This window comes from Bradyrhizobium manausense, assembly GCF_018129685.1.
Lineage (GTDB): Bacteria > Pseudomonadota > Alphaproteobacteria > Rhizobiales > Xanthobacteraceae > Bradyrhizobium > Bradyrhizobium manausense_D.
In genome coordinates this window covers 56,554-112,571 of record NZ_JAFCLG010000004.1, presented here as the reverse complement: position 1 = coordinate 112,571, position 56,018 = coordinate 56,554, and the positions used below count along the sequence as shown (strand labels likewise).

Annotated in this window: 56 protein-coding genes (2 of these 56 only partly in view); 17 read left to right on the top strand and 39 right to left on the bottom strand. The window is 64.1% G+C overall.

Annotation, left to right across the window (positions count from 1 at the left end; translation table 11 throughout):
- The 8 genes in view from JQ621_RS13115 to JQ621_RS13080 are tightly spaced (at most 38 nt apart) and all read right to left on the bottom strand, a layout consistent with a single transcriptional unit that may run on beyond the window.
- On the bottom strand, window positions 1-822 hold the 5' portion of the coding sequence (locus JQ621_RS13115; protein ID WP_212235133.1) for an MSMEG_0569 family flavin-dependent oxidoreductase. It extends 444 nt beyond the left edge of the window; the window shows 822 of its 1,266 coding nt (coding positions 1-822); its start codon is at window positions 820-822; the stop codon falls past the left edge of the window.
- 12 nt (window positions 823-834) lie between these two features.
- The gene (locus JQ621_RS13110) at window positions 835-1,122 is read right to left on the bottom strand and encodes an MSMEG_0570 family nitrogen starvation response protein (protein WP_212235132.1); all 288 of its coding nucleotides are present in this window, start codon (window positions 1,120-1,122) and stop codon (window positions 835-837) included.
- Window positions 1,115-2,275, bottom strand: coding sequence for an MSMEG_0565 family glycosyltransferase (locus JQ621_RS13105; RefSeq protein ID WP_212235131.1), 1,161 nt, complete (start codon window positions 2,273-2,275; stop codon window positions 1,115-1,117). The genes JQ621_RS13110 and JQ621_RS13105 overlap by 8 nt, the downstream gene beginning before the upstream one ends.
- A complete protein-coding gene (locus JQ621_RS13100; protein ID WP_212235130.1) occupies window positions 2,272-3,267 on the bottom strand; it encodes a sll0787 family AIR synthase-like protein in 996 nt (331 codons plus the stop codon). The genes JQ621_RS13105 and JQ621_RS13100 overlap by 4 nt, the downstream gene beginning before the upstream one ends.
- Before the next feature lie 2 nt (window positions 3,268-3,269).
- Entirely contained in the window at window positions 3,270-3,818 is a 549-nt protein-coding gene (locus JQ621_RS13095) for an MSMEG_0567/Sll0786 family nitrogen starvation N-acetyltransferase (RefSeq protein WP_212235129.1), read from the bottom strand.
- On the bottom strand, window positions 3,815-4,945 hold the full coding sequence (locus tag JQ621_RS13090) for an MSMEG_0568 family radical SAM protein (RefSeq protein WP_212235128.1): 1,131 nt from the start codon (window positions 4,943-4,945) through the stop codon (window positions 3,815-3,817). The genes JQ621_RS13095 and JQ621_RS13090 overlap by 4 nt, the downstream gene beginning before the upstream one ends.
- Entirely contained in the window at window positions 4,860-5,927 is a 1,068-nt protein-coding gene (locus tag JQ621_RS13085; RefSeq protein ID WP_212235127.1) for a Nit6803 family nitrilase, read from the bottom strand. Before JQ621_RS13085 ends, JQ621_RS13090 begins: the two co-directional genes overlap by 86 nt.
- Window positions 5,928-5,965: 38 nt before the next feature.
- Window positions 5,966-6,448, bottom strand: coding sequence for an MSMEG_0572/Sll0783 family nitrogen starvation response protein (locus tag JQ621_RS13080; protein WP_188100874.1), 483 nt, complete (start codon window positions 6,446-6,448; stop codon window positions 5,966-5,968).
- 330 nt (window positions 6,449-6,778) lie between these two features.
- Here JQ621_RS13080 and JQ621_RS13075 point away from each other — a divergent pair, with 330 nt between their 5' ends.
- Both JQ621_RS13075 and JQ621_RS13070 read left to right on the top strand, forming a co-directional pair.
- Window positions 6,779-8,167 (top strand): aminotransferase-like domain-containing protein, encoded by a 1,389-nt coding sequence (locus JQ621_RS13075; protein ID WP_212235126.1) that lies wholly within the window; start codon window positions 6,779-6,781, stop codon window positions 8,165-8,167.
- Between the two features lie 132 nt (window positions 8,168-8,299).
- Window positions 8,300-9,199 (top strand): SMP-30/gluconolactonase/LRE family protein, encoded by a 900-nt coding sequence (locus JQ621_RS13070; RefSeq protein ID WP_212235125.1) that lies wholly within the window; start codon window positions 8,300-8,302, stop codon window positions 9,197-9,199.
- A gap of 33 nt (window positions 9,200-9,232) precedes the next feature.
- Here JQ621_RS13070 and JQ621_RS13065 read toward each other — a convergent pair whose 3' ends face one another.
- The 4 genes from JQ621_RS13065 to JQ621_RS13050 form a co-directional block, all read right to left on the bottom strand.
- Entirely contained in the window at window positions 9,233-10,192 is a 960-nt protein-coding gene (locus JQ621_RS13065; RefSeq protein WP_212235124.1) for an ABC transporter permease, read from the bottom strand.
- Window positions 10,189-11,301 (bottom strand): ABC transporter permease, encoded by a 1,113-nt coding sequence (locus JQ621_RS13060; RefSeq protein ID WP_212235123.1) that lies wholly within the window; start codon window positions 11,299-11,301, stop codon window positions 10,189-10,191. The genes JQ621_RS13065 and JQ621_RS13060 overlap by 4 nt, the downstream gene beginning before the upstream one ends.
- Entirely contained in the window at window positions 11,294-12,841 is a 1,548-nt protein-coding gene (locus JQ621_RS13055) for a sugar ABC transporter ATP-binding protein (protein WP_212235122.1), read from the bottom strand. The genes JQ621_RS13060 and JQ621_RS13055 overlap by 8 nt, the downstream gene beginning before the upstream one ends.
- A 64-nt stretch (window positions 12,842-12,905) precedes the next feature.
- Window positions 12,906-14,036 (bottom strand): sugar ABC transporter substrate-binding protein, encoded by a 1,131-nt coding sequence (locus tag JQ621_RS13050; protein ID WP_212235121.1) that lies wholly within the window; start codon window positions 14,034-14,036, stop codon window positions 12,906-12,908.
- Window positions 14,037-14,506: 470 nt separating this feature from the next.
- On the opposite strand from JQ621_RS13050, the gene JQ621_RS13045 reads away from it, so the two are divergent.
- Window positions 14,507-15,817, top strand: coding sequence for an ABC transporter substrate-binding protein (locus JQ621_RS13045; RefSeq protein WP_212235120.1), 1,311 nt, complete (start codon window positions 14,507-14,509; stop codon window positions 15,815-15,817).
- Between the two features lie 120 nt (window positions 15,818-15,937).
- Window positions 15,938-16,156, top strand: a complete 219-nt coding sequence (locus tag JQ621_RS13040; protein WP_212235119.1) for a hypothetical protein — start codon at window positions 15,938-15,940, stop codon at window positions 16,154-16,156.
- A 539-nt stretch (window positions 16,157-16,695) separates the two neighbouring features.
- Here the strand turns inward: JQ621_RS13040 and JQ621_RS13035 are convergent.
- Complete coding sequence (locus tag JQ621_RS13035; protein ID WP_212235118.1) at window positions 16,696-17,010, bottom strand: septal ring lytic transglycosylase RlpA family protein; 315 nt, start codon at window positions 17,008-17,010, stop codon at window positions 16,696-16,698.
- A gap of 472 nt (window positions 17,011-17,482) precedes the next feature.
- Between JQ621_RS13035 and JQ621_RS13030 the strand changes: the two genes are divergently transcribed.
- Complete coding sequence (locus JQ621_RS13030; RefSeq protein ID WP_212235117.1) at window positions 17,483-17,758, top strand: hypothetical protein; 276 nt, start codon at window positions 17,483-17,485, stop codon at window positions 17,756-17,758.
- A 75-nt stretch (window positions 17,759-17,833) separates the two neighbouring features.
- Here the strand turns inward: JQ621_RS13030 and JQ621_RS13025 are convergent, their stop codons facing one another.
- Window positions 17,834-18,301: a hypothetical protein gene (locus tag JQ621_RS13025; protein WP_212235116.1), complete on the bottom strand. Its 468-nt coding sequence runs from the start codon at window positions 18,299-18,301 to the stop codon at window positions 17,834-17,836.
- A 241-nt stretch (window positions 18,302-18,542) separates the two neighbouring features.
- Between JQ621_RS13025 and JQ621_RS13020 the strand changes: the two genes are divergently transcribed.
- Window positions 18,543-18,743, top strand: coding sequence for a hypothetical protein (locus JQ621_RS13020; protein WP_212235115.1), 201 nt, complete (start codon window positions 18,543-18,545; stop codon window positions 18,741-18,743).
- Between the two features lie 187 nt (window positions 18,744-18,930).
- Here the strand turns inward: JQ621_RS13020 and JQ621_RS13015 are convergent, their stop codons facing one another.
- Window positions 18,931-19,296 carry a hypothetical protein gene (locus JQ621_RS13015; protein WP_212235114.1) on the bottom strand — a complete coding sequence of 122 codons (366 nt, stop codon included), beginning with the start codon at window positions 19,294-19,296 and terminating at the stop codon, window positions 18,931-18,933.
- A 255-nt stretch (window positions 19,297-19,551) separates the two neighbouring features.
- Between JQ621_RS13015 and glgC the strand changes: the two genes are divergently transcribed.
- Entirely contained in the window at window positions 19,552-20,814 is a 1,263-nt protein-coding gene (gene glgC, locus JQ621_RS13010; protein ID WP_212235113.1) for a glucose-1-phosphate adenylyltransferase, read from the top strand.
- The gene (gene glgA, locus JQ621_RS13005; RefSeq protein ID WP_212235112.1) at window positions 20,811-22,259 is read left to right on the top strand and encodes a glycogen synthase GlgA; all 1,449 of its coding nucleotides are present in this window, start codon (window positions 20,811-20,813) and stop codon (window positions 22,257-22,259) included. The genes glgC and glgA overlap by 4 nt, the downstream gene beginning before the upstream one ends.
- Window positions 22,260-22,325: 66 nt before the next feature.
- On the opposite strand, the gene JQ621_RS13000 is transcribed toward glgA, so the two are convergent.
- On the bottom strand, window positions 22,326-23,147 hold the full coding sequence (locus JQ621_RS13000; RefSeq protein WP_212235111.1) for a DODA-type extradiol aromatic ring-opening family dioxygenase: 822 nt from the start codon (window positions 23,145-23,147) through the stop codon (window positions 22,326-22,328).
- Between the two features lie 174 nt (window positions 23,148-23,321).
- On the opposite strand from JQ621_RS13000, the gene JQ621_RS12995 reads away from it, so the two are divergent.
- Window positions 23,322-23,501, top strand: coding sequence for a hypothetical protein (locus tag JQ621_RS12995; protein WP_212235110.1), 180 nt, complete (start codon window positions 23,322-23,324; stop codon window positions 23,499-23,501).
- Between the two features lie 7 nt (window positions 23,502-23,508).
- Here JQ621_RS12995 and JQ621_RS12990 read toward each other — a convergent pair whose 3' ends face one another.
- Together JQ621_RS12990 and JQ621_RS12985 are read right to left on the bottom strand one after the other, a co-directional pair.
- Entirely contained in the window at window positions 23,509-24,978 is a 1,470-nt protein-coding gene (locus JQ621_RS12990) for a carboxylesterase/lipase family protein (RefSeq protein WP_212235109.1), read from the bottom strand.
- Window positions 24,979-25,060: 82 nt separating this feature from the next.
- On the bottom strand, window positions 25,061-25,309 hold the full coding sequence (locus tag JQ621_RS12985) for a hypothetical protein (RefSeq protein WP_212235108.1): 249 nt from the start codon (window positions 25,307-25,309) through the stop codon (window positions 25,061-25,063).
- Between the two features lie 205 nt (window positions 25,310-25,514).
- On the opposite strand from JQ621_RS12985, the gene JQ621_RS12980 reads away from it, so the two are divergent.
- The 3 genes from JQ621_RS12980 to JQ621_RS12970 all read left to right on the top strand — a co-directional run bounded on the left by JQ621_RS12980 (window position 25,515) and on the right by JQ621_RS12970 (window position 29,035).
- Entirely contained in the window at window positions 25,515-28,202 is a 2,688-nt protein-coding gene (locus tag JQ621_RS12980) for a flavin-containing monooxygenase (RefSeq protein ID WP_212235107.1), read from the top strand.
- Between the two features lie 128 nt (window positions 28,203-28,330).
- Window positions 28,331-28,603, top strand: a complete 273-nt coding sequence (locus tag JQ621_RS12975) for a hypothetical protein (RefSeq protein WP_212235393.1) — start codon at window positions 28,331-28,333, stop codon at window positions 28,601-28,603.
- A gap of 129 nt (window positions 28,604-28,732) precedes the next feature.
- Entirely contained in the window at window positions 28,733-29,035 is a 303-nt protein-coding gene (locus JQ621_RS12970; protein WP_212235106.1) for a hypothetical protein, read from the top strand.
- A gap of 363 nt (window positions 29,036-29,398) precedes the next feature.
- Here JQ621_RS12970 and JQ621_RS12965 read toward each other — a convergent pair whose 3' ends face one another.
- From JQ621_RS12965 to JQ621_RS12935, 7 genes are all read right to left on the bottom strand, one after another.
- Window positions 29,399-29,551 (bottom strand): hypothetical protein, encoded by a 153-nt coding sequence (locus tag JQ621_RS12965; RefSeq protein WP_212235105.1) that lies wholly within the window; start codon window positions 29,549-29,551, stop codon window positions 29,399-29,401.
- 81 nt (window positions 29,552-29,632) lie between these two features.
- Window positions 29,633-30,157: a septal ring lytic transglycosylase RlpA family protein gene (locus tag JQ621_RS12960; protein WP_212235104.1), complete on the bottom strand. Its 525-nt coding sequence runs from the start codon at window positions 30,155-30,157 to the stop codon at window positions 29,633-29,635.
- 154 nt (window positions 30,158-30,311) lie between these two features.
- Window positions 30,312-30,479 (bottom strand): hypothetical protein, encoded by a 168-nt coding sequence (locus tag JQ621_RS12955; protein ID WP_212235103.1) that lies wholly within the window; start codon window positions 30,477-30,479, stop codon window positions 30,312-30,314.
- A 152-nt stretch (window positions 30,480-30,631) separates the two neighbouring features.
- Window positions 30,632-33,145, bottom strand: coding sequence for a M56 family metallopeptidase (locus tag JQ621_RS12950; RefSeq protein WP_212235102.1), 2,514 nt, complete (start codon window positions 33,143-33,145; stop codon window positions 30,632-30,634).
- Window positions 33,142-33,534: a BlaI/MecI/CopY family transcriptional regulator gene (locus tag JQ621_RS12945; RefSeq protein WP_212235101.1), complete on the bottom strand. Its 393-nt coding sequence runs from the start codon at window positions 33,532-33,534 to the stop codon at window positions 33,142-33,144. The genes JQ621_RS12950 and JQ621_RS12945 overlap by 4 nt, the downstream gene beginning before the upstream one ends.
- 309 nt (window positions 33,535-33,843) lie before the next feature.
- A complete protein-coding gene (locus tag JQ621_RS12940; protein ID WP_212235100.1) occupies window positions 33,844-35,496 on the bottom strand; it encodes an NAD-dependent malic enzyme in 1,653 nt (550 codons plus the stop codon).
- A gap of 175 nt (window positions 35,497-35,671) precedes the next feature.
- The gene (locus JQ621_RS12935) at window positions 35,672-36,670 is read right to left on the bottom strand and encodes a tripartite tricarboxylate transporter substrate-binding protein (RefSeq protein WP_212235099.1); all 999 of its coding nucleotides are present in this window, start codon (window positions 36,668-36,670) and stop codon (window positions 35,672-35,674) included.
- Window positions 36,671-36,689: 19 nt separating this feature from the next.
- On the opposite strand from JQ621_RS12935, the gene JQ621_RS12930 reads away from it, so the two are divergent.
- Window positions 36,690-36,923 (top strand): hypothetical protein, encoded by a 234-nt coding sequence (locus JQ621_RS12930; RefSeq protein WP_212235098.1) that lies wholly within the window; start codon window positions 36,690-36,692, stop codon window positions 36,921-36,923.
- A 634-nt stretch (window positions 36,924-37,557) separates the two neighbouring features.
- Entirely contained in the window at window positions 37,558-38,442 is an 885-nt protein-coding gene (locus tag JQ621_RS12925; RefSeq protein WP_212235097.1) for an MBL fold metallo-hydrolase, read from the top strand.
- Between the two features lie 283 nt (window positions 38,443-38,725).
- Here JQ621_RS12925 and JQ621_RS12920 read toward each other — a convergent pair whose 3' ends face one another.
- From JQ621_RS12920 to JQ621_RS12875, 10 genes are all read right to left on the bottom strand, one after another.
- Window positions 38,726-39,655 (bottom strand): polyphosphate kinase 2 family protein, encoded by a 930-nt coding sequence (locus JQ621_RS12920; protein ID WP_212235096.1) that lies wholly within the window; start codon window positions 39,653-39,655, stop codon window positions 38,726-38,728.
- On the bottom strand, window positions 39,615-40,634 hold the full coding sequence (locus JQ621_RS12915) for a branched-chain amino acid ABC transporter permease (protein ID WP_212235095.1): 1,020 nt from the start codon (window positions 40,632-40,634) through the stop codon (window positions 39,615-39,617). Before JQ621_RS12915 ends, JQ621_RS12920 begins: the two co-directional genes overlap by 41 nt.
- A complete protein-coding gene (locus JQ621_RS12910) occupies window positions 40,631-41,512 on the bottom strand; it encodes a branched-chain amino acid ABC transporter permease (protein ID WP_212235094.1) in 882 nt (293 codons plus the stop codon). Before JQ621_RS12910 ends, JQ621_RS12915 begins: the two co-directional genes overlap by 4 nt.
- Before the next feature lie 6 nt (window positions 41,513-41,518).
- Entirely contained in the window at window positions 41,519-42,223 is a 705-nt protein-coding gene (locus tag JQ621_RS12905; protein WP_212235093.1) for an ABC transporter ATP-binding protein, read from the bottom strand.
- Window positions 42,223-42,993 (bottom strand): ABC transporter ATP-binding protein, encoded by a 771-nt coding sequence (locus tag JQ621_RS12900; protein ID WP_212235092.1) that lies wholly within the window; start codon window positions 42,991-42,993, stop codon window positions 42,223-42,225. Before JQ621_RS12900 ends, JQ621_RS12905 begins: the two co-directional genes overlap by 1 nt.
- A 15-nt stretch (window positions 42,994-43,008) precedes the next feature.
- Window positions 43,009-44,319, bottom strand: a complete 1,311-nt coding sequence (locus JQ621_RS12895; RefSeq protein WP_212235091.1) for an ABC transporter substrate-binding protein — start codon at window positions 44,317-44,319, stop codon at window positions 43,009-43,011.
- Window positions 44,320-44,413: 94 nt separating this feature from the next.
- Window positions 44,414-45,118 (bottom strand): NUDIX hydrolase, encoded by a 705-nt coding sequence (locus JQ621_RS12890; protein WP_212235090.1) that lies wholly within the window; start codon window positions 45,116-45,118, stop codon window positions 44,414-44,416.
- 29 nt (window positions 45,119-45,147) lie between these two features.
- Window positions 45,148-46,173, bottom strand: a complete 1,026-nt coding sequence (locus JQ621_RS12885; RefSeq protein ID WP_212235089.1) for an ABC transporter substrate-binding protein — start codon at window positions 46,171-46,173, stop codon at window positions 45,148-45,150.
- 72 nt (window positions 46,174-46,245) lie between these two features.
- Window positions 46,246-47,031 (bottom strand): ABC transporter permease, encoded by a 786-nt coding sequence (locus tag JQ621_RS12880; protein WP_212235088.1) that lies wholly within the window; start codon window positions 47,029-47,031, stop codon window positions 46,246-46,248.
- Window positions 47,031-47,849 (bottom strand): ABC transporter ATP-binding protein, encoded by an 819-nt coding sequence (locus JQ621_RS12875; RefSeq protein WP_212235087.1) that lies wholly within the window; start codon window positions 47,847-47,849, stop codon window positions 47,031-47,033. The genes JQ621_RS12880 and JQ621_RS12875 overlap by 1 nt, the downstream gene beginning before the upstream one ends.
- 283 nt (window positions 47,850-48,132) lie before the next feature.
- Between JQ621_RS12875 and JQ621_RS12870 the strand changes: the two genes are divergently transcribed.
- The gene (locus tag JQ621_RS12870; protein ID WP_212235086.1) at window positions 48,133-48,915 is read left to right on the top strand and encodes an ATP-binding cassette domain-containing protein; all 783 of its coding nucleotides are present in this window, start codon (window positions 48,133-48,135) and stop codon (window positions 48,913-48,915) included.
- Window positions 48,912-50,465, top strand: coding sequence for a glycine betaine ABC transporter substrate-binding protein (locus JQ621_RS12865; RefSeq protein ID WP_212235085.1), 1,554 nt, complete (start codon window positions 48,912-48,914; stop codon window positions 50,463-50,465). The genes JQ621_RS12870 and JQ621_RS12865 overlap by 4 nt, the downstream gene beginning before the upstream one ends.
- Window positions 50,466-50,653: 188 nt before the next feature.
- Here the strand turns inward: JQ621_RS12865 and JQ621_RS12860 are convergent, their stop codons facing one another.
- The 3 genes from JQ621_RS12860 to JQ621_RS12850 form a co-directional block, all read right to left on the bottom strand.
- On the bottom strand, window positions 50,654-52,366 hold the full coding sequence (locus JQ621_RS12860) for a sulfatase-like hydrolase/transferase (protein ID WP_212235084.1): 1,713 nt from the start codon (window positions 52,364-52,366) through the stop codon (window positions 50,654-50,656).
- Window positions 52,367-52,611: 245 nt separating this feature from the next.
- Entirely contained in the window at window positions 52,612-53,589 is a 978-nt protein-coding gene (locus JQ621_RS12855) for an ABC transporter substrate-binding protein (protein WP_212235083.1), read from the bottom strand.
- Between the two features lie 105 nt (window positions 53,590-53,694).
- The gene (locus tag JQ621_RS12850) at window positions 53,695-54,345 is read right to left on the bottom strand and encodes a TetR/AcrR family transcriptional regulator (RefSeq protein WP_249125245.1); all 651 of its coding nucleotides are present in this window, start codon (window positions 54,343-54,345) and stop codon (window positions 53,695-53,697) included.
- A gap of 106 nt (window positions 54,346-54,451) precedes the next feature.
- Here JQ621_RS12850 and JQ621_RS12845 point away from each other — a divergent pair, with 106 nt between their 5' ends.
- Entirely contained in the window at window positions 54,452-55,069 is a 618-nt protein-coding gene (locus tag JQ621_RS12845; protein WP_212235081.1) for a hypothetical protein, read from the top strand.
- A 538-nt stretch (window positions 55,070-55,607) separates the two neighbouring features.
- Here the strand turns inward: JQ621_RS12845 and ilvC are convergent.
- Window positions 55,608-56,018, bottom strand: partial view of a ketol-acid reductoisomerase gene (ilvC, locus tag JQ621_RS12840; protein WP_212235080.1) — the 3' portion only. It continues 609 nt past the right edge of the window; 411 of the gene's 1,020 nt are visible here — the last part of the coding sequence; the start codon falls outside the window, past its right edge; it ends in the stop codon at window positions 55,608-55,610.

The window sequence follows — 56,018 nt, the reverse complement described above, 5'->3', positions numbered from 1 at the left end:
CATCCCGCGTCCGTCCTTGAGGCGACCGTAGAGCTTCATGCCCTCCAGCGCGAATTTGCGCAGGTCGATGTCGCGGCCGCCGTCCCGGCCCGTCAGGTAGTGATTGGCGTTCTTGCGCACGCCCTCCTTCAGCGAGTGCTTGTCGACAGGCAGGTCGTACTGGCCGAGATCGTCGAGCCAGTCGACCGCGTCCCGGCCGCGATAGAAGCGCGGGCATCGCGGCGCGCTACCGACGGCAAGATGCACCTTGCGGCCGGAGAGGTGCAGATCCTCCGCGATCTGGCAGCCCGATTGCCCGCTTCCCACCACCAGGATTTCGCCCGGCGGCAGTTGATCCGGGTTGCGGTAGGCGGACGAATGGATCTGCATGATCGACGCATCGAGCCGATCGGCAAACGGCAGCACCTTGGGAACGTGGTATCCGCTGACGGCCAGAACGACGCTGTCAGCGGCGACCTCGCCCAGCGTCGTCTCGAGCATGAACCCGCGACCGGACTGCCTGAGGCGCGTCACGGCGACGCCTTCGCGGACCGGCGCGTTGATGTGCCTGGCAAATTGCTCGATGTAGGAGACGATCTCGTCGCGCAGCATGAAGCCATGCGGATCGCTGCCGGCGTAGGGAAAGCCGGGAAGCTGGCATTGCCAGTTCGGCGTCACCAGACAGAACGCATCCCAACGCTGCGTCTTCCAGGAATGCGCGATCGTGTTCTTTTCCAGTACGACATGCCCGATGCCACGCGCGTTGAGCTGCGCGCTCATCGCAAGACCGGCCTGGCCGCCGCCGATCACGACGACCGGATAGTGAGAGTGAAGGTCGGACATGATCAGCTCCTGCTATTCTTCGAATGAGACGACGGTGACGGACGCGCCGGGCGTGGTTTCGAACTCCGCAGCCGCGGCCTCGATCCGCGCGAGTTGCCCGAGCGCACGCGAGCAGAGAAATCCGTACTTCTCACGGACGCGCTCGGCCGCGATCGTCAGCGCGACACGGCTGCGTTCCCTGAAATCGGCGAGCGCATAGGTCGCGCCCGGCGAGAAATGATCCTTGATGACAAGCGAGGGCGAATAGCAGGCCTCGATCCGCTCATCGGGCCAACGCACGTGAAAATGCATCTCAGGCATAATGCACCTCGCGCATCTGCTGATATGTCGCCATGTGTGCGGCGGCGGTGCGGCTCCAGTCATGACGCTGGGCAACCCTGGCGCCGTTGGCGATCAGGCGAGAGCGCAGCGGCTCGGTGAGCGCGCAAAGAGCAGCGTCCCCGATCGAGCCCGGATGATACGGATCGCACCAGGCAACATCGTCAAGACCGAGGTATTCCGTGAATGGCGCGATATGCGAGACCACCGCCGGAACGCCGCTGGCCATCGCTTCCAGCACGGCAAGGCCAAAGCCTTCGCGCAAGGACGGAAACAGCAGCACATCGGCCAGTCGAAACAGCGACGGCATCTCTGCGTCTCCAAGCGGACCGGTCTCGATCACGGCGTCGGCGGGGAGCCCCGCCTCGCGCATCCGGGACGCGAACTGCTGCCGATAGAGACCATGATCCAGCAGGGACGCGCCGCCGGCGATCACGAGTTGCGCGGTCCGGTGCACTGCGTGCACCTGCCGGAACGCTTCGAGGATACCGAGCGTGTTCTTGCGGTGCTCGACGCCGCCGACGGAGAGCAGGATCGGGCCGGCGCGAAGGCCGAGCCGGCTGCGCAACGCCTGATCGCCTGGCGTCGCGACGGGCGAATAGCGCGCCGTATCGACGCCATTGCCGACCAGCGTTGCCGAGCGCGACATCTCCGCCTGCAGCTGCGCCTGCCAGAACCGGCTGACGACGAACAGGCCGTCGGCATGGACGATCGAACGACGGTCGAGCTCGCAAAGCCGCTCGTCCCTGAAGGCATCGACATGATGAACGGTGCGGACATAGCGCTGAATCAAGCCGCGCTGCTTCAACGTCGCGAGCGCATTCCCGGAGATGCCGTCCTGGGCATGGAAGACGTCGTACTGCCGGTTGGCAGCATCCTCGAAGTGCCTGATATAATCCGCGATGCGGGCTTCGACCATCGCGGTGACGTCACCCGAGGCTGGCGAGGCAGGCACGGCGCGGGTCGCGGCGACGCTGCGGCGGTGGAAGCCTTTGCCGGTCGGATCGGGGGCATGAACGACGGGCCGATGGCCAAGGTCCGCGAGGGCATCCGCCAACGCGAGCGCATGCACGACGCCGCCCCTCGGATTGGTCGAATGCGCCAGGATCGCGACGCGCAGCCCGGACGAGCTCATGCCACGCTCCGCTGTTGATAGCCCTGGTCCGGCGCGCACCCGATCAGGGGCTGGCCCGCGAAGTCCCACACGGTTGCGCGGGCGGAAGCTGCGGTAATATCGACGCGTGTCCCCGCGCTGACGTCTCCAATCGCGGCCGCCGCGATGCCACGCCGCTGGAAGCGCGACAGGATCTCATCGACGTGTTCGGGCTGCGCCGACAGGAGATAGCCGAAGCTCGGGAATGTCAGCAGCCAACGCTCGAGCGGCGCACCTGCGGGAATCGGAATCGCCTCGACATCCAGCGTGATGGCGACCCGCGAGCATTCGGCCAGCATTGCCGCGGTCCCGACGATGCCGCCCTGGCTGATGTCCTTTGCTGCGAGCGCGAGTCCCGCCTCGGCGATCGACGGCAGGATTTCCAGATCGCCCCGCAACCGTTCCGCCGGCGCGTCGGTTGCCGCTTCCCAGTTCGCGAACGGCTCGCGGTACCGACCGCGCAAATCAACCGCGGCAATGAGCCTGTCACCGGGCCTGGCATCGAAGCTCGTGAGCAGGCGCCTCGCGCGGCCGAGGATCGCGACGGCAAACTGGCTCTGGTTGCTGCGCAGATTGGTGTGACCGCCGATGACGGGCACTCCGAACGTCTTCGCAGCCGCTTTCAATCCTTCGAGAATGGGCGCGGCCTTGTCCGCACCATTGGACCAGATCGCGTTGACGATGGCGGTGGGCCGTCCGCCCATCGCGGCGACGTCCGAGATGTTGACCATGGCGCCGCACCAGCCCGCAAACCAGGGGTCGGCGGCGACGAATTCGTTCATGAAGCCTTCGATGGCGAACAGCGTGTAGCCATCGCCCTCCGGGATCGCCGCGCAATCATCGCCGACCGGGATGAAGTCGCCGCCCGACAGGTCGAGCGCCGCCGCAACGGAAGCGATGTCGGCCTTGGCGACAACGCCGCGGCTTTGACGCAGCTTGTCGGCGAGATCTGCGAGTGCGACGTCCGTCACCATGATCAGGCCGCCAGCTTTGCCAGTGACAGGAACCCGGTTTCGGGTGTCCGGAACGGCGGGTAATGATCGAGATCGGCCTCCATGCGATGATGCGGCCGGCCATGGAGCTCGAATTCCCCGAGCGAACGCCAATGCATGTGCTGGAACAGAAGCGCATTCTGACTTTGCACGTTGGCGAGGAAGCGCCGGCAGCCGCGCGCGTGCGCGGAGGACACGGCGAGCCGGATCAGGCCGGCGCCGACCGCACTGAGCCGGCGATACCCCTTCTCGACGGCAAGGCGCGAGCCCCACCACACATCCGCCTCGTGGTCATCGGCGTGAATGCGCACGGTGCCGACGACCTCGTCCTCGGCGACGCCGAGCAGCGACACCGCCACGAGCGGAATGGCTGAAACGTCGACCGTGTCGCGATCGTCGCCCGCAAACACGCCCTGCTCTTCGCAGAACACCTTGCGGCGCAGCGCTGCAGCGGCATTGCGCTCCCAGGCTTCGGTTGCGAATTTGACCTGGAATTCCGGTGCAACGAACGGCTTGAAGGGCTCGAACATCATGCGCTTGCTCCGCGTTCGTAAGTGGACAGGGCCGAACAGGCGCCGCATTTGCCGCAGCCTGCCTTGATGTCGGTGGCGCGCAGATCGCCTGCGCGCAGCATCTCGGCGAGCGGACGCAGGATCTCGTGCATGAATGCCGGAGACGGGGTCGGATGGCTCTCCAGCGGCGTACCGGCGATCGGCACGAACGGCACGACGAAGGGGTAGACGCCGATCTCGATCAGCCGGCGCGAGAGCGCGAGGATCTCGGACGGCTCGTCGCCCAGACCCGCGAGGATGTAAGTCGAGACTTGACCGCGGCCGAACACCGGCACCGCGGCTTCGAACGCTTCCATATATTGCTCGACCTGGACCTGCGCCTTGCCGGGCATGATCCTTTGCCGCACGGCAGGCCCGATCACCTCCAGGTGCATGCCGAGCGCATCGACGCCCGAATTCTTCATGCGCTGGAACCAGGCAAAATCGTCCGGCGGTTCACATTGGGCCTGGATCGGCAGGTCGACGGCGGCTTTGACCGCCTCTGCACTCTCCGCAAGGATGCCGGCGCCGCGATCAGAGGTATGCGGCGTGCCCGTCGTCATCACCATGTGCCTGACGCCGTCGAGCTCGACGGCGACCCTCGCGACTTCGGCGAGCTGTGCCGGCGTCTTGCGCTCGACGGTGCGTCCGGCCGCGAGCGACTGGCCGATGGCGCAGAACTGGCAAGTCTTGGTGCGGCTCTGGTAGCGAATGCAGGTCTGCAGCACCGTGGTGGCGAGAACGTCGCGCCCGTGCAGGGTCGCTATCTTCCAATAGGGAACGCCGTCGTCAGTGGTGCGATCGTAGAATTTGGGTCGCAGCGGAAACGAGACGTCTGCGAGCACGACGCCGTCGCGCGAGATGCGGCTGCGCCCGGCCTCGTCCGGACGCTCGACGAGATAGGGGCTCTCGAACGCCGGCGCGTTGTGAACCGGAATCATCACGGTCGCGCCGTCGATCGTGAACGGCGTGTGATCCGACGGTCCGGCGCCGCCGCGGCGGCTGGTTCCCCCGGTCTTGGGATCAGCGAGCCGGACCCCGAAGGACTGCAACTCGTTGATCAGTTGCTCGGTCGGCATCGCCTTCGGAATTGACTTGGGTTGCGGCATCTGCGGTCTCATCTGATTGATCTCTCGGAATGGGCGTAGGCCGGTTCGGGTGTAAGCCGTGCATGGTGCGCGCGGGTTGGTCGTTCAGCACCAGCGAGAGCAGCTCCGGCCGGGCGTAGTGGCCGACCGAGTCCATCATCCGCTTGCGCTTGGTGATCAGGGCAAGATCGAGATCGGCGACGAGGATGCCCTCGCCGCTGGTCAGCGGCGGCACCAGATGATTGCCTTCCGGGGAGACGATCGCGGTCATGCAGCCGCCGCGCAGGCCCTTGCGCAGGCCTTCCTCCGGCGAAATCTTGGCGATCTGCTCTTCGGTCAGCCAGCCGGTGGCGTTGACGACGAAGCAGCCGCTTTCCAGCGCGTGATGCCGGATCGTCACCTCGATCTGGTCGGCGAAAATCTGCCCGACCAGCGACCCCGGAAACTGGGCCGCGTGGATCTCTTCGTGCTGGGCCATCAGGGCGTAGCGGGCAAGCGGATTGTAGTGCTCCCAGCAGGCCAGCGCGCCGACCCGGCCGACTGCGGTCTCGACCACCTTCAGGCCGGCGCCATCGCCCTGCCCCCAGATCATGCGCTCATGAAATGTCGGCGTAATCTTGCGGCGCTTCAGGAGAAGCGCGCCGTTCGCGTCGAACACGAGTTGAGTGTTGTAAAGCGAGCCGTGATCGCGCTCGTTGACGCCGAGCACCACCACTATGCCGTGGCGCTTGGCTGCCTGCGCAACGGCATCGGTCACAGGACCGGGCACGATGACGGCGTTCTCGTAGAGATGGATGTGCTCGGCGCCGCTCAGGACCGGCGGACGGACAAAGGAGAAATACGGGTACCAGGGAACGAACGTCTCCGGAAAAACGGCGAACTGGACTCCCTTGCCCGCGGCCTCCGCAATGGCCGCCAGGATCCGGTCGACCGTTCCGGTCGGCGTGTCCAGATCCGGCGCGATCTGAATCGCGCCGGCCCTGATCGTACGTTTCGCTGTCACTTGTGCTCTCCCTCGTCCGTCGCGCGAGCCGACCGGGATCAGACTGTCCAGGTGTGGAGCATGAAGGCGTCGTCCCTGCGGTGAAGCAGGATGAGGTCGAGCACATCGAGCGGATTGATCGGCCGGATGCCGGGAATGAGTGACGGCTCGCCATGGCCGTACAGCGCCTGCAAAGCGAACCGGCAGGCATAGACCTTGCCGCCTTCGTCCATGAACTTTGCGAGCTGGTTGTTGAAGTTCTGCGCGCCGGGGAAGGCTTCATCGCCGATCTTCGGGAAGCCGCGCTGAATGCCGAGCGTGACACCGGGACCGTAAAGCAGAACCGACGTCTCGAAGCCCTTCCGCTTCAGGCGCAGCGCCTGCAGAATATTGACGAGGCCGATGGAGCCCTCGAACGCAACGGTGTGGAAGGTGACCAGCGCCTTCTCACCCGGCTTTGCTTTGACGTCCTCGAAAACCTTCTCTTCGTAGTCGACGAGAAAGTCGCCCTTCTGACGCGCGGGCATGTTCACTGCTGGCATTGACACCTCCTGTTCACGTCCGGCCTCCCGGATCGGGATCAGGTTTTGCAATCAATGTGCCAAGCCGCGTTCTGCACTACAAATCATCAAACCATACAATCTGCATTCATTTATACATTCAATGTTGAATGGAGACCTGACTGGATTCGGATATGCCGGCGCGGTGCACGAAAAATAGTGCCTGAAAAATGCTGTGCAGCGCGCCTGATCGATGTGCAACGCGCCGGCGGAACCGCTGCTAAGCGCCAGGATAGACGCGCGACGCAATTGCGTCACCGCTTGCAACAATATACAGTCAATTATGCTGACATAACCTATCGGGACTCTGCAATGGCCGACTGGCGACCCGACCTTTCAACCAGCGACAAGCCGCGTTATCTCGCGATTGCCGACGCAATCGCCGATGATATCGCCGCCGGGCGACTCGTGATCGGCGACCGCCTGCCGCCGCAGCGGAAACTGGCCAAGCGCCTCGACGTCGATTTCACGACCGTCGCGCGCGGCTATGTCGAAGCCCAGAAGCGCGGGCTGATCGAATCCAAAGTCGGACAAGGAACCTTCGTCCGCGACAAGCCGCGACCGCGGCGCTCGGCGACAAGCTTTCCGCCCCGTCCCGTCGACCTGTCGATGAACCTGCCGCCCGAGCCCGATGACCCTGAACTGATCGAGCGCATGCAGGCCGGCGCCGAACATGTGCTGCGCGACATTGCATCGCTGCTGCGCTACCAGGGCTTTGGCGGCACGCAGGCCGACAAGGATGCCGCCTCGAGCTGGCTCGGCCGCCGCGCCTTGGTGCCGGCCCAGAATCGCATCTTCGTCTCGCCCGGCGCACATCCGGCGTTGCTCGGCATCCTCTCGATCCTCGCGAAGGCGGGCGAGGTGGTGCTGTGCGAGGCCATCACCTATCCCGGAATCAGGTCGATCGCCGCGCAGCTCGGCATCAATCTCGTCGGCCTGCCGATGGATGCGGATGGCATCGAGCCGCAGGCGCTGACCGATGCCTGCAAGAAACTGAAGCCCAAGGCGGTCTACCTCAATCCGACGCTGCAGAACCCGACGACCCTGACCATCCCGGACTCGCGACGGCGCGAGATCGTCGCGATCGCACGACGCTTCAAGCTGCCTGTTATCGAGGACGATGCCTACGGCTTCATTCCCGAGCACGGCCACGGCCACGCGCCCTTCGCGGCGATCGCGCCCGATCTGACCTGGCATGTCGCGGGACTGGCCAAATGCATCGGCGCGGGCCTGCGCACCGCCTATGTCGTCGTGCCCGATACGCGCTCGGCGTGGCCGTTTGCCTCGGCGCTCCGCTCCGCGACCGTGATGGCATCGCCCCTCACCGTGGCGATCGCGACGCGCTGGATCGAAGACGGCACCGCGGACACGATGTTGCGGTTCATCCGCGCCGAGACATCGGCGCGGCAGAAGCTCGCCGCCGAAATCCTTCCCAGGGGGTCCTATCGCGGCGATCCCCTGAGCTTCAATCTATGGGTTGAGCTTCCTGCACCCTGGAGGCGCTCGGCTTTCGTGGAGCATATGCGACAGACCGGCATCGGTGTCGTCGCCAGCGACGCCTTTGTCGTGAGCGATCCGCCTCCCGAGGCCGTAAGAATATGCATCGGCGGTCCTTCGACACGAACGCAGATCAGAGGCGCGCTCGAATACGCGGCTCACGCGCTGCTCGAAACGCCGGCCCTGGCCTCGCCGTTTCTCTGATCCGTCAAGAGCACGATCGCGCGCCGGCCCGACCGATCGAGGTGCAGCCCGCTTGCAAATTCGGCAAGCTCGATCACTGTAAGGACCGCACGCAGGCAATGCCAAGAACCTGCGGCTCATCATGGAGGACACATGCTTCCCTATGTCGCCCACGATCCTCGCTTCGACCGGCTGGTCATCGGCCACGTCAATCTCGAAAAGCTCACCAGCGGATGCCGCTGGGCCGAAGGCCCCGCCTACTTTCCGGCCGGGCGCTACCTCGTCTGGTCCGACATTCCGAACGACCGGATGATGCGGTTCGACGAGACCGACGGATCCGTGTCGGTGTTCCGCGCACCGAGCTTCAACTCCAACGGCAACACGACTGATCGCCAGGGCCGGCTGGTCAGTTGCGAGCATTTCATGCGGCGCGTCACGCGGACCGAGCACGACGGCTCGATCACCGTGCTGGCGGATGCGTTTGAGGGCCGCCGGCTGAATTCGCCCAATGACGTCGTGGTCAAATCAGACCACTCGATCTGGTTCTCCGATCCGACCTACGGCATCGACAGTGACTATGAGGGGCAGCAAAGCCCGTCCGAAATCGGCGCTTCCAACGTCTACCGGATCGACGGCAGCTCCGGTGCGATCACGCGCGTCGTGTCCGACCGGGTGCAACCGAACGGGCTGGCCTTCTCGCCGGACGAAAGCAGGCTCTATGTCGCCGACACCGGCGCGACGCATGTCCGCGGGTTGCCGCCGACGATCTGGTCCTACGAGGTCAAGGGACAAACGGTCGGAGAAGCCTCGTTGTTTGCGACCTGCCCCGACGGGCTCTATGACGGCTTCCGCGTCGATATCCACGGCAACATCTGGACATCGGCGGGCCGCAGCGTGTTCTGCTACGCGGCGGACGGAACGCATATCGGCACCATCCCGATCGGCGAGATCGCCGCCAATGTCTGCTTCGGCGGCCCGCGCCGTAACCGCCTCTATATATGCGGACAGACGTCGCTGTATTCGATCTACCTCAACACGCGCGCGGCGGTTTAGGACAATGATGTCGGTCAAAGAGAACGTGTCGCGTCAACTCGTGACACGTTCGCCGCGCCCGTACACCAGCAACATGAAGATGATGACCAGGCCGTAGATCACCTGCCGGCCGGCCTCGGGCATGTCCATGATCGACAGCACGCTGTTGAGCAGCACGATCAGCACGACGCCGATCAGCGTGCCGAGGTAACGGCCGCGACCGCCGAGGATATTGGTGCCGCCGATCACGACGGCCGCGATCGACGGCAGCAGATACGCATCTCCCATGCCCTGATAGGCCTTGGTGGAGTAGCCGGCGAGCAGGACGCCGGCCAGCGCGGCGGCGAGACCGCAGAGGACGAAACAGATCACCGTGATGCGGCGGGTGTCGACGCCCGCGAGATACGCGGCCGCCTCCTTGTTGCCGATCGCATAGACGTAACGTCCGAGCGTGGTGCGCTGGAGAATGATCGTGACGAGCACCGACATGGCGATCCACACGAACACGGCGTTGGGAATGCCGAGCGTGCGGTCGCCGGCGAGCATCCGCATCAAATCGGTGGCGCCCGTCTGCGGGGCGTAGCCGCCGGTATGGGCAACCATCAGACCGCGCATCACCGCGTTGACGCCGAGGGTGAAGATCATCGAGGGCACGCGCAAGTAAGCAATCCCGATCCCGTTGACGAGACCGACAAGCAACCCGACGCCGAGCCCGACCGGAATGGCGAGCGGCCCGCCGATCGACGTCGCCATCATCGCGGCCGCGGCGAGCGTCCACGGCACCGACAGGTCGATCTGGGCGATCAGGATCACCATCATCATTCCGGCGGCCACGATGCCGAGGAAGGCGCCGATCTGCAGCTGCTGCAACAGATAGGTCGGCGACAACAGCGGCGCGCTGCCGAAGCGGGCAAAGGTATAGACCGTGCCCGCGACGAGGATGACGAGGATAAACAGCGCAGCGATCAGGATCGGGCGGTCATCGCGCGAGAGACTGAGAGAGGCCGAACTCATCGAAACAGCTCCAGCGTATTCTTGACGCGCAGAACGCCGAGCGCGCCGATGCTGACCGCCCCCAGCAGGATCAGCCCCTCGAACAGCGGCTGCAACAGCGGCGCGATATCGAAGATGCGGAAGAAGAACGAGATCACACGCAGCACCATGGCGCCGAAGATCGAGCCGATCGCGCTGCCGGTCCCCCCTAACAGCGACGTGCCGCCGATCACGACGGAGGCGATGGAGTTGAGCGTGTAGGCGCCGGCCTGCGGGATGTCGGCATTGCCCGAGGATGTCTGGATGGCGAGGAACAGGCCGCCACAGCCGGCAAAGAAACCGGCGAGCGTGAAGGCCGCGATCTTGGCGCGCTCGATCGGCAGGCCGGACATGTAGGCGGCGCCTTCGGCCGAGCCGACCGCATAGACGGTGCGTCCAAGCACGGAGCGACGGAACGGCACCCAGACCAGGAGCGCGATCAGGATCAGCAGCACGAACGGCACCGGAATCCAGGCCACCGGCGCGAACCAGCTTGCGGCGCCGTCGTCAAAAATGTGGACCGTCGAGGCGAAGTCGCCGAGCGAGTTGGTCAGCGCCCAGTTGAGATCCTCGTCGATCTTGCCGCCCGGCGTCGGCCGCAGGAACAGCGCGATGCCGATATAGACCGCGCCGGTCGCGAGCGTCGCGATGATCGGCTGGATTCGTCCGTAGACGACGACGCACCCATTGACGAAGCCGGCCAGTGCGCCGGTCGCAAGGCATATGACGATGCCGAGCAGGATGCCGCTCAGCCCGCCCGGAAAGGTACCGAGGCCGACATGCAGGCCGAAGATGTCGAGATGCAGCGGGGCGCCGCCCGCCGCCCCCGCGAGCAGATAGCTCGCAAAACACCCCACCATGGTCATGACGGCGCCCACCGAGAGGTCCAGCCCCGACGCCAGCACCGGCACGGTCTGGGCCATCGCCAGCATGGCGAGCGCAAAGATCTCGTCGCCGTTCTGCACCAGAACCGCCGACGAGAAGCCCTTGGGGTGGGCGAGGTTGTAGAGCAGATAAAGGATGGAGAACAACAGGACGGCGGTGACGATGCCGACGTTCTGGCGAATCCGGATGGCGACATCGTCAAGCATGGGCCGCTCCGGCGGCAACCGGCGTCGCCGCGTCGATGTTCAGCGCGCTCGCGATGATGTTGGTCTCGTTGAGCTCGTCGCCTGCGAGCTCGCGCACGATGCGCCCATCATACATGATCGCCACCCGGTCGCAGCAGCCGATGAGTTCGTCATAATCCGTCGAATAGAACAGGATCGCGGCGCCCTGGTCGGCGAGTTCGCGCATCAACCGGTAAAGCTCCTGCTTGGTGCCGACGTCGATGCCGCGTGTGGGATCGTTGAGCAGGATGAGCTTGGGATCGGTCATCAGCCATTTGGCGAGCACGACCTTCTGCTGGTTGCCGCCGGAGAGCGTGGAGACCGCATCGCCGGGCGCGCCGATCTTGATCTGAAGCCGCGCGATGGCGCGCTTGATCGCCTCGTTCTCCCGCGCGCGATCGACCAGCGGTCCGGTCGAGATCGCATCGAGCGAAGCGATCACCAGATTGTCCGCAATCGACATCGGCAGCATCAGGCCCTCGGTCTTGCGATCCTCCGGCACCAGCGCGATGCCGACCGACTTCGCTGCGGCCGGCGACCCCGGACGCACCTCGCAGCCTTCAATGGTGACCCGGCCGGAAACACTGCGAAGGACACCGAACAACGCCAGCAGCAGGGATTTCTGGCCCTGGCCGTCGAGCCCGCCAAGGCCGACGATCTCGCCGGCGCCGACGCGGAGGCAGATGCGATCGAGGTGCCTGTCCCAGCTGAGGTTCTCGATATCAAGCACGGGCTTTGCCGCTTCCCGCACGGGCTTGGGCGGATATTGAGTCGCGATGTCGCGCCCGATCATGAGCTGGACGATATCGGCGGTGGAGCGCCGGCCCTTGTCGAAGGTCTCGATATGGCGTCCGTTGCGGAACACGGAGGCGCGGTCGGCCAGCGCTTCGACCTCGTGCATCCGGTGCGAGATGTAGAGAATGGCAACGCCCTCGGCCTTGAGCCGCGCCAGCATGGCATACACCTTTTCGACGTCGGCGCTGGTGAGGGCCGACGTGGCTTCGTCGAGGATCAGGAGCTGCGGCTTCTTGCCGAGCGCCTTGGCGATCTCCACCACCTGGCGGCGTGACAAGGGCAGGTCGCGCACCCGCATCAGGGGATTGACGTCCTCGCAGCCGATCCCGGCCAGAAGCTCCTCGGCACGGCGGCGCTGCGCCCGCGCGTCGATGAGGCCGAAGCGGCGCGGCGGCGAGGCGATCGAAATGTTGTCCGCGACCGAGAGGTCGGGCATCAGCGACAATTCCTGGAAGATGCAGACGACACCGGCTGCATTGGCGGCGGACGGCGTCGCGAAGCTCACATCGTTTCCCCCAAGCCGCATTGTGCCGGTATCGGGCTGGACAACGCCGGCAATGATCTTGATCAGCGTGGACTTGCCGGCGCCGTTCTCGCCCAGCACGGCGTGGATCTTGCCGCGCTCGCATGCGAAATCCACGCCTTCGAGCGCGCGCACACCGGCATAGCGCTTGGAAATTCCCGAGAGCGTGAGGAAGGCGGATTGGGCCAGGGCAGCATCTGACATGACGGGGCTCACGCAGCCGCGGCCCGGCAAGGGCCGGGCCGCAACCGTGACATCGGAAGTCGGCTCACTGGGTGTTCTTTTCACTCTGCGACATGATCTCCGGCGCCGTGAAGTTGACGCCGCAGGGCGTGAACTGGTTCGGCGCGAAGAAGTTGGCGTTGAGGTCCGGCCAGTAATTGGTGCCGGGCTTCAGGTCCTTGTAGGTCGCAACCGGGATCGGGATCGAGATCAGCTGCGGCATCACGTTGCCTTGCAACGCGGAGATCGCTGCCTTCGTGGCAATTGCGACCAGCGCCGGAGACTGGCCGTAGGACATGCCCTTGAGCCCGTCCTTGGCATGATCGGCGATCTGCTTGCGGTACTCGTTCTCGCCCTCGCCCGACATCGGCACGAAGGGGTGCTTCGCCGCCATCATGGCCTGAACGGTGCCGTCGGAGCCGCCTTGCGTGAACACGCCATCGAAATGGCCGTGCACGGCGAGCGCATCCGCCGTCACCTTCTGCGAGGTGCCGGTGTCCCAATTGCCGACCACTTCGGTGATCTTGAAGCTGTTGCCCGGCGCTTCCATCACCTCGCGGAAGCCGAGATGCCGATCACGGTCGACCGAGTTGCCGGGCAAGCCGCGGACTTCGAGAATGTCGCCCGCCTTCTTGCCGCTTTCGTCGATGAGCCACTTGGCCGACATGCGGCCCATTTCCTTCTGGTCCTCGTTGACCATCATCACCTTGTCGGTGTCGAGGACGTTGTCGAAGGGAACGACCACCACGTTGTTCTTGTCGGCGAGGCGAATGATGCGGTCGAAGCCGTCAGGAGCCACCGCGATGGTGACGATCGCGTCATAGCCCTGATTGATGAAGTCCTCCATCGCGCCGAGTTGCGCGGCAACATCGGTGCCGGTCGAGACGACCTTGAACTCCTTGATGTTCTCCTTGATGCCCGGCTGCGCGGCGAAAGCCTTTGCGGTCTTCACCATCTGGATGCGCCAGGTGTTGCCGACGAAGCCGTTGACGAGGGCGATCTTGTAGGGACCCGGCTTCTTGTCCCACTGGAAGAACTTGGTTTGGGCTGACCAGGGCTTGAAGCAAGCTGGATCGGCGCCCGGACCGGACACGACCTTGGGCCCTGCCAGGGCGCTGACCGAGGACAGCAACAGGCCGGCGCAAGCCAGCCCCGTCAAACGAAGCGTCCACACCATATCTCTTCTCCTGAGCTTTCTGTTCCACCCTTAACGGCGCAAAAGGCCAAGCCGGGAATTGGACGTCCCGTGCAGTTTACGTAGCTAGGATGCCACGCAACCTCTGATGCACACAAGCCGAATGCCCCTCGTAGGGGCTGACGCGTGTCGAACGCGTCAAGTGAAACCATCACAATTGCTGGAGACCATGCGGCGCTGCGGCGAAGCTGAAAAACATACGCGTGACAAGCGGATGCTCGCGTCGGGCTTGATGCAGCGCAATCGAATGATGTCGAGCCAGTCGAATGATTGCAAACCAAGAGACAGCGCAGCAAAAAGAATGATACTCAGGGAAAAACGGCGAAGCGATCATGGTCAGCTTGCGCGTCCGAATTGCCTAGCGCCGTGCATGTTGACTTTCGTCCATGCCGTCCAAATACTCGCAAAAAAATAAGAGACAGTCCCAACGACGGACTTGAGGGAGGGATAGGATGCCGACTTCACGCAGGCAGCTGCTGAAGGGTACGGCGGCTGCCGCCGCCACGCTCAGCCTCGATTGGACCCGGGCCCAGGCGCAAGCCGAGAATTTGCGTATCGGCCTGATCTACGATCTCACCGGGCCATTTGCCGCGGGCGGCTCGGTCGCCTCCTCGGTCGGCGCGCAGATCGCCATCGATCTCGTCAACGAAAAGGGTGGCATCGGCGGCAAGACCAGGATCGTGCCTGTCCCCGCCGACTCCCAGAGCAAGGCCGACGTCGCCATCAACGAGGCCGAACGGCTGATCAGCCAGGAGAAGATCGACATCATCAACGGCGTCTATTCCAGCGCGCACGCGGTGCCGATGGCGGCGAAGGTCGAGCAGCAGAAGAAGATCCTCTGGATCACGACCGCGGTATCGACCGCCGTGTTCAAGGACAAGAACCTGCAATATGTGTTTCGCGCGCAGATCCACTCCGACCAGTACGGCCAGGCGTTTGCGGGCTTCATGAGCGAGCACGCCAAGGCCAGGCTCGGCATGGAACCGAAGGACGTCAAGATCGCGCTGATCCACGAGGACGGCCCCTACGGCGTTGGTGTCGCCGCCGCGGACGAAGCCTATGCCAAGGAGGCCGGTCTTCAGATCGTGCTGAAGGAGGGCTATTCGGCCTCGGCGCCCGATCTGTCGGTACTCGTCACCAAGCTCAAGCGCGCCAAGGCCGACGTGATCTCGCATGCCGGTTACAACCCCGACATTACCCTGCTGCTGCGGCAGGCGCGCGAGAGCGGGCTGCGCTTCAAGATGCTGTTCGGCAACGGCGCCGGCTACAGCCAGCTCGACAAGCTGCGCGCGACCTTCGGCACGGACATCGACAATTTCTGCAACATCGATCCGGTGCCGGCGCAGCTGCTCGATCCCTCGAAGCTCGCGCCCGGCATGGGCGACCTGATCAAGACCATGGTGACGCGCTACCAGGCCAAGCTAGGCGCGACCGACGTGCCGCCGCACTGCTCGATGGGCTTCAACCAGACCTGGGTGCTGCTCAACAACGTGCTGCCGGTCGCCAGGGAGAAGTACGGCAGCTTTGAACCGGAGGCCATTCGCAAGGCCGCGCTCGACGTCGACATCCCGCCCGGCGGCACCATCCAGGGTTATGGAGTCAAATTCTTCCCGCCGGGCACGCCGCTCTCCGGCCAGAACGAACGCTCGACGCCGGTGGTGATGCAGAACGCCGGCGAGCATATTTCCGTCGTATGGCCGACCAACATTCGGACACAGGAGCCGGTGTTTCCTCTGCCGAAGGGATCGACCTACGGGGCATGAGGCGCCTGACAAGGAGCTGACAGCTCGCCCCTCTCCCGTCCCATTCATTTTGGGTGCAGCATCCACATGCTATAACGGGCCGCCATTCATCACGATGGCGCACGAGAGGTGGAGGTTTTCATGAAGATTCTTTCTGCTGCTCTGTTTGGAATTGTCGTTCTCTCGGCAGGTCTCTGGCTGTCGTCGACACCCGCCGCCGCCCTTGGCGGCTGCGGTCCCAACCAACATCGCGACGGTGCGGGGCGCTGCGTCTTCGGCGGTCAGAACCAGGATTGGTGTATCCGCAAGACCGGTCACCCGGCCACGCGCATGCCCAACGGCACGATGAAGTGCCTGTGAGCTGACGTTTACCGCTGCGCTTCTCCATCGATGCGACGCACCATCCTCTCCCCTCGCAGGAGAGGATGGTCATCGGGCGCTCGGCGCGATGCAAATTCGCCCAACGCTGATCCGCGCTGCAGCCGAAGCCAAACGCACCCAGCCGTCATTCTTTTCGCTCTGAAGATGGCTTCTTATCGCCAGACGCCCCGCGATGGTTGTGAGACGAAGTTAGCCCAAGGTTTTTCTGCTGGACGACGAGTCCCGCGACCCGGATGGGACGGACCCGCAACACCAGGCCGAATTGAACGCGCGCGGGAATAATCACGTCACGACAACGGTATCTTGGAATGCCGGTGCATTTTCAGGAGGCAACATTGAACACGCCCGAATTCTATGCCGCGTCGATTGCCTGCCTCTCGTGCCTGACCATCGTCGTGATGATCGCCGTCGGAGCCTGGTAGGCAAACCCCATGGGATCAGCGGCGCGCGACAGCGCCACGCGCCGCTCCTCTTCCGCCGCCCAATAGCCGGCGTTCGTTGACCTTGATCCTGGCGAGCTATTCCACCGAGACCCGCACCACGCCCGCGCTCATCATGCCAAGCGCCCGGGCGGCAGGGACCGAGAGATCGACGATGCGGCCGCGGATGAAGGGACCGCGATCATTGACGCGGCATTGAATGGTCCGTCCGCTGTAGGACACCTTGAGCACACTGCCGAACGGGCGTGTCCGATGCGCGCAGGTCAATTCTCCGTTCTTCGCTCCTTTTCCGTATCCATAGTATGAGGCAAGTCCGCTTTCGGCGTAGGCGACAGAAAATGCAGAAAGCGAGAAAGTGGTCAGACAAAACAAAAACGTCGAATGCGCTCGCACGGCACCGCTCCCGGTTGGCCCTGCCCTGCGCTGCAACGTCGCTTGGTTCCCTATCGTTCCGGGAACCGCATGGCGGCGCCCGGCGGTTGCTTCACACATTGTTACTGTTTGTGAAAGACCAGCGTGCGCACCTCAATGCGCGGCGCGGCATCGTCAGGCGTTGTCTGACCGACTTGCACACGTGTTGCCGGCTGTCGCGGCATAAACCCAGCGCGGAGGTGGCGAGTTGCGCAGGCTTCGCCTCGAGGCCGGCCCGCTGCATCTCGCCGCGATCGTGCTCGCGCATGTTGCCTGCATCAGCCTGATCGTCTGGTTATCTCTGTGATTGGTTGCCGCCGATATCCGGCACCGAGACCGGTATCGGCCTACTCGTTCAGACTCTCGCCCATTCCACGATCCATTGACCCTGATCAATGGCCTGCAATGGGAAGAGTGAGCTCATGGCCTCTTACACTGAAGTCGGGAGGTTAGAATGAACTATCGCAAGCCTGGAATGTGGATACTGGCCGCGCTGGTTGCGGCGCTTGGGCTGTCAGGCTCGTTTGAACGATCATCCAGCGACGGGCTCTCGCTGTCCATCAACAGCGCGGAAGCCAGGGTCGGACGGCCCTTGACGCCCGTCAGCGTTGCCGGCGTTGCGCGTCGCACCACGCGGCGCGCCGTCGTCGGTGGCGCGGCCGTCGGTGCGGCGGCGGTGGGAACCGCATGCGTTCGCGTCTATGTCAACGGAGCCTATGTCTGTCGGTAACGAATCCAGCGGGCTTGCCGGAGAGCCGGCAAGCCTGCTGCGCACCTCGGCTGATCCGGCTCGCAGCGCGCGAGATCACCAGTAGCGGCGGTGATAGTGATGATACCCGACATAGGGTCGGTAATATCCGTAGCGCGGGCCGTAATACGGCCGATAGTATCGCCGGTAGCCGTAGTAGCGGGGATAGGCGTAAGGCTGCACGTAGCCGCCGTAGTACGGACCGCCGCCATAATAGGCCGGAGCGTAGCCGTATCCGTATCCGTAGCCCGGATAGCCATAGTACGGAACGCCGCCGTAATAGCCGCCACCACCATAGTAGCCGCCGCTCGCGATGGCACCGCCGATGATGGCGCCGGCGAGGAGGCCTCCTGCGCCCCAGCCCCATCCGCCGCCGCGCCAATGCACTTGGGTGGTCTCGTCGGGAACCATCGCCTTGATGGTTCCGATATTGGTCGGCATCGGCGCCGCCACGGCCGGCTCCAATTGGCCGACCATCACGGTTATCGCCAGCGCACCGGCAACGCCTGTCTTCCAGATGCTCATCGCCTCACTCCTTGTCTGATGCCTTGACTGGAAATGATCGCACATCACGACCGCGCTTCTTTGCGTTGAGTCAAGGCTTGGTCTGCATGCGCCGCACCAAAGAAGCCTCACCGCCCCGCGCCTCGGCACTTCGCAGCCTCCGACAAACTACGTAGGGAAGTCCACCTAAGATAAGCCGCGCAATATCCAGGCCGCCGATTCTGGCCGACAGTCCGAGCGCGAAAGGATGGCGGAGGTTTTGATGAGCTATTCGATTCACGATGCGGATCGCGCGACCCACCGCAAGATCGTGGTTGTGGCGCTGCTTGTCGGTGTCACGGTCTCGGCGCTCTCACTGTGCCTTCATCTGCATGCGAAACTGCCAACGAGCGAAGCAACCGCCAGCCTCAAGGCCGGACGGCCGCTTGTCGTGGGCAGCGCAGTGCTCACCGTTTCCCGCTGACCGGAGCAAATCCCCATGCGAAAGAAGAGAGCAGAAGCCAGGGTCATCGCGGAGACCTTCGATCCCGCACTTTGGTCAATTGCGACTGCGCTCGGCGCTGTCGTCGTTTACATCGCTTACCTGATCTAGGGCCACGCCGGGTCGGCGGCGCCGGATATGATCTCACCGGCGTCAAGTGCTGGTCTTGTCAATGTTCCTGCCCCGACAGCTCAGCGACGATGCGGCCGAGTATCGCGCCATGATCGCGACGGCCGTCGCCCTGGCATGCTGCGCGATCGGTCTCGTCGTCGTGACCTTGTTGCTGGTCACCGGTGATCGCTTCGAGTTCAGGCCGCCGCCCGAGGCCGTCAGGCTTGATGACAATCTCGTTCGATCGTTCGAAGCTCTCGACGTCATGGCCGCCAGAACGGCCAGCGTGAAGACAGACGCCGTCCGGACGGCGCCCGGGCAGGACGGCAAACCTCCTGACGTCGGAAATGTGGCTGCCGAGCCCTCCAGGAGGCGTATCGTCACGCGCCTGAAGAGCCCATGGTGCACGGGTATCCTTGCCCATCAGCCCTTCCATAGCTGCAAGCCCCGACCCAAATAGCGACGCCGGACCAAGGCGCGGCCGGTGGCGCCCGCGACGGATCCGGATGGAAGCCAGCCCGCCCTCCGCGATAAAGCATTAAGGTTCACGCATTTTCGCAACCAACAACCCACTTTCCGACTTACCGTTCGTACCGCTACTATTCCGATCCACCGGCGCCCGACTGGCCTCCCGTGAGAGGGGGATTTGGCTGCGCCCCCGGGCATGTGGGAGGACGATATGAGTGCTGCCGGAAATGAACCGCTCGCCCGCCAGGCTTTGGCGTTTGTCCTGGCCGGCGGTCGCGGCAGCCGGCTGTTGGAATTGACCGACCGGCGCGCCAAGCCCGCGGTCTATTTCGGGGGCAAATCCCGCATCATCGATTTCGCGCTGTCGAACGCGGTGAACTCCGGCATCCGCCGCATCGCGGTCGCCACCCAGTACAAGGCTCACAGCCTGATCCGGCATTTGCAGATGGGCTGGAACTTCTTCCGGCCCGAACGCAACGAGAGCTTCGACATCCTGCCTGCGAGCCAGCGCGTCTCGGAGAGCATGTGGTATGTCGGCACGGCTGATGCGATCTACCAGAACATCGACATCATCGAGGCCCATGCCTGCCGCTTCATCGTGGTGCTGGCCGGCGACCACGTCTACAAGATGGATTACGAGGTGATGCTGCGCCAGCATGTCGACAGCGGCGCCGACGTCACCGTCGGCTGCCTCGAAATGCCGCGCCAAGAATCTTCCGGCTTCGGCATCATGCACATCGACGAGAACGGCTGGATCCAGCAGTTCCTGGAAAAGCCCGCAGACCCGCCGCCGATGCCGGGCAAGCCGGATGTCTCGCTGGCCAGCATGGGCATCTACGTGTTCGACGCCAAATTCCTGTTCGACCAGCTCAAGCGCGACGCCGAGGATACCAACTCCAGTCACGATTTCGGCAAGGACATCATTCCCTACATCGTCAAGAACGGTCGCGCCATCGCGCATCAGTTCTCGACCTCCTGCGTGCGAACCGGTGCCGAGCCGCGCTCCTACTGGCGCGATGTCGGAACGGTCGACGCGTACTGGGCCGCCAACATCGACCTCACCGACGTGGTGCCGGAGCTCGATCTGTTCGACCGCGCTTGGCCGATCTGGTCTTATTCCGAGATCACCCCGCCGGCGAAATTCGTTCATGACGAGGAGAACCGGCGCGGCCAGGCCGTGAGCTCGCTGGTCTCGGGCGGCTGCATCATCTCCGGCGCCTCGCTGCGGCGCTCGCTGCTGTTCACCGGCGTGCGCATCAACTCCTACGGCAGTGTCGAGAATGCGGTGATCATGCCCTACGTGAACGTCGGCCGCGGCGCGCGGCTGAAGAACGTCGTGATCGACCGCGGCGTCGAGATCCCGGAAGGTCTTGTGGTCGGCGAGGACCCGGAATTCGATGCCAAACGTTTCCGCACCACCGAGCAGGGCATCTCGCTCATCACGCAGCCGATGATCGACAGGCTCAATACATGACGCCTGTTCGCGTCCTCGCGGTCGCTTCCGAAGTCTATCCCATCGTCAAGACCGGCGGCCTCGCTGACGTCGCCGGCGCGCTGCCGATCGCGCTCAAGGCACATGGCGTGGAGATGCGCACGCTGATGCCGGGCTATCCGGAGGTGATGCGGCGGCTCGCCGGCGCGGACGAAATCCGGCGCTGGCCGGATTATTTCGGCGGCCCCGGACGCCTGCTCGCAGCCTCGCATGACGGGCTCGATCTGTTCGTGCTCGACGTGCCGCATCTCTACGCCCGGCCCGGCAACCCCTATGTCACCGCCGAAGGCACCGACTGGCCGGACAATGGCGTTCGTTTCGCCGCGCTTGCGCGTGTGGCGGCCGATATCGGCCACGGCCTCGTGCCGGCCTTCATGCCCGAAATCGTGCATGCCCATGACTGGCAGGCCGGGCTCGCACCGGCCTATCTGCACTATGACGGGGGGCAGCGGCCCGGCACGGTGATGACGATTCACAACATGGCCTATCAGGGCAAGTTCGACCGTTCGCTCGTGGGCGCGATCGGGCTGCCCGCGGCAGCCTCGTTCGATGTTCACGGCCTCGAATATTTCGGCGGCATCAGCTTTCTGAAAGCCGGGCTGCAACTGGCCGATCGCATCACCACGGTGTCGCCGACCTACGCCCATGAGATCCAGAGCGACGAAGGCGGCATGGGGCTCGGCGGCCTGCTGCGCGAGCGTGCAGGCGTGCTGAGCGGCATCCTCAACGGCATCGACATCGAGGTGTGGAATCCGCAAACCGATCCGCACATCGCCTATCGCTTCGGCGCGCAGGATCTCACGTTTCGCGCCGCGAACAAGGCGGTGCTGCAGCAGCAGTTCAGTCTCGATTCCTCCGACGAAGCGCCGCTGCTCGGCGTCATCAGCCGGCTGTCCTGGCAGAAGGGGCTCGACCTCCTGCTCGAGGCGATCCCGACCATCCTCGAGCAGGGCATGCAGCTCGCATTGCTCGGCAGCGGCGACCGCGATCTCCAGGATCGATACCAGGCCGCCGCGCGGGCCAATCCCGGCCGGATCGGTGTCCTGATCGGCTATGACGAAATCCTGGCCCACCTGATCCAGGCCGGCTCCGACGCGCTGCTCGTGCCCTCGCGGTTCGAGCCGTGCGGCCTGACCCAGCTCTGCGCGTTGCGCTATGGCGCAGTCCCCATCGTCTCCCGCGTCGGGGGCCTCGAGGACACCATCATCGACATCGGCGAAGCCGGACATGATCCCACCGGCTTCAAGTTCGCTCCCGTCACAGCAGACGCCTTCGCCGGCTCGCTGCGCCAGGCAAACGCTGCCTTCCACAACAAGGCGACCTGGCGACGACTTCAATTGAACGGTCTTGCGACCGACGTGTCCTGGCGCCATCGCGCGGGCGAGTATGCCGCGCTTTATCGCGACCTGATGACGGCGCGCGCGTAGGCACAATGTGTAGGGCGGATTAGCCGCAGGCGTAATCCGCCACTGTTGCTGCGGCCCGATGGCGGATTACGCTCCGCTAATCCGCCCTACGAACTCACCGAACACATACGACGCCATCGCGACGCTCGCGACCTCGTCGACGAACACGCGCTTGCCGACGTCGCTGCCGGCAGCGCCTGCCGCAACCATCAGCGGCAGCAGATGGTCCTCGCGCGGATGGGCGAGACGCGCGCTCGGCGCATTCTCCCAATCGACCAGCATCGCGTTGCGGCGCGCCGGGTCCGGGTTGCCGATCGCCTCGTTCAGATAGGCCTCGAAATCATACGAGACGGGCTTCGATTCCGCGCGCCCGAAACCGCGCATGTTGTGATAGGTGAGCCCGCTGCCGACAATCAGAATGCCTTCGTCGCGCAACGACGCGATCGCCTGCCCGACCTTGATATGCTCGGCCGCGTCGTAGCTCGACTTCAGCGACAGCAGCACGATCGGCATGTCCGCGTTCGGATACATCAGGCCGAGCGGTACGAAAGTGCCGTGATCAAACCCCTGATTGGGATCTTCCCGGCAGTCGAGCCCGGCGCGCGCAAGCAGCGCCTTCACGTCTGCCGCGAGCGCGGGCTGGCCCGGCGCCGGATACTTGACGTGATAGGTATGCTCGGGAAAACCGTAATAGTCGTACACCATCGGCGGATGCGCCGAGGTCGACACGGTGAAGACATCGGCCTCCCAATGGCCTGTGATGACAAGCACCGCCTTCGGTCTTTCAGGGAGAAGCTGCGGCAGCCGGCCGAACTCCGCAGCGGTCTTGGCATATTGCACCCGCCTGTCCTCCATGAAGGGCCAGGGGCCGCCGCCATGCGACAGGAAGAGGGTCGGAAATCGCGTCATATGTGCCGGCTCGCCTCGAAGACATTGCGTGGGCCAGGCGCCCGCGCGCTTGCCGGCGAAGCATAGGCAAACCGGCATGGTTAGCAAGCCGTTAACGATTTGCCGTCCAAAATCCAGTCTTGGCCGAAGCAATCGGCCAGAAGACATTTCGGACGTAAGATTGCGGGACGCGAGATGAAGAAGTTTGCGCTGGGGGACGTCGTCAACTCCGACAAGGGCCGCCGCGGCGTCGTTCGCGCCGCCTATCGGTCCAAGGAAGGCCAGCAGTTCTACGCCGTCGAGAGGGACGGCGCGATGGACTATCTCGAGGAAGAGCGCCTCACCCCGGCGCCGCGCGTCGAGCTCGCGGCGTAAGTCCTGCCTATTTCTTGCTGTCGATCGCGAGCCGGTCCAGGCGCTCCGATGATGGGTCGTCACCGCTCGCGATGCGATCATTGCCGATCAGCAGCAGATGGTCGCGGTCCGCGGCCGTGTCCCAACGCGGCAGCTCAGGCCCGTTGGGATCGCCGCTCTTGGCGAAGTTGATCCAGTAGGCCCGCATGCGGCTTGCGACCTCGCGATCGCGTCGCGAGAAGATGCCCGCGCCTGGCACGCCCTCCACGCCGAAGATGAACTGCAACTCACGCCCATGGCCTTCGTCGGGATTGCCGCGACGGGCTTCCGGCACGTAGGCGAAGCGATAGCGGAAGGTCGGCGCCCCGGTTGCGACATGAAGCCGGGCGAGCATCCGCACCGGCTCGGAGAAGACCTTGTCGGTGTAGAAGCGCGCCGCGAGATCGGACGAACTCCTGGCATCCGGATAGATCTTCCGCAGTCCGTCAATGCCCTCGCCCGAGGACGACAGTGCCTGCTTGACTTCGAGCTCGCTGTCGAAGCTGGTCTCGTCATCGTTCGAACCGATGATGAGGGGAATGCGGCTCTCATGCCCGGCGGCAAACCCGACAGCGATGTCTTCCGTCAGAAGGTTTCCATCGATCGCCGGTGCGAAGCTGCGCGCAGCTTTGTCCAGCAAGCGCTTTTCGGCGGCGAGCAGACGTGTCGGTCCGGCGGCGCGCAAATCCGCCTCTTGCCCGAGCGCGGCGACAAATTGCTTAGCCGCGGCCTCTGCCTCCCGCGATGACGGCAGGCGCGCGCGGCCGGGCACCGATTGCAGAATGGCCTTTTGAAACAGATCGCGCGATTGGTCGCATAGCATCAGCAGCGCGATCGACGTCGCGCCGGCCCCGTTGCCGAACAGCGTGACATTGTTCGCATCGCCGCCGAACGCGGCGATGTTGTCGTGCACCCATCGCAGCGCCGCGATCTGGTCCATCAGGCCGAAATTGCCGGAGCCGCTTTCCGACAGCGTGGGATGCGTGAGCCAGCCGAGCGCGCCGAGACGATAATTCACGGTCACGATGATGAGCCCGGCCTGCGCGAGCCGCGAACCGTCGAGCAGCGGATCATTGGCGGTGCCCGTGACAAATCCGCCGCCATGGATGAACACCATCACCGGCAGCGGTCCGTCGACCCCGAAAGGGCGAAACACATTGAGCGTAAGGCAATCCTCGCGCGCGGCCGGCAGCGATGGCTGCAAACAGGGCGCGCCATAGTCGTAGGCGGTGCTCATCTCCGAACTTTCGGGCAAGCCCTGCGGCGGCCGCCAGCGCAGGCTGCCTGTTGGCGGCGCTGCGTAGGCGAGCCCCTTGAAGGACGCCACGTCGCCCTCGACGGCGCCGAGCGCCTGGCCTTCACGTGTCAACGCAAATGGAAATTGGCCGACCGGCTGGGCGGCGGCGGAGCCGATGCAAAGCAATGCAAAGATTGCGATGAGCGCAAGCAGGGGCCGCATCTTCGGGGGATCTCGATGCGCGGAAATGGTCTCGGAAAGGTTACGTCCGCGACGCGCGTAGAGGCAAGCGCTGCGGCGTCAGCTAACCGCCCTTGGCAATGATCTCCGCCAGCGCGCGCCGTGCAACGATGCCGAGCTCGCCGAGCGTGGAGCGGCCGTATTGCGCGGCTTCGATCAGGCGCTCGGCGATGAACCTGCGACTGTCGTGATCGCCGCCATGCGGCAATTGCCGGCATGTCTCCTCCAGGACGACGTCCATGTTCGCTTTGGTTCGCTCACTCAACTCTGTCATGACGCCCGGTCGGTACGCGTGGCTAGTAACCGCAAGCATACACGGACGGATCGTCCATGATTAGACCGGGCAATCACGGCCATTGTGCATCGCGATGCGTGCATCGAGGCAACGTTCGCGCCGCCACGATGATGCCGCAAACCGGACTACCGAAGATTGCACTTGGTCGATTGCACTGGGTCTGATGACAAGCCGCGCCTGCAGCGCTAGCCTGCCGGCAAAACAAATACACGGGAGGAATACCATGCCGGAAGCAATGGTCGCCGCGCGTGAGTCCAAGGCGGCTGATGGAACCGTCCAACAGGTCGACGTTGCCGTGGTCGGCGCCGGATTTGCGGGCCTTTACCTTCTCCATCGCCTGCGCAAGGCCGGCCTCTCGGCCGTCGGCCTCGAAGAAGCCGGCGATGTCGGCGGCACCTGGTACTGGAACCGCTATCCCGGTGCGCGCTGCGATATCCAGACGATCGACTACGGCTACACGTTCGATCCGGAACTCGACAAGGTGTGGACCTGGTCGGAGAAATACGCGACGCAGCCCGAAATCCTGCGCTATCTCGGCTTCGTCGCCGATCGCTACGATCTGCGTCGCGACATCCGCTTCAAGACCAAGGTGACCGAAGCCAGATGGGACGAGCAAGCCGGACGCTGGCAGCTCACCACCGATAGCGGCGCGCCCGTCTCCTGCCGCTTCTACATCATGGCCACCGGCTGTCTCTCCGCGCCAAAGCCGCCGGAGATCGACGGCGTCAAGGATTTCAAGGGCGAGATCTATTTCACCGGGCGCTGGCCGCATGACGGCGTCAACCTCGCCGGCAAGCGTGTCGCCGTGATCGGCACCGGTTCGTCGGCCATTCAATCGATCCCGCTGATTGCCGAACAGGCCGCGCATCTCACCGTATTCCAGCGCACGCCGAATTTCGCCCTGCCCGCGCATAACGGGCCCACGCCGGCCGATCGCAGGGACATGTTCCAGAGCGACCGCGCGGCCTATCGCGCGCAGGCGCGCCAATCGATGGCCGGCGTGCCCTATCCGCAGCAGACCGTCGTGAGCTGGCAGCTCAGCGATGCCGAGCGTCGCGAGCGGTTCGAACGCGCCTGGGCCGCCGGCGACCTCGTCCACATCCTGTCGCAGCTCTGGGCCGACCAGGCCGTCGATGTCGACGGCAACAAGATCGTCCAGGACCTGATCCGCGAAAAAATCGCGGCGGCGGTGAAGGACCCGGAAACCGCGGCGGCGCTGATGCCGGACGACCACCCGTTCGGCGCCAAGCGTCCCTGCCTCGAAACCAACTACTATGCGACCTACAACCGGCCGAACGTCACGCTGGTCAATCTGCGGCAGGAACCCATCAAGGCCATCACCGCAGGCGGCATCGTCACCGGCAGGCGCAGCTTCGATGTCGACGTCATCGTGTTCGCGACCGGCTTCGACGCCATGACCGGCGCGATCCGCGCGGTGCATCCGATCACGGGCCGCGGCGGTCGATCGCTCAACGATGTCTGGGCGCAGGGGCCGCAGAGCTATCTCGGGCTCACGGTCAAGGGCTTCCCGAACTTCTTCATGATCACCGGCCCCGGCAGCCCGTCGGTGCTGTCGAACATGGCGGTCTCGATCGAGCAGCATGTCGACTGGGTGGTGGATCGCCTCGCCGGCTTGCGCGACGCCGGCTTCACCACGATCGAGCCGACCGAGACGGCCCAGGCCGGCTGGAACAGGCATATGGCCGACTGCGCGATGCTGACGCTGCACCGGCTCGCCAACACCTGGTACACGGGCGCCAACGTGCCCGGCAAGGTGCAGGGCCTGATGCCTTACACCGGCGGCGTCGGTCCCTATCGCAGCATCTGCGACGAGGTCGCGAGCCGCGGCATGCTCGGCTTCAGGCTGTCAGGCCCCAACGGCACGCAGTGCAATGACGGCGAGGTGGTGCGGCTGCAGCCGGACGTCCGGCTGGTGCTGAACCTGCTGGCGTCGCTGAACCTGCCGCCGATCGAGTCGATGGGCGCCATCGGCGCGCGCGCCTTCGTGGGCGAGTTCAACAAGGCCCGGCCCGCGGGACGGCCGATCGGCGAGATCGTCGACGGCACCCTGCCCGGCGCCGACGGCCCGCTGCCCTACCGCGTCTACAAGCCGGCGACGCCAGGACCGCATCCGGTCGTGGTCTATTTCCACGGCGGCGGTTGGGTGCTCGGCGACGAGCAGTCGGACGAGCCGTTCTGCCGCGACATGGTGCGGCGATCAGGCATGATGTTCGTCAGCGTCGGCTATCGTCACGCGCCGGAGCATCGCTTTCCCGCCGCGGCCGAGGACGGTTATGCGGCAACGCGCTGGATCTCGGAGCATCTGGCCGAGCTCGGCGGCATCCAGGCGCCGGTGCTGGTCGCCGGCTGGAGCGCGGGCGGCAACATCGCCGCCGTGACCTGCCAGCTCGCACGCGATCGCGGCGGGCCTGACATCGCAGGCCAGCTGCTGGTGTGTCCGGTGACGGACTGCAGCTTCGATCGTGCCTCCTACAACGACAACGCAGCGGACTACTTCCTGACGCGCTCGCTGATGTACTGGTTCTGGGACCTCTATTGTTCCCCGGATGACCGGACTGATCCGCGCGTCTCGCCGCTGCGCGGCAAGGTCGCCGGCCTGCCGCCGGCGTTTGTCGTCACCTGCGAGTTCGATCCGCTGCGCGACGAGGGCATCGCCTACGCCGAGGCCATGGCGGCCGCGGGTGTCCGGGTCGAACAGTTGAAGGCGCGCGGCCATTTCCACTCCTCCTTTACGATGGTCGACGTGGTCATCACCGGCGCCCAGGGCCGAACGCAGATGGCCGAGGCGCTGCGGCGCTTTGCTGGGCTCCCGCCTGAGGTCAGCCGCGGCGATGAGCACAGAAACGGCCATGCCGGCCCGGGACACAAGATCGCGGCGGCCGCAAGTTAGGCCGCCATCGGCCGGGAACCTTTTCCCGGCCGCCGCGTTGCACGAACATGGCATGAGATGCAGCGATGGGTATGGGCCCTGGCACGCAGCCTTGCGTGCCGGGGTTCTTTTTGCGTGAGGCGGGGGCGATGGGGGCATCGGCAACGAATTCGAAAGTCGATTTCGGCGCGCATGCCGTGCTGCATAAATGGCCCTCGCTTGCCAAACAGCGCAGACCCGACCGGGAGTCTTATCAGGTCAGTGAAGGCACGCTCGATGCGTGCATCTCGGCCTTCATGGAGAAGCCGCCATCAACCCGGCACCTCTATGAGATTCACACCACGGCGCAACCGCCGCTGGTGACCGGGATCCTCTCGCCCGAGCATATCGCTGAACTCGCGCGCTTGCGGGAATTTCTTTAAAGGCGCCTGCCCGGCAGACTTCGCAGGAACCTTCTTCCTGATAGTCCCGTTATCCGGGATCGGAAGAGCCAAGACTTCAAAGCAAAGACCCCGAGCGAAGACACAAGAACGAAGGCGTGAGTGCCTGAGATGTCCCAAGCCGCACCCAACCCGACCGTGCCCTATGGCGCAGATCAAACCCTGTTCGTGGTGATCGATCGCTACGGCAAGGGACGCGAAATCCGCGTCGAGCGCAGCGACCTCGAAGTCACGATCGGCGAACTCGTCAGCGGCTGCTTCAACGATCCGATCAGGGTGCTCTCGTTCAACACGCTCGAACACTGGATGAAGGATATCTCGAGCGAGATCGCCGGCGAAATTCGCGCGCGCTGCGATATCGACGGCATCGGTCTTCCCGACTACCTCAGCGATTTCGTCGAGAGCCACAGCTAGAGCATGATCCGGAAAAGTGTGCAGCGGTTTTCCGAGAAGATCATGCTCAAACAACAACCTAAAGCGCGATGACGATTCAACCCAATCTCATCGCGCTTTAGCAGCTCCAACTGCCATGCAACAAAAAAGCGCCGCTTCCGCGGCGCTTTTCGTGTGGCAACATCAGTGATGCCAGAACACTGCCAGCAGCAGGATGATCGGCAGCGGCACGCCAAGCAACCAGAGCAGAGCACCTCGTCCAAAGCCCATGACTTCCTCCTCCATGTTCACGCCTGACATGACGCGTGAGCGAAAAGGAAGTTCCGCGCCTCGGGGCGAGGGCGAATGCGTTCAGGACATGGATCGCGAGAGCTGTGAAATGCGTTAGCCACGCCGCCTGGCGGCGATGGCCTCGATCTCGCGGCGGCGTTCGCCGGCAAAGGTCAGGAGCTTTTCGATCGTCAGCGTATCCGTGATCCGTTTGGCAAGTCGCTCGGCGCGCGCAGCCTGATCTTCGAGATACTGGATCGTGTTCAAGCGTCGCCCCCCAAAGCCCCGAATTGCCGGGCGGCCATGGTGAGGGAAAGCGACTAACAGCCGGTTAAGCTCAACGCATCGCTACTGCACGACGTCGAGCCTGACATTGGCGAGGCCCTTGTCGACCATGCCGAGCGCCTCGGCCGCGGAGGGCGAGATGTCGACGACGCGCCCGTGCACGAAGGGCCCGCGATCGTTGACCCTGACGGTCACGAAGCGGCCGGAGGAGACGTCGGTGACACGCAGCTTGGTGCCGAACGGCAGTGTGGGGTGAGCCGCCGTCAACTCGTTCTTGTCGAACCTCTCGCCGCTCGCCGTCTCCGTGTCCGAATAGAAGCTCGCCACGCCCTGCGATGCAGTCGACTTGGCGCTCGCCGTATCGTGGGACGGAGACGGCCGGTAGATCGGACGCGGATGGAGCGCTGCCACTCTGTGTGGCCGCTCGGTTGCAGCCTGCCTTGTGGCCGGAGCAAGATCGGCCCTTTGCCGGCCAACCGGCGATTGCGCGCAGGCGGCAAGCGAGGCGGCACCCACGATGGCAAGCAACAACCGGCTCGAGGTTGTCAGCGTAGTCAGGGTCGTTTCGGCCCTTGCAATGCGAGACATGATGCGCCCTCCGAACACGCCTGAGTTTCGGTGGGCAATGAGGGCAGAACCTTGGCTGAACAAAAGCGGCCTTGCGGCCGCTATGGTTTCGCGCCGGCTGTGGCGATTCCACCACAGTCACATGTCCTGAATCGACACAAAACCAGCAAAAAAATCAGCCCGATACGACGCGCCAAATCACCGGGTGCGTCTCCGGCTGCGCCTCGCCGGTCTCGACCGCCCCCCTCATGAGCCGCATGAGCTCACGCCGATAGAGCAGCCGCCAGCTGGTTTTCAGGCTGGCAAGAAAGTCGAGCTCCCGCTGCGTCAGCATGCACATCATGAACCCGGTCAGCTTGCGAGGGCCGCGCCGAATTCCCGGGCCCGCGGCCGGCTACCTTACGTAGTGTTACCCAACGTAACGCTTGCGCCCGGCCGGCGCAAGCCGGGATTGAGGGCACTGCGCATCGGCAACACTCAGACCCATACGGGCGTCTAGAAATTAGGCCCGAGCGCGATCTTGGTGATCGTCCCGTTCCTGACGCCGATGCGCCACTCCGCCGCGCCATTGGCGAACTGGGCGACATAGATATCGCTGTCGAGTGCGGTGACACCGCGGAACGACACCGCGCGCAGCGCACCCAGCCGCGCCAGGATCGCCTGGTCGAGCGGAAGCTGCGCACGGGCGATGTTCGCGACCTCGGTGGTCATATGATCATAATCCGGCTGTCCCTTGCCAATGCCCTCGATGTAGTGCCGCAGCATGGCCTCGCCATTGGCGATCGGAACGGCCCGACGGGCGGCATGCCCCGGCCGCACTCCGAGGTTCGCGGCCTCGACATTGAGGAAGCGCGTCTGCCGGCCCGGCACCAGGATCTCCATGCATTTCCCCGATTTGTCGGCAATGACCCACGGATTGTTCACGGTGGTCTGCGCCGTCCAGGTCATGTCCGGCCTGACGACGCTCTGCGCCTTGCGCGCGCCGTCCGCATCGAGATTGAAGACCCGAATGTCGTCGCCCGTCTCGTTGTAGAGCATGATCCTGATCGGCGAGGTGCCGGCACGGCCGCGCACGCTCGCCTCTTCCGAACAGGGGACGATCCCGCCGAGCTCGTCATTGCCGTCGGCCCGGAAGATCACATCGCCGGCCTTGCCGTCGGGATCGAGCAGAAGGCGAAATTCCGCGGAGCCGTTCTCGAACTTGGCGCCATAGATGTCGTAGCCGCCGGGCCCGACGCCGCGGAAGAAGATGGTCTCGACCGCGCCGAGCGCCGCGAAAGTCGCGCGCAACTCGTCGAGCTGACGATGGATCTTCGCAGCGAGCCGTGCACTCATCCGATCGTAGTTCGGCTTGCCCTCGCGCAAATCCTCGATCCCGCGCAGGATCATCTCCTTGCTGCCCGCAACCGGGACCTGCTCCCTGAACCTGTCAGGCACTTCCGCCAGCCGGCGCGCGTAGTCGGCCTCGATCGCCTGAGCCGCCGCCGCGTCGATCCGCGGCGCGATGCGGGCGCCGGAGGCGACATTCTGGACCAGCACGCGTGCGACGCCGTCCCCTTCCGCGCGCAGGAAGATCAGGAGTTGATCGCCCCGGAGCGAGAAGGCATCGTTGCCTTCAGGCAGAACCGGCGATCCGCCCTGCCCGGTCTCCTGCACCTGCAGACGGTCGCCATCGCGCCGCACGGTGAGCACGCGGTTCGGCGCAATCCTGTACCAGCCGACATATTGATCAAGCGACAGCGGATCCGCCGCCTGCGCCGGCATCTCGGCAACGCTGACAGCGCGCGCGTCGCGGCCGTTGATATGCAGCGTCAGCTCGGAGGCGCGACGCTCCGCATCCACAGGGAACGTGATCTCGCCGAACGAAGCCGCGTAGGCCGCATTGCCGTCGTTGCCGATGGTCAGACGCAGCCTGCGTTGGCCCGTGAGCTGACCGTAGAGTTCATCGCCGTCGCGGAAGATCGCGAACACCGAGGTCGGGCTCATCGCGTAGAATTTGACTTGCGGACGGTAGTGCTCGGCCGGCGCATGACCGAGATCGGCACCTGATGGCACCGGGTCCGGTGTGCGATAGGCGATCATGCCGGCGGAGACGATCATGACCGGCACGATCGCAGCCGCGATCCACAGACGCTTGCGCCAGCCGACCGCGACAGGCATGGCGGCGGCCGCGATGATGCGTTCGACGCGCGCGCGCACCGTCGAGGCCTGCGCCATCGCAAGCTCCATCGGCCGCGGCTTCACGGACGCCGCGACGTCGATCAGGATTTCCGCATAGGAGAACCGGTCGTCGATCATCTCGATGGCGCGGGCGTCGCTGATGATCTCGGCAAGCTCGGCGAGACGGGCCAACTGCCACCACGAGAACGGGCTGAACCAGAACATCGTGCGGTTGAGCGAGGCGAGCAGGAGGACATAGAAGTCGCAATTGGCGACATGCGCGCCCTCATGCGCGAGCACCGCAAGGCGCTTCTTGGCGTCCCAGCCGAAAAATTGCGGCGGCACCAGGATGGTCGAACCGAAGGTGACGGGACTGCCGACGTCGCGGCTGACGCGCACGTCAGCGCCGATGATGCCCTTCACCGGCTTTGCCGCGCGCGCCACCCGCCAGGTCAGGCAGAGGCCGACGGCGAGCCGCAGCAGCAACAGGCCGGCGACGCAGGCGTAAACCGTGGTTGCGACCATCCACCAGTCGGTCGGGACGCCATGCCTCGCCATCGGCGCGGTGGCCGCACCGGACGCGATCGGCAGCGACGGCTGCGGCCGCTCCAGCATGGAAAGATCGGCCGGCCACGCATCGTCCGGCACCGGCATGGACAGGGGCAGCCGGTCGAGGGTGAGCGTCGGCCAATGCATCACGAACGGCATCGCCAGCGATGCCGCGAGCACGACAAGCCACGCCGTCATATGGACGTGCGGGTTGCGTACACGAAACAGATAGAGACCGATCCAGACGACGCCTCCCAGCGCGAAGGAGCGTAACGCCGCCTCAGCCAGAGCTGCGATCATTCTTTCTTCACTCCCCTTGCCTTCTTCGCCCTGGCCACCTGGTCCGCCAGCGCGCGCAATTGCTGCTGGTCGAGCATCGCGTTGTCCACCATGCCGACGAGGACCTCCTCCATCGAGCCATTGCAGAACCAGTCGACGATGCGTTGCACCGCCTTGGCCGCGACCCGCGCGCGTTCTTCGGCGGCATGGTAGACGTAGGTGCGTCCGTCTACCGTGTGGCGAGCATAGCCTTTTTCTTCGAGGCGGCGCAGCACCGTTCGCACCGTCGATTCCTTCAGACGGCGCGACAGGCGCTCGCGAACGATTTCGGCCGTGACCGGCCCATGGGCCCATACTATCTGCATGACCTCGTGCTCGAGGTCGCCCAGGTCGGGCAAACGATCGTCCATGGTGGCCTACCTAACAGCTTGAGATTATTGCAATGCTACGGAGCGTCGCACATCCGGCCGCGGCAGACAATCGCGATTCCGGCCGTGTCGGCAGGCTCGGACGGCTGGGGTTCACCTCTCCCCGGAGGGGAGAGGTCGGATTGCTATGGCGCGCATTGCGCGCCGGCAATCCGGGTGAGGGGCCGCAGCGATCGGTGAGACTGTAACCCCTCACCCGGATCGCATTTTCAATGCGATCCGACCTCTCCCTTCGGGAGAGGTGAACCTTCCGCCTGTGGCATCGGCAGCGCACAAGCCAGCACAACAGCCCTAGTACTTCGGCTCGTACATCGCCGACTGGACCAGGGCCTTGACGTCGTTGGGCGCCGGTCCATCGGCGAGCCCTCGCTGATAGGCGACGTCTGCGACCGCGGCCGCGATGCGGGCCGAGACCTCGCGGATACGGGGGAGCGCCGGATAGAGGCTGCCCTGCGCAAGGTCCTCCTTGCCGACGCAATTGGCGAGCGTATGAGCGGCCGCCATGAACATCTCGTCGGTCACGAGCCGCGAGCGGCTGGCGATGACGCCAAGGCCGACGCCCGGGAAGATGTAGGAGTTGTTGCCCTGCCGCGGCACGAAGGTGCGGCCATTGAGCTTGACCGGATCATAGGGACTGCCGCAGGCGAACAACGCGCGGCCCTCGGTGTAGCGATAGGCATCCTCCGCCGAGCATTCGGCCTTCGAGGTCGGGTTGGAAAGTGCGAACACGATCGGCTGCTCGTTGAGCTCGGCCATCGCCTTGAGCACGTCGGGCGTGAAGGCGCCGCCAACCGCGGCAACGCCGATGATCGCCGTCGGCTTCAGCGTCCTGATCGCGGTCAGGAAGTCGGCGATCGGCGCCTGGTCGGTGTGGGCATAGCGCAGCTTGTGGCCATGGAGACCCTCGCGCCTTGCAACAACGAGGCCGCGGGAATCCATCAGCCAGTTGCGCCGCAGCGCCTCGGCTTCCGTTGCGCCCTCCGCCATCATGGCGGAGACGACGAGATCGGCGATGCCAGTTGCCGCCTCACCCGCACCGAGGAACAGGATGCGCTGATCCCTCAGCTTGCCGCCGTTCACGCGCAGCGCCGAAAACAGGCCGGCGAGCGCGACGGCTGCGGTGCCCTGGATGTCGTCGTTGAAGACGCAAGTCTCATCCCGGTACTTGTGCAGCAGCCTGAAGGCGGAATGGTTGGCGAAATCCTCGAATTGGATCAACACGCCCGGGAACGTCTTCCGCGCCGCCGTCATGAACTCGTCGACGAAGCTGTCATAGGCTTCGCCGGTGAGCCGCCGCTCGCGCAGGCCGAGATAGTAGGGATCGCCCAGCAGCTCCTCGTTGTTGGTGCCGACGTCGAGCACAACAGGCAGGCAATGCTCCGGATGCACGCCGGCACAGGCCGAATAGAGCGAGAGCTTGCCGACCGGAATTCCCATGCCGTTGGCGCCGAGATCGCCGAGACCCAAAATGCGTTCGCCGTCGGTGACGACGATCAGCCTGGCCGGATAGGGCCAGTTCTGCAAAATCTCTTCGATCTGGCCGCGATCGCGCGAGGAGATGAACATGCCGCGCGGACGCTGGAAGATCAGGCCGAATTTCTGGCAGGCGAGCCCGACCGTCGGCGTGTAGATGATCGGCTGGATCTCGTCGATGTTATCGACGACGACGCGGAAAAACAGCGCCTCGTTGCGGTCGTGCAGCGCGTTCAGCGCGACGTATTTTTCCAGGTCGGTCGGCAGCGAGCGCAGATTGATCAGCACGCGCTCGACCTGCTGCTCGATCGTCAGCACGCAGGCCGGTAACAGGCCGCGCAAGCCGTGCGCATCGCGCTCTGCCTCCGTGAAGGCCGTGCCCTTGTTGAGCAGGGGATCGCGCAGCAGCGTCATGCCATGCGCAGAATCGGGCGATGTCGAATGGGCTGTGACCCGAGCAGGTCTATTCACGAATTCCCCCAGGGAGTTTCTTATTGAAGGGGCGGCATTGTCCGCCAGCGCACCATCGAGATCAAGGACGTTGCGCCACGCGCGGCGAAGTGATCTCGCACCGCAGCGAGATTTTCGCGAACACACGACGCAAAGGTTAATGTGGCACGAGAGCGAGGCCCTGCTCTTTCCCCTGTCATTCCGGCTTGATGTCCGCTGCTTTCACGATCGGCCACCATTTCTCGGTCTCTGCCTTCTGGAAGGCGCCGAGAGCTGCGGGCGTTTGCCGATCGACCGGCGGAATCTCCTGGCCGAGGTCAGCGAAGCGCTGCTTGACGGATGGATTGGCAAGCGCCGATACGATCGCCGCGTTGAGCTTGCCGACGATGTCCTTTGACGTGTTCTTCGGTGCCCAGATGCCGTGCCAGTAGGAAATATAGAGCCCAGGCAGGCCCGCTTCATCGACGGTCGGAACATCAGGCGCGGAGGCGAGGCGCGTCGGCGAAGTCACGGCGAACGCCTTGATCGCGCCACTCTTGATATGCGGCAGCGAATTCGTGGCCTGATCGAACATGATGTCGATCTGTCCGGCGACGAGGTCGATCATGGCCGGGCCCGCACCGCGATAAGGCACGAACTGGAAGTCGGTGCCGGTCTTTTCCTTGAAGAAGACGCCGGCGACATGCGCGCCGGTGCCGGCGCCGGCCGTGCCCGCCGAGGCCTTGCCGGGATTGGCCTTCAGCCACGCGATCAGCTCTTTCAGATTGTTGGCCTCGAGCGACTTGCGGCCCACGATCAGCTGCGTACCCATCGCAACCAGCGCGACCGGCTCGAAATCTTCGACCACGTCATAGGGCAGCTTGAAGATCCCGCCGTTGAGCACATGCGTGCCCCAATGGCCGATGGTGATGGTGGTGCCGTCAGGCGTCGCGCGCGCGACGCGGGCCCCGGCGATGCTGCCGGAGGCGCCGGCGACGTTTTCGACGATGATCGTCGCGTGCAGTTCGGCTGCGATCCGCTCCGACAGGATCCGCGCCAGCGTATCGGTCGGCCCGCCGGCCGCGAACGGGACCACGAGAGTGATGGGGCGGGAGGGAAACGGTTGGGCGCTGGTTGCTTCACTCCACGCAACACATCCCATCAACGCGCAGATGACGATCGCATGACCGCGCAATCCGGCCCACACCCCCCGCATCGCTTTCTCCCGACTTTTCATGCCCAGGCTTCTTGTCGTCCGCATGTCGTCAGCGAACTGGACGGCGAGTGAACGCTGGCCAGTGAGCGGAGGCAAGCCGCAAGTTTGTCGCGTCGGGAGCGGATGCGACACGCGATCGGCGATCGAATGCGGCGTCAAGCCGTCCACCAAACAACCGGCCACACTGCATGAGGAACAGCCGGCCTATGATCAATGGCTCGGCGATCTCTTCGGCGTGCAGAAGAAGGCGTAGCGCGCGATGAGTCTTGGTTGAATCGACGGCGCCCAAAACTCGGATCACCTCCCCCGTAGGGAGAGGTCGGATCGCATCGAAGATGCGATCCGGGTGAGGGCGGCAGGTCTCACTGAGCGCCGCGGCCCCTCACCCGGATTGCTCAGGCGCGCAATGCGCGCCAAAGCAATCCGACCTCTCCCCGTCGGGGAGAGGTGAACCACTGACAGCCGGGCGCCTCGTTTCATCATTCTCCAGCAGAGCCGGCGAAAACGCACAGCGCCGGGCAGGTAGGGGCTCTGCCTTGCTGATGCAGCCCACTAAACCTTGACCCGGCGTGCCGTTCGCGGTTTCTGCCGCTATGCGATAGTCCGAACGAGCTCCATCGCACTCAACGCGGCTGGATTTGCGGAGGTGGAGTCATAGACCTCCCCTTGCTCATGAGGTGGACGTTACGCGTCGCTTGTTTGCGACCAGCGGTATGGTCCTCCCGTGACATAAGACTGTCAAGCGCGATCGACGCCGAAAGGATCACATTTGCACGCCTGTTCCACCACGGACTGACCGCGTAAGAGCGCGGAATAAATCCTTCTTCGCAGAGTTTGTGTGAGGGAGAGTCCCACCTTCCGCGCCATCGTTTTTCAGAAAGTCAGAGATGAAAGCATTATCTTGCATCGCCGTTCTCGCGACTCTCGTCGCTGGACCCGCTCTCGCGCAGACCCCGCCCCAGACCTCCACCAAGAAGGTCGACGGCACCGACAACGTCTACATCTTTCGCTATGGCGGCCATCAGTCGATGTTCGTCGTGACGCCAAAGGGCGTGATCGCGACCGATCCGATCTCCTATTTGCGTCCCGCAAAGCCCTACATCGACGCGATCAAGGCCGTCACCGACCAGCCGATCAAATATGTCATCTACAGCCACCACCATTACGATCACATCGCCGGCGGCCAGCCATTCAAGGATCTCGGCGCCACCTTCATCGCGCATCGCCGTACCAAGGAGCGGCTGCTCGAGCTGAAAAAGCAGAATTCGCTGCTAGCCGATGTCGTGATTCCGGACCAGGTGGTGGACGACACCAAGACCATCACACTCGGCGGCACCAGGCTGGAGCTCGATTATGTGGGCCGCAACCATTCCGACGATTCGCTGGTGATGCGGCTGCCGAAAGAGAAGATTGTCTTCGTCGTCGACTTCGCACCGATCGAAAGCGTCCAGTTCCGCAACATTCCCGACAATGCCTCGCCGCTCGAATTCATCGCCTCGCTGAAGAAGCTCGCTTCGCTCGACTGGGAGCGGATGATCCCGGGCCATCCCAGCGCGGGCGGCCGGCTCGGCACCAAGAAGGATGTCGAGGACGATATCGCCTACATGGAGGATCTCTCGGCCGAGGTGAAGAAAGCCGCGGATGCCGGCAAATGCTTCGACACCGCGATGAAGGAGGTGAAGCTGCCGAAATACGAGAAATGGGCGAACTACGAGGCCGGCCTGCCCGCCAATGTCGAACGCTTCTGCTACTGGTGGGGCCGCGGGTATTGATGAGCGACTTGCTCAAATGCCGTAGGGTGGGTTAGCCCCGCAGATGCGCAAAGCGCATCTGCTCGGCGTAACCCACCACTCCTGTCGCCGCGGAAATCAAAGAGGTGGGTTACGCCTTCGGCCAACCCACCCTACAAGACCTGTCGCGACGGTGACATCATGCCGGTGTTTTGCCCGACAAGTCAAGCAAATTTCCTAAAATCCGAACACATCACACCCCGACCGGCAAGTCATTGATTCCGCTATCGCCCGCTACTGTGCATGGGGTTGTTTTTCCGCACTTTCATTTCGACCGCTTCTTGTTCCCCTTTCCTTCCTTCTCCAGCGCCTTGCGCACATTGTCGAACTCCGCCGCCGAAGCCTTGTCGGCGCGGGGGAAGCGCAGGTCCAGCTTTTCAAGTTCAGCGACGATGACCGAGCCGATCACCACGCGGGCGAACCATTTGTGGTCCGCGGGCACGACGTACCAGGGCGCATGCGGCGTGGCCGTGTGGCGGACGATGTCCTGATAGACCGCCTGGTAGCGCGGCCACAGCGCGCGCTCCTCGATGTCGCCCATCGAGAATTTCCACTGCTTGGCAGGAATCTCCAGACGGTCGAGAAAGCGCAGGCGCTGCTCCTCCTTGGAGAGGTTGAGGAGGAATTTCAGCACGACAGTGCCGTTGCGACTGAGATAGCGTTCGAACGCCGAGATGTCCTCGAACCGTTCCTTCCAGATGTTCTTGGTCACGAGCCGCGGCGGCAGCTTCTCCTTGGCGAGGATCTCCGGGTGCACGCGCGTCACCAGACATTCCTCGTAGTGGGAACGGTTGAAGATACCGATCTTGCCGCGTTCGGGCAGCGCGACCGCATGCCGCCAGAGGAAATCGTGATCGAGCTCCTCGTTGCTCGGCGCCTTGAAGGCATGAACGTCGCAGCCCTGCGGATTGATGCCCTCGAAGATCGCCTTGATCGCACTGTCCTTGCCGGCGGCATCCATGGCCTGGAACACGATCAGGACCGACCAGCGATCCTGGGCGTAGAGCTTCTCCTGGAACTCGGCGAGACGCTTCTTGTTGGCGTCGAGAATCTCCTGCGCGGCCTCCTTGTCCAGATCCCCCCTCTCGTCGGTCTTGTAATTCTTCAGGTGGAACTTGGCGGACCCATCGTGGCGGAATGGCGTGATGTAGCGGTCAAGCTCCTGGGCGAGCGATTTGGACGGCTTTTTGCTCATGAGCGCGGGGCACCTTGCGTTGCGACTTCAATCGATCGAGCAAGCTACCAAGGATGCCCTTGGGAAGGAATATGATGAAAAGCACCAGCAGCACGCCGTAGACGAGATTGTCCCAGCCGACCGCCTTGGTGCCGAAGCCAATGCGCAGGGTTTCCGCGAGCAGGATGGTGATGACCGCGCCGATCGTCGGCCCGAGCGAGACGAACAACCCGCCGACGATGGCCGCGAACACCATCTGCAGCGACACGGCGATGCCGGAGACGGTGTCAGGCGTGATGAACATCTGGTACTGGCAATAGATCGCGCCCGCCAGCGCCGTCATCACGGCGCTGATCAGGGTGATCTTGAGTTTTTCCGCGGTGACGTCGACGCCGGCGGCGGCCGCCGCGTCCTCGTCTTCCGAGATCGCCTCGAGCGCGTAACGGCTCATGCTGCGGTCGATCAAATGCCAGACGACGATCCCGGCGAGCCAGACGCCGAGCGCGATCAGATACCAGGTGGCCTTGTCGTCGAATTGCAGCGCCAGCAGCTTGTTGCCGGACGCGCGGTTCGGCGTGTAGCCGAGCGAGCCGCCGGTATAGTCGCGCGTGGCCGTGATGACCTGGAGCACGATGCCGGACAGCGCCAATGTCACCAGCACGAAATAATGCCCGGTGATGCGGAAACGAAAACAGGGATAGCCGACAATCAGCGCCAGCACGCCTGCCGCGGCCATGCCGACGGGAATGCCGATCCACGGTGACAGGCCGAGATGATTCCACAGAAGCGCGGTGACATAGGCGCCGATCCCCATGAAGCCGCCATGGCCGAGCGAGACGAGGCCGAACCGCCCCATCATCGACCATGACGTATAGGCGAACGACCAGATCAGGATCAGCACCAGAAGGTGCAGGTGATAGGGTTCGCGATAGACGAAGGGCAGCGTAGCCAGCGCCGCCAGCCCGATCCCCCACGCAACAAGCCGCCCCTGTCCCATCATCGGCGCCTCGCGAGCAGGCCCGCGGGCCGGATGAACATCATGACGATGAAGAAGGCGAAGGCGAGCACGTAACCCCATTCGAGATCGGAGAACAGGCCGCCCAGCGAAATGATCTCGGCGAAGACGAAGGCCGCGATGAAACCGCCGATGAAATTGCCGAGGCCCCCGAGCACGCAAATAAGGAAGGTGATCGGCCCGAAGGAGAGGCCGACGAAGGGATGCACGTCGTATTGCAGCACCAGCAGGCAGGCGGCGAGCCCGGCCAGCCCGCCGCCAATGGCTGACGTGATCAGATAGATGCGCTTGGTGTCGACACCCATCAGCGCCATGATCTGGCGATCCTGCGAGATGGCGCGAATGGCGGTGCCGGTGAAGGTGCGGGTCATGAACAGATAGACTGCGACCATGCCGATCAGCGCCGCCAGGAACGACAAGAGCCGCGCATAGCTGAAGTTCATGTCGCCGAAAGCGAGCACCGGCAGGCGGATGCCGAGATTGCGGAAGTCGATGCCGAAGGCGACGGTCGCGAAACTCTGCAGCACGAACAGCACACCGCCAGTCGCGAGCAGCTGGTTGATCGGCGGCGCCGTCAACAGCGGCGCGATCACGAGGAAATGCAGCAACGCGCCGAGGATGGCCACGAGCACAATGGTCAGCGGCGCAGCGATGAAATAGCTGATGCCGTAATACTGCACCATGAAATACATGGCGTACATGCCGATCATCACGAGCTCGGCGTAGCAGATCCAGGTCACGTCGATTACGCCGAAGATCAGGTTCAGCCCGAGCGCGAGCAGCGCCAGCACGCCGCCGAGCATGATGCCGTTGATGACGGCCTCCAGCAGATAGATATCGAAAATGTCCAGGAACGCCTGCATCTGCCCTCACACTCCGAGATACGCTTCCTTGACCGTGTCGCTCGCCAGCATTTCGGCCGACGAGCCCGAGGCGCGGATGGTGCCGGCCTCGATCAGATAGGCACGATCGACCACGCGCAGCACCTGTTGCACGTTCTGCTCGACGATCAGCACCGTCAGCCCGCTGGCTCTGATCCGCTTCACCAGTTCGAACACCTGCTGCACCACGACCGGCGCCAGCCCCGCGGACGGTTCGTCCAGCAGCAGGAGCTTTGGATTTGACATCAGCGCGCGGCCGATCGCGCACATCTGCTGCTCACCGCCGGACATGGTGCCCGCCATCTGATGGCGGCGCTCCTTCAGCCGCGGGAACAGGTCGAACACGACCTCCAGCCGCGCGGCGTATTGGCCGCGCGCCGCCTTCATGAAGGCACCCATCTTGAGATTGTCGTCAACCGTGAGCTGCGGAAACAGCCGCCGGTTCTCCGGCACATGCGCGATCCCGAGGCTGACGATCTCGTGAGGGGGCGTCGCCAGAACGTCGGTCTCCTCCATGGCGATCGATCCGCGCGAGGGACGGATCAGGCCGGAGATGACGCGCATCAGGGTGGTCTTGCCGGCACCGTTCGGCCCGATGACGCCAACGGCCTCGCCAGCCTTGACGTCGAGATTGACGTCGAACAGCGCCTGGAAGGAGCCGTAGCCGGCACCGACGCCGCGAAGCTCCAACATCATTGGCCTCCCGCGCGGCGGCGCGCCTCGGCGGCCGCAGCCTGCGTGGTCTCGGCATCCGTGCCGAGATAGACCTCGATGACGCGCGGATCGCCTGCGACGGCGCTCGGCAGGCCCTCCGAAATCTTCTCGCCGTGATCGAGCACCATCACGCGATCGACGACGCGCATCAACACACCCATGATATGCTCGACCCAGATGATGGTGATGCCGAGCTCATCGCGAATATTGCGCAGCATGTCGGCAGCCTGGCCCATTTCGGCCTCGTCGAGGCCGCCGAGGCTCTCGTCGGCAAGCAGAAGTTTGGGCGCGGTCGCGAGCGCCTTCGCCAGTTCGAGCTTCTTCAGGCCGGCTGCGCCGAGCCCATCGACACTGGCGTGGCGGTCGGTCGGCAAGCCCACCATCGCCAGCGAGCGCTCGGCCGCTGCTTCCGCCTCGATGCGGCTGTGACGGCCCTGGCCGAAAAAGCCGGCAAGCGCGACGTTCTCAAAGATGGAGAGGCGACGAAATGGCCGCGGGATCTGGAAGGTACGGCCGATGCCGCGGTTGATGATCCGATGCGGCGCCAGCCCCGCGATCTGCGAACCGTCGAACAGGATTGATCCGGCGCTCGGCGCCAGCGTGCCGGAGAGCATGTTGAAGATGGTGCTCTTGCCCGAGCCGTTGGGGCCGATCAGGCCGAGGATCTCGCCCTGATCGACTTTGAACGACACGTCGTTGACGGCGGTGAAGCCGCCGAACCGTTTCACCAGCCCGCTCACCTCCAGCACCGCCCCGCTCCGCTACTACTGGTTGCTGTAGGTGGTACCCTTCGGCAGCGGCACCACGGCTTCGCGCTGCGCCTGGCTCTTGGGCCACACCACCCAGGATTTGTCGTCGATATACTGGATCACGACCGGGAATGACCGCTCATTCTGCCCCGCCATCGGCGTCCCCTCGCCGTAAAACTTCACGCCAAAGCCGAGCATGGTGCCGCCCTCGGGAATGTCGGTATCGAGCGCCGCCTTGCGCAGCGCCTCGGGATCGACCCCGCCATATTTCTTGATGGCGCGCGGCAGCACGTCGTCCATGAACACGTAGGTGTTGGACGCGCCGATGCCGACATGGGCGGAGCGGATGGCGACGCCGGGCCTGATCTTGTCGAACTCCTCGCCGACCATCTTGATCACGGGCGCAAGCTTCGGATCCATGGTCTTCTGGTTGGCAAGCCAGATCGAGATCGGATCGGTGTTGAAGATGTAGCTCGCGTCAGCACCCATCCCCTCCTTGAGCTTCTCGTAGACGCCGTAGCCGGCGCCATGGCCGAGCAGCGCTGCGAATTTCAGCCCCTGCTCGCGGGCCTGCCGCAGCAGCAGCGTGATATCGGGGTTGTAGCCGGTGTGGAAAATGACGTCGGGCTTGGCGCGCTTCAGCTTGGTCACCAGCGCCGAGAGATCCGGTGCAGTCGCCGAGTAGCCTTCCTTGAGCACGATATTGAAGCCGGCCTTCTTCGCGCCGGCCTCATTGCCCTTCGAGACGTCGACACCATAGGAGCCGTCCTCGTGGATGATCGCGACGCGCAGGTCTTTCGGCTCCTTGCCCAGCTTGCTTTGCGCGTTCTGAGCGATGAAGTCGATCGTCATCGCACCGAACTGGTCGCCGCTCGCCTGCGGACGGAAAACATACTTGTAATTCTTGTCGGCAAACACGGCGGACGAGATGCATGTCGTCATCCACATGAACTTTTTCAGCTGCTCGACGCGGGCCGCGACTGGCACGCATTGCGCCGAGGAGAAGAAGCCGAGAACCATGTCGACCTTCTCCTGCTCGAGCAGGCGGACAGATTCGTTGATGGCGACGTCGGGCTTGCTCTGTGCATCGGCATAGACGGCCTCGACCTTGTAGCCCTCGACGCCGGTCTTGCTGAAATGGTCGAGGATGATCTTGGTGCCGATATACTCGAGCTCCGAGCCACCGCCGGCGAGCGGGCCGCTCAGGTCGAAGATCACGCCGATCTTGATCTTCTTGTCCTGGGCTCGAGCCGAAATGGTCAGGCCCATCGCTGCAATCGCGATCAACAGCCCACATACCAAGCGGGCAGCCATGCGCAGGCGCATCTAAACCTCCCTGGACGATTGTGCATTGCGTTTTTTGATTTTTTGCGGTTCGCCCATCACATGGGCTCGGCCGCGCGATGTCAAGCCTCGCGCGTCAGCGCGAGACGAACTGCTGCGCCATGAAGGCCGTGACGAACCGCGGCATGGTCGGCTTGAGATCATCCATTCCGCGCACGAGATGGATGGCCGACAGCTCCGGCTCGGCCTGGCGAGCCAGATTGGCTTCGATCCGGGCACGCGCCGCCTCACCCGGCATATCGAGGTCGAGAATCCGCATCATGGCGATCGAGTGGCCGCTGACGACGCAGTGCCAGTCAGCCTCCGCCATATAATCGGCGGGTACCAGTCCCGTTTCCTCCTCAATCTCGCGGACGACGCTACCGGGAATATCGAGCGCACCGTCCCTGATATCGTCGAGGTCGGGCGTGCCGGACGGGAAGTAGATGCGCCCTGCATTGGCGGTGTGGTGCGCCATCTCGCCCATCACGAAGGCGCCGTCATTGGTACGCAGCGCCCCCATGCCAAAACCGTTGAACACATCAGGATCGGGAAAGCCCCAGTCACGCCAGGCCAGGAAGCTGGCGAAATCGGTTTCGAAATAGGTCGCGGCGAGATGGCCGTCGGTGAAGACGGCATCGCGCCCCAGCAGGACCTTGCCATTCCAGATCCTTGGCCGTTCGCGCTGCTTCTCGGCGAAATGCGCGGCGATCTCCGCACGCCGCTCCTCGGCGAACGGCCACGCAACCGGGCGCACGGCAAGATCGAGCGTCGTGACGCGATGAATGGTCGGTGACGTCATGACGCCTGATTACCACGCCTTCGCGTCAGTTATTTGGCGCTTCCCGTGGTCTTCTTGGCCTGGTCGACGAATTTGTTGGTAAAGGTCTTGCTGACGTCGATCTTGGCGTTGGCCACCTCGGGCGAGCCGACGCTGAACACCGCGAGCACGGCGTCTGCACCCTTTGGATCCATCTTGCCGGTTTCGGAGAACATCGGGATCGTGTTCTTCAGTGCGGCGAGATAGAGGTCCTTGTTCTTGCCGACCATCTCGTCCGGCATCTTCGCCATGATCTCCTCGGGCGAATGCGAATGGATCCAGGCCAGCGTAGCCAGCATCGCGTTGGTAAGCGCCTGCACGTCCTTCTCGTGGCCGTTGACCCAGGCCGCGGTCGAGTACAGCGCGCCGCCAGGATATTCGCCGCCGAACTGTTCGAGCGTGTCCTTCTGCGTGCGGGTGTCGCTGAGGATGCGCAGGTCGGGATGGCTGCCCTGGAGCACGGTGACGGAGGGATCGAGCATCACCGCCGCATCGATCTGCCCCTGCTCCATCGCGGCGACAGCAGTGGCGCCAAGGCCGACGCCGATCACGGCGGTGCCGGCAGGATCGAGGCCATTCTTCTTGAGCATATATTTGAGGAAGAAATCGGTGGAGGAGCCGGGCGCGCTGACGCCGACCTTCTTGCCAGCGAGATCCTTGACCGACTTGATATCAGCCGTGTGCGAGGGGGCGACCACCAGCACGAGGCCCGGATAGCGGTCATAGACCACGAAAGCCTGAAGCTCCTGCTTCTTGGCGGCAAGATTGACGCAATGGTCGAAATAGCCTGAGACGACATCGGCGCTGCCGCCGAGCACGGCCTTGAGCGCGTCCGAACCGCCCTTGAGATCGACCAGCTCCACATTGAGGCCAGCCTTCTCGTACTCGCCGAGCTGCTTGGCCAGCACCGTCGGCAAATAGCACAGGCAGGCGCCGCCGCCGACCGCAACGGTGATCTTGCTTTGCGCTGCGGCAAAACTGGTGGTCAGCGTCAGCGCGAGCAGCGCGCCGGCGAGCCTCGCAATCGTGTTCTTCATTGGTTTCCTCCGTTCGGCTGGCGGCACCATAGAGCAGCGGGACTGGCTTGAGAAGGCAACTAACGGATACGACTAGCCACGCCCGTCCACTGCCGGCCGCCAAACCAGCAGACGCCGCTCCACCAGCGTCACCCCGAAATCAATCAGGATGACGAAGGCCGACAGCACGAACATGCCGGCGAATACGCCGGCGACGTCGAACACGCCTTCGGCCTGCTGGATCAGATAGCCGAGACCCGCGGCTGATCCCAGATATTCGCCGACGACGGCGCCGACCACGGCGAAGCCCACCGAGGTGTGCAGCGACGAGAACATCCACGACAGCGCCGACGGCCAATAGACGTGGCGCATCAACTGCCCCTCGCTCATGCCGAGCATGCGGCCATTGTCGAGCACGGTGCGGCTGACCTCCTTGACGCCCTGGTAGACGTTGAAAAATACGATGAAGAACACCAGTGTCACGCCGAGCGCGACCTTGGACCAGATGCCGAGCCCCAGCCACAGCGCAAAGATCGGCGCCAGCACCACGCGTGGCAATGCGTTGACCATTTTCACATAGGGATCGAACACCGCGGCCACCAGCGGCTGTCGCGCGAACCAGAAGCCGATGAGAACCCCGCCGAGCGAGCCGATCACGAACGCCAGGATCGACTCCACCAGCGTGATCCAGAGATGCTTCCAGATCACGCCGGAGGCGAACCATTTCACGATCTGCTCGAACACATCGATCGGATTGGAGAAGAAGAATGGCGGCAGCAGGATCTTGCCGAACACCGGCACGGTCGACAGCAACTGCCACAGCGCGATGCAGATGATCGCGACAAGGACCTGCAACGCAAGCAGCGTGACGCGCGACATCAGACCGCCTCCGCCGCGTGGGTGGATTGGGCGTAGCCCTTCATGACCTCGTCCTTGAGCACGCTCCAGATCTCGCGATGGAGCGCATGGAACTCCTTGTCCAGCCGCACCTCGAAAATGTCGCGCGGGCGCGGCAAACTCACGCGCCAGTCGCCGATGATGCGGGAGGACGGCCCGGCCGACATGATCACAACGCGGTCGGCAAGCGCGATGGCCTCTTCGAGATCGTGGGTCACGAACAGCACGGCCTTCCGGTCGGCGTTCCAAAGGTCGAGCAACAGATTGCCCATGACCTGGCGCGTCTGCGCATCGAGCGGCCCGAACGGCTCGTCCATCAGCAGAATCTTGGGGTCGCGGATCAGCACCTGCGCCAGCGCCACGCGCTTGCGCTGGCCGCCGGAGAGCATGTGCGGATAGCGACCCGCAAAAGCGCCGAGGCCGACGGAGGTCAGCCATTTCTGCGACTGCGGCAGCGCTTCGGCGCGCGGCGTGCCCTGGATCTCGAGCCCGATCGCGACATTGTCGAGCGCGGTCTTCCACGGGAAAAGCGCGTCCGCCTGGAACAAATAGCCGGCGTCGCGGTTCAGCCCCACCAGCGGCCTGTCAAAGATCTTGACGCTGCCGGCGGCCGGCTTGAGCAGCCCGGCGGCGACGTTGAGCAGCGTGGATTTCCCGCAACCCGTCGGCCCGACAATGGCGACGAACTCGCCCTGCCCGACCCTCAAATGGGCCTTCTCCACCGCCGTATAGACTCGCCCATCCCCGAGCCGGAACGCAACCTTGGCATCTTCCAGCGCCACTGCCGTGGGCGTTGTCATGTGTTTCCTCCGAATTTGGCCTGATGCCTTAGCCGCTCGCGCGACCAAGTTCAATCAACCGGCCAAGCGTGCTACGCATGGGGCTGCCCGTGGTCTTACCCTCCCCTGGAGGGGGAGGGTCGGCTCACATGAGCGCAGCGAAATGTGAGACGGGGTGGGGTGACAGTCTCTCCGCAGAAGCGGTACCCGTGTGGAGAGATCACCCCACCCCGCTCGCGCTTCGCGCGATCGACCCTCCCCCTCCAGGGGAGGGTAAGAGAGAAAAATAGCGAGCCCATCCGCGATGCCTTCCAAGCTGGCGATCAGCTATGCGCACGTCACCAAGAGCTTCGGCGCCCTCAGGGCCGTCGACGACGTCTCGCTCGACATTGCCGAGGGCGAGTTTCTGGCCGTTGTCGGCGGCTCGGGCTCCGGCAAGACGACGCTGCTGCGGGTCGCCAACCGGCTGATCGAGGCCGATGGCGGCACCATCACGGTCGAGGGCGAGGACGTGCAAAACATCGATCCGGTCGCGCTCCGGCGCCGGATCGGCTACGTCTTCCAGAGCGGCGGCCTGTTTCCACATCTCAGCGTCGCCGACAATATCGGGATCACGCCAAGGCTGCTCGGCGCCCCTGCAGCCGAGATTACGGCGCGCGTCGACGAGCTGATCGAGCTGATGCAGCTCGACCGCGCGTCCCATCGCGACCGGTTGCCGGAGGCACTATCGGGCGGCCAGCGCCAGCGCGTCGGCGTGGCGCGCGCGCTCGCCGCGAAGCCCCGCATCCTGCTGATGGACGAGCCGTTCGGCGCGCTTGATCCCCTCACCCGCGACGCGCTCGGCGAGGACTTTCGCGAGCTGCATCGCAAGCTCGGCCTGACCACCGTGATGATCACGCACGACATGACGGAGGCGATCTTGCTCGCCGACCGCATCGCAGTGATGCGCGGCGGAAAGCTGCTCGCGCAGGGTCCGCCGGCGGAGCTGTCGGCGAGCAGCGACGCTTACGTGCTGGAGCTCCTGCGCACACCGCGGCGCCAGGTCGAGCGGCTGAACGCGCTGCTGCCGCAGAATGGTGCGGCATGATGGCAGATCCGCGCTGGGGCGAGGCGCTGTCGCATCTGCCCGACTATCTCGGCAACCATGTGCGGGTAAGTCTTGCCGCACTCGCGCTTGGCCTCGTCGTCAGCCTGCCGCTGGCGATCCTCACGCGCAATCGTCCGGCGCCGCGCGGGATCCTGCTCGCGTTCGCCAGCATCGTGCAGACCGTACCGGGACTGGCGCTGCTCGCGCTTTTTTATCCGCTGTTGTTGCTCGCCGCCTCCGTGACCTTGAACTGGTTCGGTGTCTCGTTTTCCGCCTTCGGATTCCTGCCCGCGATGCTGGCGCTGGCGCTGTATTCGATGCTGCCGGTGCTGCGCAACGGCATCACCGGGCTGAACGGCATCGACCCCGCGCTGATCGAAGCTGCCAAGGGCGTCGGCATGACCGCGCGACAATCGCTGGTCATGGTCGAGCTGCCGCTGGCGCTGCCGGTGATCATGGCCGGCATCCGCACGGCGGCGGTGTGGGTGATCGGCACGGCGACGCTGTCGACGCCGATCGGCCAGACCAGCCTCGGCAATTACATCTTTGCCGGGCTCCAGACCCAGAACTGGGTGTTCGTGCTGTTCGGCTGCTTTGCCTCTGCCTTGCTCGCGCTCGCCGTGGATCAGTTGCTCGGCCTGATCGAGAACGGGCTCCGCCATCGCAACCGCCTGCGCGCCGGGCTCGGCGCGTTCGGAATCGCGGCGCTGGTTCTGGCGACGCTGGTGCCGACGATGGGTCGTTCGTCGCAGAGCTATTTGGTCGGCGCCAAGACATTTGCCGAGCAATATGTGCTCTCGGCTCTGCTCAGAGATCGCCTCCAGGCCGCCGGCCTTCCGGCCACCGCTCGTTCAGGCCTCGGCTCCAGCGTGGTCTTCGAGGCCCTGAAAGCCGGTGACATCGATCTCTATGTCGACTATTCCGGCACGCTCTGGGCCAATCAATTGCATCGCACCGACATCAAGCCGCGCGCTGAGCTGGTTGCGGAATTGAAGACCGCCCTCGCCAGGGACAACATCACCCTGCTCGGTGAGCTCGGCTTCGAAAATGCCTACGCGCTGGTGATGCCGAAGAAGCGCGCCGACGCGCTCGGCATCCACACCATCGCCGATCTTGCCGCGCACACATCGACGATGTCGGTCGCGGGCGACTACGAGTTCTTCTCGCGGCCGGAATGGGCCGCGCTGCAGAAAGCCTATGGCCTTCAGTTCAACGCGCAACGCCAGATGCAGCCGGACTTCATGTATGCGGCGATCGCCAGCGGTGAGGTCGACGTCATCGCCGGCTACACCAGCGACGGGCTGATCGCGAAATACGATCTGGTCGCGCTCGACGATCCCAAGCAGGCCATCCCGCCTTACGATGCGATCCTGCTGCTTGCGCCGAAACGTGCCGCCGACGAGCGGCTCAAGACGGCACTGGGCCCGCTGCTCGGCAAGATCGATATCACCACCATGCGCGAGGCAAATTTGCGCGCCAGCGGCAACGATGCGAACTCGTCGCCGGACGTGGTCGCGAAGTGGCTGTGGGAGAAGGTCGGCGGGCGGTAGTTTATTCCGTCATCCTGAGGTCCGAGCCGTGCGGTGCGAAGCAACGTGCGGGGAGCCGCGAAGGATGAACGGCCGGGATGCAGCCGGGCCGTCGCCCTTCGAGGCTCGCTCTGCGCCAACCTTGCGACGCAACGCTCGCACCTCAGGATGACGGTTGAAGAGCACCGTCCGCGGCCTCGCATGAAGCGCTACAGCCCGTGGATCATCCCCGCATTGATCAGCAGCCGGTTGAGCCGCCGCGCCTCGGCGCCATCCTTGCAGCCGTAGAAGATGCCCTTGCAGCGGAGCATGATCTCTTTCTGCTCGGCGAAGGACGCATCGAGCGGAATGCCGGCGGCTTCCTGGATGACCAGCGGCAGATAGGGGCCGTCGATCGTGTCCATCACCGCCTCGCTCTTCACCGGCTCGAAATTGACGGCGTCGATTGCGTAGTAGGTCGCGTAGAGACGTGGATCATAAGCGTCGAGCTTCTTGCCGATCGCACCTTCGTCGAGCCCGGGCTCGAGAAGATTGGGCGCGAACTCGGGCTGGTGGTCGCCATAACGCACGATCAGGAAGGGCTCGCCCGGAAAGTTCTTCTTCAAGCCAGCCATGAATGTCTTGTATTGCTCGGCGCTCATCGCCTGCCGACGCAGATATTCGTCGATGGACGGCACGTTGCCCGGCGCACGCCAGTTCGGCACCAGGTCCGGCCGGAAACGCGTCTCCCACGGGAAATGATTGGCGCCGAGATAGATGAAGGTGAACAGCGGCTTGTTCGGCGTTCGCTCGCCCATCAACCGGAGCGCCTTGTCGTAGAAGAAGCTGTCGGGCTCGACATCCTTGGCGCCGAGATCATGTGAGTCGAGAAAGCGCTCGACGCCGGTCGTCATCTGGAAGCTGCGCGCGCCCATGAAGCCGCCATAGGCGGGATAGAGCGACATCGTGTCATAGCCGCAGCGGCGCAGTGCCAGCGGCAGACCGCGCTCGACACGCCCCGAGGCGATGCGTGTCACGAAATAGGCAAAGCGCCCGAACGAGCGCGAGGATAGACCTGCCAGCACATTGTATTCGGTGAACCAGCTCGGCCCGCCATTGCTCTCGGCGAGGAACGTGCGCTCCTTGCCGTCCCAGGATTTGAAGTGGCTGCCATACCCCGGCGGCACCTTGATGCCATCAGCGGCTCGGATGTCAAAACTCGATTCATCATGGATCATGATGATGTTCGGCCGGCGGCCGGCCGGATGACAGGAATCAACCGGCGGCATGTTGAGCCTCTCGCCGGTCGCGGCGGCCGACTCCATGAAGCCGTATTGCACGAAGTCGGATACCGCCGTGACGCCAGAGCGGAAGAACTTCGAGAGATAGCCGTCGTCGTAATAACCGCGCCAGGCTTCGTCCGGATGGTAGACGGAATAGCCGACGAGCGCGGCGAGACAGGCGAGCTTGCAGGCGAGCGCCGGCAGGCGGCGGATGCGGAACGGATCGAGCCACCACAGCGCATACATCAGCGGCAGTGTGACGAAGCCGGCTGATATCACCGACCAGCGCAGGTTCGGAAAGATCGTGAACAGGAACGCGACCGTGTCGCGGTCGATCATCATCAGGTCGATGAAGTTGACCGTCATCTGCACGACGTCGTGCTTGAGCCGAGACAGCAGCACCAGCACCACGACCATGGTCAGCGACAGCGCGCCGGACAGCGCCGGCCGCCGCAACAGCGTGACCCAGAAGAAATTGAGGATGCCCCAAGCGAGCAAGAAGGTGAGGCGCGAGCCGAAATCGGTCTCGGTCTCGTACATCAGCGCAAGTGCAGCAAAATGCGGCGCGGCAACCGCGAGCAGCCGCCAGATGCCGAGAGCGGCGACGCTCGCCAGGGCGGCGGTGGTGGCGGAAGGACCTGGATTGGGCGCGGACGCCATTGACGACACGCTGAACTTGGGTCCGGCACGGTGATGCCAAGCGCCACCTGGTCGGCCTCGCGACGGCCAGAGCGTCCGGCGCAGCCGGCTGCACCGTGTCACAAAACTGTAATGGAATGGTCGCAGACAGGCAACGCGCAAGGCGATGCGACCTTCGCTTAATGTTAGCGGGAGGCGAAGAGCCGCACTCCGGCCCCGTCTCTCTTTGCCAAGCGTCAAATAGCCCGCCTCGATCGCGGCACGGGCTATTCGATCACCTCGTCGGCCCGAGCGAGCACGTTCGGCGGAATGGTCATCCCGAGCGATCTGGCGGTCTTCAGATTGACGATGGTCTCGATCTTGGTTGACCGCTGAACGGGAAGATCGGCCGGCCTGGCCCCCTTCACGATCCGCGCAGCATAGCCGCCGACGAGACGCGAGGCATCGTGTGCGCTGGCCCCGTAACTGACGAGGCCACCCAGATCGACGAACTCGCGCTGAAAATAAAGCGTCGGCACCCGATGCTTCGCCGAGGCCTCGATGATCTGGACGCGATTGACGATGAAGACCGGATCGACCGTCACGAACAGTGCCCCGATATGGGCCTGCGCGATCTCCGTAAAGGCCTTGTCGATTTCGTCCTTTTGACTGGCCTTGAGCACGAGAAGGGTTTTTCCGATGGCTTTGGCGGCCTCGGTGGCGCTTTCAAGCTGGGCCGCTGCGGTCGGACGGTTCGGGTTCACCAAGACGCCGATCGTCGTCGCCGACGGAACCAGTTCGCCGACCAGCTCCAGATTTTTGGCCCCGAGCTCGCCGGCGAGCCAGGTCACGCCAGTGACGTTGCCGCCAGGCCGGTTCAGGCTGTCGACCAGCCCCGTGGACACGGGATCGTCCCCGGTGAGGAACACGACGGGAATGGTGGATGTGGCGCGCTTGGCCGCAAGGGCGGCCACGTTGCCGCCCATGGTGACGATCACGCTGACCTGCTTCTGGACGAGCTCGGCTGCGAGTTCGGGTAGTCGATTGAACTGTCCCTGAGCCCAACGATACTCGATCGCGACGTTGCCGCCCTCAACAAGCCCGGCGCCGTTGAGCCCTTCCAGGAAGCCGGTCACCACCGTGACGAAGGTGTCTGGCGAACCGCTGGCAAGAAAGCCAATGGTCGGCCGCGCGGTCTGGGCGAGCGCCGGGACCACCAAGGCCGGCAGGGTGCCGGTCGCGAGAAGAAATGTGCGTCGATCCATTTTGGCCATAGGCCTTGAAAATATCGAAATGAAATATGCGCGAGTGTATTCGGCACGGCATCGCCCGCCAATACCAAGTTGAGCCGGATTTCGGAGGGGCGGCGTCTAGCGCGCCGCGATCCCGGCGATGAACAGATCGATCACCTCCTCCGCCATCCGCTCGATCTCGCGCTCCTCCACGCCCCAGCGCGGGAAATGGCCGTCGAGGTTCATTCGGGCAAAGCCGTAGATCAGGGCACGGCCGGCGATCAGGATGCGCTTGAGATCCGTTGACCGCAAAAGGCCCTGCGCGGCCGCCTCGGCCAGCATCCGCTCGGTCAGCGCAACCAGCTCGGCATTGTCGCGCGTCAGCTCGGCCGAGCTGCCATGGGCGAAATAGCGTCCCGTGGAGATGATCTCGAAATGCGCGGGGTTGCGCATCGCCCAGCGCAGATAAGCAATGCCGAAGGCGCGGAAGCGCGCCAGCGGGTTGGCTGGACAAGCCTGCTCCAGTGTGGCCTCGATCTCGGCACGAAAGCGTCGTTGCGCCTCCTCGGCCACCGCGGCCATCAGTGCGTCGCGGTTGGGAAAGTGGCGGAATGGCGCTCCCGGCGACACTGCGGCCCGGCGCGCGGCCTCGCGCACGGACACCTCGGCGCCTTCGGCTGCCAGCTGCAGTGCAGCATCGATCAGCACGCGGCGAAGGTCACCGTGATGATAGGGCCGGGCTTCGGATGCCTGGTGACGGGCGCGGGGCTTGGACGTCTGGCGGGGCATGGCGCCTTCTAGCATCACCCGAACGTGAATGTAAGCAGCGATTACACCATTGACGATCGCGCCGCCGCGAAATGTAATCGATGATTACATAACGGAGGAGATCGCCATGTCGCAACGTCAAAGCTGGTTCGAAGGCTGGCGGCTGCTTGCCGTCCTCACGCTGAGCCTGATCGTCTTGAGCCTCTGGATCGCTTCGATGCGACATTTCGAGGTCGAGGGCGTGCGCATGGTGATCCGTTTTACGGCGCGCAGCTCGCTGCTGCTGTTCTCTCTCGCCTTCGCTGCCGCTGCGCTGGCGCGGCTGTGGCCCAACGCCTGGACGCGCTGGCAGCGCCGCAATCGCCGCTATCTGGGCTTGAGCTTCGCCGCCTCTCACGCCATCCACGCGGTGGCGATCATGGTCTTCGCCAGGATGGATCCTGCCGCCTTTGCGGAGGCCACCTCGCCCGCCTCCTACCTCTTCGGCGGCATTGGTTATGCCGCGATCATCGCGATGAGCGCGACCTCGTTCGATCGCACGGCGATGCTGATCGGGCCGCGCGCCTGGCGCATGCTGCATCTCGTCGGCGGCTATTATCTCTGGCTCCAGTTCATGGTGTCGTTCGGCAAGCGCGTGCCGGCGATGCCAGCCTACGCGGCGTTCCTCATTCCTCTGCTCGCCGTGATGACGCTGCGGATGATCGCGATGGCCTCACGCGCGACCCCGCAGACCGCCAAAGCGTAACCGTACTGGCGACCGAGGCCATAGAGCTCGCGGGCGCGGACCTCGGTCATCCGCTTCGCGGCGGAGATGGAGCCACACCGCAAGGAAGCGCATCAGGTGTCGGTTCTTAGGATGAAGTCGTATGCAAACATCGCGGAATGCGATCAATTGCGCCATGAGAGCGCGCATGAAGAGCCGACTCCTAGACTCTGAAGTGACAGTGCTTTTGACGATCGCAAATTCTGAAAAGGTTTTGAAGAACGACGCGAGCCCAAGAATGTGGTTTAAGCGTCAGTTCTTGATGCTCCGAGAGCACTTCAACGCGCGAAGAATTTGCATGAAGCACCAATGCTTCGCGCGAGAGAGAAAGAGCGAGAACGCTGTTTGCGATCCCGCTCAGATATAGTCCCGAAGATTTAAGATTTGGTTTGGCGGGCGAAGCTTTTTGTTTTCGCCCGTCGTTCCGGGGCGCGACGAAGTCGCGAACCCGGAAGCCGGAAGTCGTTGATCGAGATTCCGGGTTCGCGCCAGCGAGCGCCCCGGAATGACGGCGATGCCGTCAGTTCTTCGACTTGTCGACCAGCGCGCCCTTCTTGATCCAGGGCATCATGTCGCGCAGCTTGGCGCCGACTTCCTCGATCGGGTGCGCGGCGAGCTTGGCGCGGGTGGCCTTGAACGAGGTCTGGTTGACCTTGTTCTCGAGCATCCAGTCGCGCGCGAACTTGCCGCCCTGGATGTCGGCGAGGACGCGCTTCATCTCGGCCTTGGTCTCTGATGTGACGATGCGCGGACCGGTGACGTACTCGCCGTACTCCGCGGTGTTGGAGATCGAGTAGTTCATGTTGGCGATGCCGCCTTCATAGATCAGGTCGACGATCAGCTTCACTTCGTGCAGGCACTCGAAATAGGCCATCTCCGGGGCGTAGCCGGCTTCGACCAGCGTCTCGTAGCCGGCCTTGATCAGCTCGAC

Bases quoted from the DNA above. Each gene is read 5' to 3' on its own strand.
- JQ621_RS12975 (WP_212235393.1), top strand. From the start codon at position 28,331: ATGGGGGCATCGGCAACGAATTCGAAAGTCGATTTCGGCGCGCATGCC.
- JQ621_RS13020 (WP_212235115.1), top strand. From the start codon at position 18,543: ATGAGCTATTCGATTCACGATGCGGATCGCGCGACCCACCGCAAGATC.
- JQ621_RS13000 (WP_212235111.1), bottom strand. From the start codon at position 23,147: ATGACGCGATTTCCGACCCTCTTCCTGTCGCATGGCGGCGGCCCCTGG.
- JQ621_RS13030 (WP_212235117.1), top strand. From the start codon at position 17,483: ATGAACTATCGCAAGCCTGGAATGTGGATACTGGCCGCGCTGGTTGCG.
- JQ621_RS12870 (WP_212235086.1), top strand. From the start codon at position 48,133: ATGCCTTCCAAGCTGGCGATCAGCTATGCGCACGTCACCAAGAGCTTC.
- JQ621_RS12985 (WP_212235108.1), bottom strand. From the start codon at position 25,309: ATGCTTGCGGTTACTAGCCACGCGTACCGACCGGGCGTCATGACAGAG.
- JQ621_RS12855 (WP_212235083.1), bottom strand. From the start codon at position 53,589: ATGGATCGACGCACATTTCTTCTCGCGACCGGCACCCTGCCGGCCTTG.
- JQ621_RS12915 (WP_212235095.1), bottom strand. From the start codon at position 40,634: ATGATGGGACAGGGGCGGCTTGTTGCGTGGGGGATCGGGCTGGCGGCG.
- JQ621_RS13060 (WP_212235123.1), bottom strand. From the start codon at position 11,301: ATGCTTGACGATGTCGCCATCCGGATTCGCCAGAACGTCGGCATCGTC.
- JQ621_RS13040 (WP_212235119.1), top strand. From the start codon at position 15,938: ATGAAGATTCTTTCTGCTGCTCTGTTTGGAATTGTCGTTCTCTCGGCA.
- JQ621_RS13105 (WP_212235131.1), bottom strand. From the start codon at position 2,275: ATGAGCTCGTCCGGGCTGCGCGTCGCGATCCTGGCGCATTCGACCAAT.
- JQ621_RS12875 (WP_212235087.1), bottom strand. From the start codon at position 47,849: ATGACAACGCCCACGGCAGTGGCGCTGGAAGATGCCAAGGTTGCGTTC.
- JQ621_RS12960 (WP_212235104.1), bottom strand. From the start codon at position 30,157: ATGTCTCGCATTGCAAGGGCCGAAACGACCCTGACTACGCTGACAACC.
- JQ621_RS12970 (WP_212235106.1), top strand. From the start codon at position 28,733: ATGTCCCAAGCCGCACCCAACCCGACCGTGCCCTATGGCGCAGATCAA.
- JQ621_RS12945 (WP_212235101.1), bottom strand. From the start codon at position 33,534: ATGGACGATCGTTTGCCCGACCTGGGCGACCTCGAGCACGAGGTCATG.
- JQ621_RS12910 (WP_212235094.1), bottom strand. From the start codon at position 41,512: ATGCAGGCGTTCCTGGACATTTTCGATATCTATCTGCTGGAGGCCGTC.
- JQ621_RS12850 (WP_249125245.1), bottom strand. From the start codon at position 54,345: ATGCCCCGCCAGACGTCCAAGCCCCGCGCCCGTCACCAGGCATCCGAA.
- JQ621_RS12930 (WP_212235098.1), top strand. From the start codon at position 36,690: ATGCCCAGGCTTCTTGTCGTCCGCATGTCGTCAGCGAACTGGACGGCG.
- JQ621_RS12885 (WP_212235089.1), bottom strand. From the start codon at position 46,173: ATGAAGAACACGATTGCGAGGCTCGCCGGCGCGCTGCTCGCGCTGACG.
- glgA (WP_212235112.1), top strand. From the start codon at position 20,811: ATGACGCCTGTTCGCGTCCTCGCGGTCGCTTCCGAAGTCTATCCCATC.
- JQ621_RS12845 (WP_212235081.1), top strand. From the start codon at position 54,452: ATGTCGCAACGTCAAAGCTGGTTCGAAGGCTGGCGGCTGCTTGCCGTC.
- JQ621_RS13095 (WP_212235129.1), bottom strand. From the start codon at position 3,818: ATGATGTTCGAGCCCTTCAAGCCGTTCGTTGCACCGGAATTCCAGGTC.
- JQ621_RS13065 (WP_212235124.1), bottom strand. From the start codon at position 10,192: ATGAGTTCGGCCTCTCTCAGTCTCTCGCGCGATGACCGCCCGATCCTG.
- JQ621_RS12955 (WP_212235103.1), bottom strand. From the start codon at position 30,479: ATGATGTGCATGCTGACGCAGCGGGAGCTCGACTTTCTTGCCAGCCTG.
- JQ621_RS13075 (WP_212235126.1), top strand. From the start codon at position 6,779: ATGGCCGACTGGCGACCCGACCTTTCAACCAGCGACAAGCCGCGTTAT.
- JQ621_RS13050 (WP_212235121.1), bottom strand. From the start codon at position 14,036: ATGGTGTGGACGCTTCGTTTGACGGGGCTGGCTTGCGCCGGCCTGTTG.
- JQ621_RS13025 (WP_212235116.1), bottom strand. From the start codon at position 18,301: ATGAGCATCTGGAAGACAGGCGTTGCCGGTGCGCTGGCGATAACCGTG.
- JQ621_RS12950 (WP_212235102.1), bottom strand. From the start codon at position 33,145: ATGATCGCAGCTCTGGCTGAGGCGGCGTTACGCTCCTTCGCGCTGGGA.
- JQ621_RS12860 (WP_212235084.1), bottom strand. From the start codon at position 52,366: ATGGCGTCCGCGCCCAATCCAGGTCCTTCCGCCACCACCGCCGCCCTG.
- JQ621_RS12890 (WP_212235090.1), bottom strand. From the start codon at position 45,118: ATGACGTCACCGACCATTCATCGCGTCACGACGCTCGATCTTGCCGTG.
- JQ621_RS13100 (WP_212235130.1), bottom strand. From the start codon at position 3,267: ATGGTGACGGACGTCGCACTCGCAGATCTCGCCGACAAGCTGCGTCAA.
- JQ621_RS12995 (WP_212235110.1), top strand. From the start codon at position 23,322: ATGAAGAAGTTTGCGCTGGGGGACGTCGTCAACTCCGACAAGGGCCGC.
- JQ621_RS12880 (WP_212235088.1), bottom strand. From the start codon at position 47,031: ATGTCGCGCGTCACGCTGCTTGCGTTGCAGGTCCTTGTCGCGATCATC.
- JQ621_RS13045 (WP_212235120.1), top strand. From the start codon at position 14,507: ATGCCGACTTCACGCAGGCAGCTGCTGAAGGGTACGGCGGCTGCCGCC.
- JQ621_RS13055 (WP_212235122.1), bottom strand. From the start codon at position 12,841: ATGTCAGATGCTGCCCTGGCCCAATCCGCCTTCCTCACGCTCTCGGGA.
- JQ621_RS12980 (WP_212235107.1), top strand. From the start codon at position 25,515: ATGCCGGAAGCAATGGTCGCCGCGCGTGAGTCCAAGGCGGCTGATGGA.
- JQ621_RS12905 (WP_212235093.1), bottom strand. From the start codon at position 42,223: ATGTTGGAGCTTCGCGGCGTCGGTGCCGGCTACGGCTCCTTCCAGGCG.
- JQ621_RS12895 (WP_212235091.1), bottom strand. From the start codon at position 44,319: ATGCGCCTGCGCATGGCTGCCCGCTTGGTATGTGGGCTGTTGATCGCG.
- JQ621_RS13080 (WP_188100874.1), bottom strand. From the start codon at position 6,448: ATGCCAGCAGTGAACATGCCCGCGCGTCAGAAGGGCGACTTTCTCGTC.
- JQ621_RS13015 (WP_212235114.1), bottom strand. From the start codon at position 19,296: ATGGGCAAGGATACCCGTGCACCATGGGCTCTTCAGGCGCGTGACGAT.
- glgC (WP_212235113.1), top strand. From the start codon at position 19,552: ATGAGTGCTGCCGGAAATGAACCGCTCGCCCGCCAGGCTTTGGCGTTT.
- JQ621_RS12925 (WP_212235097.1), top strand. From the start codon at position 37,558: ATGAAAGCATTATCTTGCATCGCCGTTCTCGCGACTCTCGTCGCTGGA.
- JQ621_RS12935 (WP_212235099.1), bottom strand. From the start codon at position 36,670: ATGCGGGGGGTGTGGGCCGGATTGCGCGGTCATGCGATCGTCATCTGC.
- JQ621_RS13090 (WP_212235128.1), bottom strand. From the start codon at position 4,945: ATGCCGCAACCCAAGTCAATTCCGAAGGCGATGCCGACCGAGCAACTG.
- JQ621_RS12865 (WP_212235085.1), top strand. From the start codon at position 48,912: ATGATGGCAGATCCGCGCTGGGGCGAGGCGCTGTCGCATCTGCCCGAC.
- JQ621_RS13070 (WP_212235125.1), top strand. From the start codon at position 8,300: ATGCTTCCCTATGTCGCCCACGATCCTCGCTTCGACCGGCTGGTCATC.
- JQ621_RS13110 (WP_212235132.1), bottom strand. From the start codon at position 1,122: ATGCCTGAGATGCATTTTCACGTGCGTTGGCCCGATGAGCGGATCGAG.
- JQ621_RS12920 (WP_212235096.1), bottom strand. From the start codon at position 39,655: ATGAGCAAAAAGCCGTCCAAATCGCTCGCCCAGGAGCTTGACCGCTAC.
- JQ621_RS12990 (WP_212235109.1), bottom strand. From the start codon at position 24,978: ATGCGGCCCCTGCTTGCGCTCATCGCAATCTTTGCATTGCTTTGCATC.